General features: G+C 69.5%; 46 protein-coding genes (1 of these 46 cut by a window edge). 28 read left to right on the top strand and 18 right to left on the bottom strand.

Annotated elements, in window-relative coordinates:
• Positions 1 to 104: 104 nt before the first annotated feature.
• A complete protein-coding gene (locus ACFYXF_RS48565) occupies positions 105 to 329 on the bottom strand; it encodes a hypothetical protein (protein ID WP_389360193.1) in 225 nt (74 codons plus the stop codon).
• A 230-nt stretch (positions 330 to 559) separates the two neighbouring features.
• Here ACFYXF_RS48565 and ACFYXF_RS48560 point away from each other — a divergent pair, with 230 nt between their 5' ends.
• Positions 560 to 1,342 carry a nuclease-related domain-containing protein gene (locus tag ACFYXF_RS48560; protein ID WP_389360191.1) on the top strand — a complete coding sequence of 261 codons (783 nt, stop codon included), beginning with the start codon at positions 560 to 562 and terminating at the stop codon, positions 1,340 to 1,342.
• Positions 1,343 to 1,631: 289 nt separating this feature from the next.
• On the opposite strand, the gene ACFYXF_RS48555 is transcribed toward ACFYXF_RS48560, so the two are convergent.
• From ACFYXF_RS48555 to ACFYXF_RS48535, 5 genes are all read right to left on the bottom strand, one after another.
• Positions 1,632 to 2,699, bottom strand: coding sequence for a Yip1 family protein (locus ACFYXF_RS48555; RefSeq protein ID WP_389360189.1), 1,068 nt, complete (start codon positions 2,697 to 2,699; stop codon positions 1,632 to 1,634).
• A 51-nt stretch (positions 2,700 to 2,750) separates the two neighbouring features.
• Entirely contained in the window at positions 2,751 to 4,136 is a 1,386-nt protein-coding gene (locus ACFYXF_RS48550; RefSeq protein WP_389360187.1) for an FG-GAP and VCBS repeat-containing protein, read from the bottom strand.
• Positions 4,137 to 4,353: 217 nt separating this feature from the next.
• A complete protein-coding gene (locus tag ACFYXF_RS48545) occupies positions 4,354 to 5,664 on the bottom strand; it encodes an FG-GAP repeat domain-containing protein (RefSeq protein ID WP_389360185.1) in 1,311 nt (436 codons plus the stop codon).
• A 123-nt stretch (positions 5,665 to 5,787) separates the two neighbouring features.
• Positions 5,788 to 7,185, bottom strand: coding sequence for an FG-GAP and VCBS repeat-containing protein (locus ACFYXF_RS48540; RefSeq protein WP_389360183.1), 1,398 nt, complete (start codon positions 7,183 to 7,185; stop codon positions 5,788 to 5,790).
• A 160-nt stretch (positions 7,186 to 7,345) separates the two neighbouring features.
• The gene (locus ACFYXF_RS48535; RefSeq protein WP_389360181.1) at positions 7,346 to 9,613 is read right to left on the bottom strand and encodes a heterodisulfide reductase-related iron-sulfur binding cluster; all 2,268 of its coding nucleotides are present in this window, start codon (positions 9,611 to 9,613) and stop codon (positions 7,346 to 7,348) included.
• Positions 9,614 to 9,848: 235 nt separating this feature from the next.
• On the opposite strand from ACFYXF_RS48535, the gene ACFYXF_RS48530 reads away from it, so the two are divergent.
• From ACFYXF_RS48530 to ACFYXF_RS48510, 5 genes are all read left to right on the top strand, one after another.
• Positions 9,849 to 10,877 (top strand): MraY family glycosyltransferase, encoded by a 1,029-nt coding sequence (locus ACFYXF_RS48530; protein WP_389360179.1) that lies wholly within the window; start codon positions 9,849 to 9,851, stop codon positions 10,875 to 10,877.
• A 107-nt stretch (positions 10,878 to 10,984) separates the two neighbouring features.
• The gene (gene dnaK / locus ACFYXF_RS48525; RefSeq protein WP_389360177.1) at positions 10,985 to 12,850 is read left to right on the top strand and encodes a molecular chaperone DnaK; all 1,866 of its coding nucleotides are present in this window, start codon (positions 10,985 to 10,987) and stop codon (positions 12,848 to 12,850) included.
• Entirely contained in the window at positions 12,847 to 13,503 is a 657-nt protein-coding gene (gene grpE, locus ACFYXF_RS48520; RefSeq protein WP_389360175.1) for a nucleotide exchange factor GrpE, read from the top strand. The genes dnaK and grpE overlap by 4 nt, the downstream gene beginning before the upstream one ends.
• Before the next feature lie 45 nt (positions 13,504 to 13,548).
• Positions 13,549 to 14,739, top strand: a complete 1,191-nt coding sequence (gene dnaJ, locus ACFYXF_RS48515; protein WP_369035328.1) for a molecular chaperone DnaJ — start codon at positions 13,549 to 13,551, stop codon at positions 14,737 to 14,739.
• A gap of 5 nt (positions 14,740 to 14,744) precedes the next feature.
• Complete coding sequence (locus ACFYXF_RS48510; RefSeq protein WP_389360172.1) at positions 14,745 to 15,191, top strand: heat shock protein transcriptional repressor HspR; 447 nt, start codon at positions 14,745 to 14,747, stop codon at positions 15,189 to 15,191.
• Between the two features lie 69 nt (positions 15,192 to 15,260).
• Here the strand turns inward: ACFYXF_RS48510 and ACFYXF_RS48505 are convergent, their stop codons facing one another.
• Complete coding sequence (locus tag ACFYXF_RS48505; RefSeq protein ID WP_389360170.1) at positions 15,261 to 17,288, bottom strand: PA14 domain-containing protein; 2,028 nt, start codon at positions 17,286 to 17,288, stop codon at positions 15,261 to 15,263.
• 490 nt (positions 17,289 to 17,778) lie between these two features.
• Between ACFYXF_RS48505 and ACFYXF_RS48500 the strand changes: the two genes are divergently transcribed.
• Entirely contained in the window at positions 17,779 to 18,426 is a 648-nt protein-coding gene (locus tag ACFYXF_RS48500) for a Uma2 family endonuclease (RefSeq protein ID WP_389360168.1), read from the top strand.
• Between the two features lie 82 nt (positions 18,427 to 18,508).
• Here ACFYXF_RS48500 and ACFYXF_RS48495 read toward each other — a convergent pair whose 3' ends face one another.
• The 4 genes from ACFYXF_RS48495 to ACFYXF_RS48480 all read right to left on the bottom strand — a co-directional run bounded on the left by ACFYXF_RS48495 (position 18,509) and on the right by ACFYXF_RS48480 (position 25,577).
• Positions 18,509 to 20,185 carry a PA14 domain-containing protein gene (locus ACFYXF_RS48495; RefSeq protein ID WP_389360166.1) on the bottom strand — a complete coding sequence of 559 codons (1,677 nt, stop codon included), beginning with the start codon at positions 20,183 to 20,185 and terminating at the stop codon, positions 18,509 to 18,511.
• 40 nt (positions 20,186 to 20,225) lie between these two features.
• On the bottom strand, positions 20,226 to 21,974 hold the full coding sequence (locus ACFYXF_RS48490; protein ID WP_389360164.1) for a PA14 domain-containing protein: 1,749 nt from the start codon (positions 21,972 to 21,974) through the stop codon (positions 20,226 to 20,228).
• A gap of 38 nt (positions 21,975 to 22,012) precedes the next feature.
• Positions 22,013 to 23,458 (bottom strand): fibronectin type III domain-containing protein, encoded by a 1,446-nt coding sequence (locus tag ACFYXF_RS48485; RefSeq protein WP_389360162.1) that lies wholly within the window; start codon positions 23,456 to 23,458, stop codon positions 22,013 to 22,015.
• Positions 23,459 to 23,588: 130 nt separating this feature from the next.
• The gene (locus ACFYXF_RS48480; protein ID WP_389360160.1) at positions 23,589 to 25,577 is read right to left on the bottom strand and encodes a PA14 domain-containing protein; all 1,989 of its coding nucleotides are present in this window, start codon (positions 25,575 to 25,577) and stop codon (positions 23,589 to 23,591) included.
• Positions 25,578 to 25,910: 333 nt separating this feature from the next.
• Between ACFYXF_RS48480 and ACFYXF_RS48475 the strand changes: the two genes are divergently transcribed.
• Positions 25,911 to 27,020 (top strand): sugar ABC transporter substrate-binding protein, encoded by a 1,110-nt coding sequence (locus tag ACFYXF_RS48475; RefSeq protein WP_389360158.1) that lies wholly within the window; start codon positions 25,911 to 25,913, stop codon positions 27,018 to 27,020.
• A 152-nt stretch (positions 27,021 to 27,172) separates the two neighbouring features.
• On the opposite strand, the gene ACFYXF_RS48470 is transcribed toward ACFYXF_RS48475, so the two are convergent.
• From ACFYXF_RS48470 to ACFYXF_RS48460, 3 genes are read right to left on the bottom strand one after another with little or no spacing between them, the layout of a single operon-like run.
• A complete protein-coding gene (locus ACFYXF_RS48470) occupies positions 27,173 to 28,015 on the bottom strand; it encodes a transglutaminase domain-containing protein (RefSeq protein ID WP_389360211.1) in 843 nt (280 codons plus the stop codon).
• 38 nt (positions 28,016 to 28,053) lie between these two features.
• The gene (locus ACFYXF_RS48465) at positions 28,054 to 28,995 is read right to left on the bottom strand and encodes an alpha-E domain-containing protein (RefSeq protein ID WP_369035335.1); all 942 of its coding nucleotides are present in this window, start codon (positions 28,993 to 28,995) and stop codon (positions 28,054 to 28,056) included.
• Complete coding sequence (locus ACFYXF_RS48460) at positions 28,992 to 30,536, bottom strand: circularly permuted type 2 ATP-grasp protein (RefSeq protein ID WP_389360156.1); 1,545 nt, start codon at positions 30,534 to 30,536, stop codon at positions 28,992 to 28,994. The genes ACFYXF_RS48465 and ACFYXF_RS48460 overlap by 4 nt, the downstream gene beginning before the upstream one ends.
• Before the next feature lie 403 nt (positions 30,537 to 30,939).
• On the opposite strand from ACFYXF_RS48460, the gene ACFYXF_RS48455 reads away from it, so the two are divergent.
• Positions 30,940 to 32,049 (top strand): LuxR C-terminal-related transcriptional regulator, encoded by a 1,110-nt coding sequence (locus tag ACFYXF_RS48455; protein ID WP_389360154.1) that lies wholly within the window; start codon positions 30,940 to 30,942, stop codon positions 32,047 to 32,049.
• Here ACFYXF_RS48455 and ACFYXF_RS48450 read toward each other — a convergent pair.
• Together ACFYXF_RS48450 and ACFYXF_RS48445 are read right to left on the bottom strand one after the other, a co-directional pair.
• Entirely contained in the window at positions 31,949 to 33,004 is a 1,056-nt protein-coding gene (locus tag ACFYXF_RS48450) for a helix-turn-helix transcriptional regulator (protein ID WP_389360152.1), read from the bottom strand. The two genes, ACFYXF_RS48455 and ACFYXF_RS48450, sit on opposite strands and share 101 nt — an antisense overlap.
• Positions 33,005 to 33,019: 15 nt before the next feature.
• Positions 33,020 to 33,997 (bottom strand): helix-turn-helix transcriptional regulator, encoded by a 978-nt coding sequence (locus ACFYXF_RS48445; protein ID WP_389360150.1) that lies wholly within the window; start codon positions 33,995 to 33,997, stop codon positions 33,020 to 33,022.
• A 138-nt stretch (positions 33,998 to 34,135) separates the two neighbouring features.
• On the opposite strand from ACFYXF_RS48445, the gene ACFYXF_RS48440 reads away from it, so the two are divergent.
• From ACFYXF_RS48440 to ACFYXF_RS48425, 4 genes are all read left to right on the top strand, one after another.
• A complete protein-coding gene (locus tag ACFYXF_RS48440) occupies positions 34,136 to 34,318 on the top strand; it encodes a hypothetical protein (protein ID WP_389360215.1) in 183 nt (60 codons plus the stop codon).
• 3 nt (positions 34,319 to 34,321) lie between these two features.
• Positions 34,322 to 34,675: a hypothetical protein gene (locus ACFYXF_RS48435; protein WP_389360148.1), complete on the top strand. Its 354-nt coding sequence runs from the start codon at positions 34,322 to 34,324 to the stop codon at positions 34,673 to 34,675.
• A gap of 328 nt (positions 34,676 to 35,003) precedes the next feature.
• A complete protein-coding gene (clpB, locus tag ACFYXF_RS48430) occupies positions 35,004 to 37,625 on the top strand; it encodes an ATP-dependent chaperone ClpB (RefSeq protein ID WP_389360146.1) in 2,622 nt (873 codons plus the stop codon).
• A 102-nt stretch (positions 37,626 to 37,727) separates the two neighbouring features.
• Positions 37,728 to 38,258 (top strand): YbjN domain-containing protein, encoded by a 531-nt coding sequence (locus tag ACFYXF_RS48425; protein WP_235476233.1) that lies wholly within the window; start codon positions 37,728 to 37,730, stop codon positions 38,256 to 38,258.
• 87 nt (positions 38,259 to 38,345) lie between these two features.
• Here ACFYXF_RS48425 and ACFYXF_RS48420 read toward each other — a convergent pair whose 3' ends face one another.
• Positions 38,346 to 40,328, bottom strand: coding sequence for a hypothetical protein (locus ACFYXF_RS48420; protein ID WP_389360144.1), 1,983 nt, complete (start codon positions 40,326 to 40,328; stop codon positions 38,346 to 38,348).
• A 156-nt stretch (positions 40,329 to 40,484) separates the two neighbouring features.
• Positions 40,485 to 41,681, bottom strand: a complete 1,197-nt coding sequence (locus ACFYXF_RS48415; protein WP_389360142.1) for a pyridoxal phosphate-dependent aminotransferase — start codon at positions 41,679 to 41,681, stop codon at positions 40,485 to 40,487.
• Between the two features lie 830 nt (positions 41,682 to 42,511).
• Here ACFYXF_RS48415 and ACFYXF_RS48410 point away from each other — a divergent pair.
• From ACFYXF_RS48410 to ACFYXF_RS48340, 15 genes are all read left to right on the top strand, one after another.
• Entirely contained in the window at positions 42,512 to 43,030 is a 519-nt protein-coding gene (locus ACFYXF_RS48410) for a DUF2617 family protein (RefSeq protein ID WP_389360140.1), read from the top strand.
• 120 nt (positions 43,031 to 43,150) lie between these two features.
• Positions 43,151 to 44,794 (top strand): polyamine aminopropyltransferase, encoded by a 1,644-nt coding sequence (locus tag ACFYXF_RS48405; protein ID WP_389360138.1) that lies wholly within the window; start codon positions 43,151 to 43,153, stop codon positions 44,792 to 44,794.
• A 43-nt stretch (positions 44,795 to 44,837) separates the two neighbouring features.
• A complete protein-coding gene (locus ACFYXF_RS48400; RefSeq protein ID WP_389360136.1) occupies positions 44,838 to 45,083 on the top strand; it encodes a hypothetical protein in 246 nt (81 codons plus the stop codon).
• Positions 45,073 to 45,885 (top strand): SRPBCC family protein, encoded by an 813-nt coding sequence (locus tag ACFYXF_RS48395; RefSeq protein WP_389360134.1) that lies wholly within the window; start codon positions 45,073 to 45,075, stop codon positions 45,883 to 45,885. Before ACFYXF_RS48400 ends, ACFYXF_RS48395 begins: the two co-directional genes overlap by 11 nt.
• A 249-nt stretch (positions 45,886 to 46,134) precedes the next feature.
• Positions 46,135 to 46,941 carry an aldose 1-epimerase gene (locus tag ACFYXF_RS48390; protein WP_389360132.1) on the top strand — a complete coding sequence of 269 codons (807 nt, stop codon included), beginning with the start codon at positions 46,135 to 46,137 and terminating at the stop codon, positions 46,939 to 46,941.
• 9 nt (positions 46,942 to 46,950) lie between these two features.
• Positions 46,951 to 47,505: an orotate phosphoribosyltransferase gene (pyrE, locus tag ACFYXF_RS48385; RefSeq protein WP_389360130.1), complete on the top strand. Its 555-nt coding sequence runs from the start codon at positions 46,951 to 46,953 to the stop codon at positions 47,503 to 47,505.
• Between the two features lie 197 nt (positions 47,506 to 47,702).
• A complete protein-coding gene (locus ACFYXF_RS48380) occupies positions 47,703 to 49,286 on the top strand; it encodes a recombinase family protein (protein ID WP_389360128.1) in 1,584 nt (527 codons plus the stop codon).
• Between the two features lie 166 nt (positions 49,287 to 49,452).
• Positions 49,453 to 50,484, top strand: a complete 1,032-nt coding sequence (fbaA, locus tag ACFYXF_RS48375; protein ID WP_389360126.1) for a class II fructose-bisphosphate aldolase — start codon at positions 49,453 to 49,455, stop codon at positions 50,482 to 50,484.
• Positions 50,485 to 50,566: 82 nt separating this feature from the next.
• The gene (locus ACFYXF_RS48370; protein ID WP_389360124.1) at positions 50,567 to 52,024 is read left to right on the top strand and encodes an MFS transporter; all 1,458 of its coding nucleotides are present in this window, start codon (positions 50,567 to 50,569) and stop codon (positions 52,022 to 52,024) included.
• 231 nt (positions 52,025 to 52,255) lie between these two features.
• On the top strand, positions 52,256 to 52,669 hold the full coding sequence (locus ACFYXF_RS48365) for a DUF3151 domain-containing protein (protein ID WP_369037679.1): 414 nt from the start codon (positions 52,256 to 52,258) through the stop codon (positions 52,667 to 52,669).
• Between the two features lie 152 nt (positions 52,670 to 52,821).
• Positions 52,822 to 53,667, top strand: a complete 846-nt coding sequence (locus ACFYXF_RS48360) for a tryptophan 2,3-dioxygenase family protein (protein ID WP_389360122.1) — start codon at positions 52,822 to 52,824, stop codon at positions 53,665 to 53,667.
• Entirely contained in the window at positions 53,660 to 54,862 is a 1,203-nt protein-coding gene (gene kynU / locus ACFYXF_RS48355; protein WP_389360120.1) for a kynureninase, read from the top strand. The genes ACFYXF_RS48360 and kynU overlap by 8 nt, the downstream gene beginning before the upstream one ends.
• A 194-nt stretch (positions 54,863 to 55,056) precedes the next feature.
• On the top strand, positions 55,057 to 55,935 hold the full coding sequence (locus tag ACFYXF_RS48350) for an alpha/beta hydrolase (protein ID WP_389360118.1): 879 nt from the start codon (positions 55,057 to 55,059) through the stop codon (positions 55,933 to 55,935).
• A 99-nt stretch (positions 55,936 to 56,034) separates the two neighbouring features.
• Positions 56,035 to 57,423, top strand: coding sequence for a sensor histidine kinase (locus tag ACFYXF_RS48345; RefSeq protein ID WP_389360116.1), 1,389 nt, complete (start codon positions 56,035 to 56,037; stop codon positions 57,421 to 57,423).
• Positions 57,420 to 57,671, top strand: the 5' portion of a protein-coding gene (locus ACFYXF_RS48340) for a response regulator (protein WP_389360114.1). 426 nt of this gene lie beyond the right edge of the window; only the first 252 of its 678 coding nucleotides appear in the window; its start codon is at positions 57,420 to 57,422; the stop codon falls past the right edge of the window. Before ACFYXF_RS48345 ends, ACFYXF_RS48340 begins: the two co-directional genes overlap by 4 nt.

Genomic DNA, 57,671 nt, shown 5'->3' with positions numbered 1-57,671 from the left:
TGTCGAATGCTCTTGAGCGCGATGCTCTATGGACATGCATGCGGGACCTTGCAGCCTGACTGCCCCTGTTCGTGGCTGTTTGTGTCAGCCAGTGATGTAGGAGATCAGTGGTCTGCTTGAGGCTTCTCACGGCCGGGAGTGGTGCTCCCGCGTGAGCATCCACCCGCGAAGCCGAGCAGGTAGGCAAGCGTCATGAGCCCAAAGATGGCTATCTCCTGAGCGAACCGGTGTCCTTCCAGATAGGGCCACACGGTGACCCTGCCGGAGATATAGATCATCATCGTGATCCAGAGGCCATACAGCCTGCGCTTTCCAGGTTTCTCAGTCATCGCCGCCCCTCCAGGAACCGGCACTGTAGCGCGCCACTGTACGAACGGCCTTGATGAGGTAGAGAGACCTGTAACAGCTCAGGCCTGCCTGCGAGTTGATGACTGGACGCCTTCTTGCGGTTCGGCGCGGGAGTTGGTGCCATCACGGGGATGCGTCGTCGTCCAGCGAGGTGGGAATGTCCGGCTTAGTGGTCAAGCGGTGGAGGCGTCATGGGCACGATCGGCTCTACGTGGCCACTGAAGGTGGCGAGACCGTTGCCTGGTACGACTGCGCTTCTGGGCATCTGGAACTGCGTCAGGCGTCGTACCGGGATCAAGCGTTGGATGCCTTGGCGCCTCACCTGGTCGCCATCTCCACTCGCGCTTCCGGTGCGCCACTGTCGTCGGCCGCCCCGCCTCCCCTGTCCGTGGCCGATGATCTTGCCGTGAACCGGCCTGGCGATTCTCTCCTGCCGCAACTGGAGGGAGCGCCAACCTGGATGACCAGGCAAGTGATGCGCCTGTGGCGTCAGAACGATGACCGCGACTCTTGGCGGAAGGGAATCGCTGGGGAACGGATCGTCGGCGCCAAGCTCGATCGGCTCAAGAGGCGGGGCTGGCATCCGCTCCACTCCATTCCCCTGCCGAGCGGGGCGGACATCGATCACCTGCTGATCGGACCTGGTGGCGTCTTCTGCCTCAACACCAAGTACCTTCGCAACGCCCGAATCTGGGTGGGCGACAGCGCGGTGAAGGTGAACGGTGGTCGAGGGCACCCGTACGTCCGCAACAGTCGCCATGAAGGCAGTCGGACGTCAGCGGTGCTGACCAGGGCTTGCGGCTTCCCGGTGAAGGTGGTTCCAGTGCTCGTCTTCGTCTCTGCGGCCGACATCACGGTCACCGAGTCCCTTGACGACGTCAAAGTGGTCAAGGATCGAGAGATCTCGCGGTTCCGGCGGCAAGAGGGGGTACTGGGGCCGGAAGAGATCGAGTTCGTCTACGCCGTCGCTCGCGATCGTCGAACCTGGGCCTAGCCCGTGATCGAGTTGGACGCGCGCCGTCGTCGCCTGCCCATCCGGACACGGTGACCACGTGAGACTCGCTTCTGCCGATGCTCGTACGAGGTTCGCATCGTCGCCGGTCGCACACTTGGCGACTGCCGGTGCTGACAGTGCCCTACGTGGTATCGATCACGTTCGCGATCAGCGACGATGCCGTGTTCTTCGAGATTGATCACAGGCCCAAGTGCCACGTTCACCTATCAGTGATACGTGATGCACGAGGGGCTCCCGGCACCGACGGGGAGCCCCATCAGGGACGCCCCTAGAACGTCCCCAGCTTCACGATCGAAAGCAGCGCGATCAGCTGGATCGCCGACGCCCCCAGTGCCTTCGGCCACGGCAGGTCGTGGGAGCGGCGGACCATCAGGGTCAGCAGGACTCCCGCCGCCACCCACGTCGCCCAGCCCAGGATCTGTACGAAGGGTGCGTCGCCGCCCGCGAACATCGCGACGAGCAGGCGGGGGGCGTCCGTGATCGACATGATCAGCATCGACAGGCCCACCGTCGGCTGCCAGGCGCCGTCGCCGCCGAGCTGGCGGGCCAGGGTGTGGGTGACCACGCCCAGCACGAAGGCGCTCAGGACCATCGCCACGCCCGTCGTCAGCACGATCGGGATCGCGTTGTTGAGGGTGGCGTTTATCGTGTCCTCGCGCGTGTCGTCGAACCCGAAGACGGCGATCAGGCCGTACAGGAACGTGACGACGAGGGCGGGTGCCCACACCTGGTAGTCGCGCATCTGGAGGAACGTGCGGTCGGGGGCGGTGACGATGCCCCTCAGCAGTTCCTTCCAGCGCAGTCGCGGACCGGCCGGCGGGGCCGAGGCGGCGCCGGCGCGGTAGGTGTCGCCCTGGTGGTACCCGTCGTCGCCGACCGTGAACGCCTGTGTGTGACCAGGGTTGTTGGCCGCGTACGGGTCCACGGGGTGATTGGGGTGGCCTTGGGGGCCGTGCCCGTGCTGACCGCCGTGTCCGTCGTCGCCGAAGTACTCCGGCTCGCCGTGTCCCCCGGGTCCGTTGTAACCGCCGCTGCCCGCGGTCGCCTGCGGGGGCCACTGCCGTCCGGCGCCGCCCTGGCCGCCGTACGACGGCTGTCCGCCGCCGTACGGTTGCTGAGGCGCGGACGGGTAGCCGTACGACGGGCCGCCCTGCGGGGGCTGCTGGCCGTACGGCTGCTGCCGCGGGTTTTGTTGCGGTCGCGCTTGCGGGGGGCGGTTGTCCCGGCCGCCGCGTCCGATCCTGAATCCAGCCACGTCATCGAACGTACCTGGTCCTGACGAGTGGCGTGTGGGGCCCGGGGTTCCGGGCCCCCCTTTGCTGCCGACCTGTGACATCCCTTAAGGGGGCCCGCGCCCTTTCCCTAGGGGAGCACCTGCCCGGTTCCCCTACGGGAGCATCCCGTCGATCACACTCTCCGGCACCGACGTGGCCCCCGTCGTCCTGATCCCCGTCGCCGAGCCGAGCAGCCGTACCGAACCCGTGCTGCCCGAGACGTACAGGTCGGCCTTGCCGTCGCCGTTGCTGTCGCGCAGGCGGAGCTTCGCGCCGAACATGTCGCTCTCGGCGACATCGCCCGGGATGCCCGCCGAGCTGCGGGCGAGCCACTGCGAGCCGGCGGTCGTCAGGCCCCCGGCGCGGCCGTACAGGACGTGGAACCCGCCCGCGTACGGCTTGCCGGCGATCCGTTCGCCGTACGAGCCGATCGCGAGGTCGCGGTAGCCGTCGCCGTTGATGTCGCCGGCGGCGATGCTCGCGCCGAAGTTGTCGTACGTCTCCGCGGTGTCCGCGATGCCGGCCGTGTTCTGGGTGAAGCGGGCGGACTTGGCGGGGCCGGCGGCGGCGCCGTACCAGACGCTGACCTCGCCCCGGTAGGACGAGAAGAGAGGCGTGCCGATGGCGATGTCGCCCTTGCCGTCCTTGTTGAAGTCGGCGATGACGCCGTCGCCGCCGCGCTCGCTCTCGCCGCCGGCGCTGTTTTTGCCCTCCAAGCGGAGCGTGCGGCCGGGGGTCAGCTTGCTGCTGCCGCCCTTGAGGAACCAGGCGTCCGAGCCGATGTAGTTCTCGCCCACTACGTCGCCGATGGCGACGAGGTCGGTCTTCTTGTCGCCGGTCACATTGCCCGCGACGAGTGAGGTGACCTCGAAGTAGATGTTGTCCCGGTCGTAGGAGGTGATCGAACCGGCCACGCCCGTACGGGAGATGGTGCCCAGGTAGACCCACGCCTTGCCGCCCGCGACGAGCGCCAGGTCCTTCTTGCCGTCCCCGTTGAAGTCGCCGACCGCGAGGTCCGCGCCCATCCGGCCGTACGAGGTGTGCGTGCGCGCCGGGAGGTTCGTACCGCCGGACAGGCCGGTCCTGCTGCCCCACAGGATGGTGACCGTGCCCTCGTTGACCCGTCCGGCGAGGTCCTCGCCGGTGGCGGCGACGGCCAGGTCGCCGTACCCGTCGGCGTTGAAGTCGGCGGCGGCCCTGACCTCGCCGAAGTAGTCGTCGGCCTCGTCGGAGCCGGGGACACCGGCGCTGTTCTGGCTGACGTACTGGACCTTGGTGCCCGGCCCGTTCGCCGTGCCGAAGGTGACCTTGACGGCGCCGCCCGGGAACTCGTACTCGGCGCCGTAGGAGTACTCGGCGTAGTCCCGGTAGCCGTCGCCGTTGAAGTCGTCGGCGTACTTGGCGGCGGCGGCCGTGGCGGGGGTGCTCAGGGCCAGCGGCGCCAGGCCGGTGGCGAGCAGGGCGGTGGCTACGGCCGCGGTGATGGTGCGTCTGCGCATGGTTGATCTCCCCGTTTGCTTCGTCTGCTTCGTGCGGTTCGTCTACATCGGTTACATCGGTTACATCGGTTGATCCGCGCGGTGGTCAGCCGCGAGCACGTGGAAGACCCGCGCTTGTGGCCGATGGTTGTGCGGAGTACGGCTCTTCACGACAGGTGTTACGGGAGCACGACACGTGTGACGGGAGTACGACACTCCATTTCCTACTTCCTACTTCCTACAGGAACTCCGAGCTGGAGAACGTCACCGACGGCTCCGCCGCCACCAGGTCGCCCTTGACCCCGGCGTACACGGCCACCTCGTCCCAGGTCTCTCCCCGGTACGTCCGTACCGCCAGGTCGGCCCGTCCGTCGCCGTCGAAGTCGCCGACCGTCAGGACGCGCGTCGTCCCCCTCGCCGGTGGCGCGACGGTCACCATGCCCTTCGCCGAGATGCCGGCCGCCGCGCTCTGGGCCCGGAAGACCCTCAACCGGGAGCCGCTGGAGACGAGTTCGTCGCGGCCGTCGCCGTCGAAGTCGCCGGTGTCGAGCATCGAGCCGGGGGAGGCGAGGGTGCCGGAGGTCGCGTCGGGGAGGTCGTACCGCAGGGACGTTTCGCCCATCGCGCCCACCGCCGCGTCCAGGTCGCGCCCCTTGCCGAAGCGGCCGAGGGCGACGTCGATGCCCTCGGGCAGCGCCGTACCCGTGCGGGTGGGACCGTCCGGGCCGCCGAGGACGACCGCCGACTTGGAGGTGCCCTCCGTCGTACGGACGGCCAGGTCGTCGTATCCGTCATGGTTCACGTCGGCCGCCGGGCCCGTCGGGACGTTGCCGGGGGCGGTGATCGGCGCACCGGCCTTGCTCGGGGCGCCCTTGCGGGTGAACGGGCCGCGCAGATAGCTGAGTTGCTCGTCGGAGGCGTGGACGACCAGGTCCTGGGCGCCGTCCCCGTCGAAGTCGCCGCACACCGGCTGGTCGGGCCAGTCGTTGCCGGCGCGGGCGCCCGCCGGGATCGTGAGGGCGACCGCGCGGCCGGTGAGGCCGTCAGGGGAGCCGAAGAGGAGCTGGAGGGGCACCGGGGGCTGGCCCTGGCCGTCGTACGGCGGGTCGGTCGACACGACCAGGTCGGTGAAGCCGTCGCCGTCGAGGTCGCAGCTTGCCTCCGCGTCGAAGACCGCCGGCAACTGGCCCTTCGTACGGGCCGCTTGACGGGCCGGACTCAGCAACTGCCGGGCGCCGGGGACGAGTCCGGTCGGTGAGCCGTAGACGATGCCGATTCCGGCGTCGTCCGTGTGGAGCTGGTCCTTGACGAGGTCGTTGAGGACCAGGTCGCGGTGACCGTCACCGTTGAAGTCGTCGGCGACCTTGCTGCCGTCGCCCTGCGGTATCGGGCGCTGGGCGGGGGCCTTGGCGGCCTGGATCGGGGTCTGGGCGGCGGCGTCGGTGTCCCCTGTCGCGGGACCGCACGCGGTGAGTGCCACCAGGGCGCCGATGGCCGCCAACCCGCCGGTGACCGCCGTACCCCGACCGCCTCTTCGCACGCGCACCATGCACCTCGTCCTGACCGTTGACCCCATTGGCAACTACTCAGTAATGATGCACGTGTTCGAGATGTGAAGACACCCCTGTGCCGGTGCGGAACACGACACAGGGGTGCTCGATCAGTACGGCGGTCAGTCCGCCAGTTCCGCCGCCATGAACGCCCGTGCTCCCAGGCCCAGTTGGGGGACGGTGAGCGTGCGGGAGCCGGTGCCCGTCGGGCCGGCCGAGGTGCCGGGGAGGATGTGGAGACGGCCCCCCTCGTTGGCCGTGGCGATCAGCTCGGCGCGGCCGTCGCCGTTGAAGTCGCGCAGGAGGAGGGAGGCGCCGAGCCAGGCGTTGTCGGGGGAGACGTTCGGCAGGCCGGGGGTGGTGCGGTCGTACTGGCGCGAGTTCCGGCCGGTGAGGCCGGTGGAGCCGCCGCGCAGGACGGTGATCGAGCCGTCGGCCCAGGGGCTGGTGCCGATCGCCTCGTAGGGGGCGCCGACGGCCAGGTCCGGGTAGCCGTCACCGTTGGTGTCGGCCGCCGAGACGTCGTACCCGAAGTAGTCGCTGTCCTCCACGCTGCCGGGGACGCCCGCGGTGTTCTGGGTGAGGGTGAGCATTCTGCCGGCCGGTCCGGTGGCCGTGCCGGGCAGGACGTGGACCGCGCCGCCCCGGCCCGAGCGGGAGACGCCGAGCGCGAGGTCGCCGTAGCCGTCGCGGTTGAAGTCGGCGATCACGGCGCTGGAGCCGATGGAGTCGAAGGCGGCGGGCACGGTGCGCTTCCAGGGCTTGGCGGGGCCGTTCCTGCCGCCCTTGTAGAACCAGAGCCGCTTGCTGTTGGTGTCCAGGTCGTAGCCGATGACCGCGAAGTCGGCGGTGGCGTCCTTGGTGACCTTGCCGGCGACCACCATCTCGGGCCTGATGTCCTCGCCGTCCCACGGGTCGAGGTTGGTGGCCTTGCCGCGTCCGCCGGCCTTGGTGAACGGGCCGCGCAGGAACCAGACGAACTCGCCGTCCACGGACACGATGTCGAGGTGGCCGTCGGCGTTGAAGTCGCCGATGGCGGCGTCCAGGCCGAAGGGCTCCGCCTTGCTGCCCGGGGACGCGTAGATGCTGCCCTTGGTCAGGCCCGACTTGGAGCCCCACAGGACGGTGAGCGTGCCGTGGCGGCCGGCGTGCAGTTCGCCGGGGGAGCTGGCGACGACGTCCGCGTAGCCGTCCTTGTTCAGGTCGGCCGAGGTGACCTTCGCGCCGAAGTAGTCCTTCGTCTCGGCCACGCCCGCGATGCCGGGGCTGTTCTGCGTGATCACCGAGCGCTTGGCGGGGTTCAGCCCCGTCGCCGAGCCCCAGATGACGACGACGGCGCCCGCGTCCCCCTTCCCGGCCACGGTGGCGGAGTCGTCGCCGAGGAGCAGGTCGCGGTGGCCGTCGCCGTTGAAGTCGTCCACGTGCTTCGCCGGGGCGGCCGAGGCCGGGGCGCCGAGGGCGATCGGACTCAAGGTGGCGGCGAGGAGGGCTGTTGTCAGGAGGGAGGCACGGGAACGCAAGAGGTCTCCAAGGTCGCGGCGATCACCGGGGCGATGAGGAGACTTACGGCAAGTGGCAATGGTTGTACGGGAGTTCGGTGAATGTGAGGGCGAACGCGGGCGGGGCCGACGCCATCGGCGCCGGCCCCGCCCGGATCTGCTCTCGAACCTGTCCTCGGACCTACTTCACCGACTCCGGTTCCGGCGCGTTCTCGGCCTCCGCGGTGCCCTCCGGGTCGACCGGGGTCTTCACGGACTCCAGGAGCAGCTGGGCGACGTCCACCACCGTGATGGACTCCTTCGCCTTGCCCTCGTTCTTCTTGCCGTTGACCGAGTCGGTCAGCATGACCAGGCAGAACGGGCAGGCCGTCGAGACGATGTCCGGGTTCAGGGACAGGGCCTCGTCGACGCGCTCGTTGTTGATGCGCTTGCCGATCCGCTCCTCCATCCACATCCGCGCGCCGCCCGCGCCACAGCAGAAGCCGCGTTCCTTGTGGCGGTGCATCTCCTGCTGGCGCAGGCCCGGGACGGCCGACATGATCTCGCGCGGGGGCGTGTAGATCTTGTTGTGGCGGCCCAGGTAGCAGGGGTCGTGGTAGGTGATGAGGCCGTCGACCGGGGTCACCGGGAGTAGCTTGCCCTCGTCGATGAGGTGCTGGAGCAGCTGGGTGTGGTGGATGGTCTCGTAGTCGCCGCCGAGCTGCGGGTACTCGTTGCCGATGGTGTTCAGGCAGTGCGGGCAGGTGGCGACGATCTTCTTCGCCGAGCGCGGCTTCTTGGTCGACTCGTCCTCGTCGTCCTCGCCGAAGGCCATGTTCAGCGCGGCCACGTTCTCCATGCCCAGCTCCTGGAACAGCGGCTCGTTGCCGAGACGCCGTGCCGAGTCACCGGTGCACTTCTCGTCGCCGCCCATGATCGCGAACTTGACGCCCGCGATGTGGAGGAGTTCGGCGAACGCCTTGGTGGTCTTCTTGGCGCGGTCTTCCAGGGAACCCGCGCAGCCGACCCAGTACAGGTACTCGACCTCGGTCAGGTCCTCGATGTCCTGGCCGACGACCGGGACCTCGAAGTCGAGTTCCTTGAGCCATTCGAGGCGCTGCTTCTTCGCCAGGCCCCAGGGGTTGCCCTTCTTCTCCAGGTTCTTGAGCATCGTGCCCGCCTCGGAGGGGAACGCGCTCTCGATCATCACCTGGTAGCGGCGCATGTCGACGATGTGGTCGACGTGCTCGATGTCCACCGGGCACTGCTCGACGCAGGCACCGCAGGTCGTGCAGGACCACAGGACGTCCGGGTCGATGACGCCGTTCTCTTCGAGGGTGCCGATCAGCGGGCGCTCGGCCTCGGCGAGGGCGGCGGCGGGGACGTCCTTCAGCTGCTCCTCGGACGCCTTCTCCTCGCCCTCCATCGTCTTGCCGCCGCCCGCCAGCAGGTACGGGGCCTTGGCGTGGGCGTGGTCCCGCAGCGACATGATCAGGAGCTTGGGGGAGAGGGGCTTGCCGGTGTTCCAGGCCGGGCACTGCGACTGGCAGCGACCGCACTCCGTACACGTGGAGAAGTCGAGCAGGCCCTTCCAGGAGAACTGCTCCACCTGGCTGACGCCGAAGACGTCGTCGTCGCCGGGGTCCGTGAAGTCGATGGGCTTGCCGCCGGAGGTCATCGGCTGGAGGGCGCCCAGGGCCGTGCCGCCGGTCGCCTCGCGCTTGAACCAGATGTTCGGGAAGGCGAGGAAGCGGTGCCAGGCCACACCCATGTTGGTGTTGAGCGAGACGACGATCATCCAGATGAACGACGTGCTGATCTTCACCATCGCGGTGAGGTAGATGAGGTTCTGGAGCGTGCCGACGCTCAGGCCCTTGAAGGCGAGGACGAGGGGGTACGAGGCGAAGTACCCGGCCTCGTAGTGCTCGACGTGGTGGATCGCGCCCTCGAGGCCGCGCAGTACGTAGATCGCGAGGCCGATGGTGAGGATGACGTACTCGACGAAGTACGCCTGGCCCGCCTTGGAGCCCGCGAAGCGGGACTTGCGGCCGGGGCGCGAGGGCAGGTTCAGCAGGCGGATCACGATCAGTACGGCGATGCCGAGGATCGTCATCACGCCGATGAACTCGATGTACATCTCGAACGGCAGGAAGCCGCCGATGACCGGGAGCGTCCAGTCCGCCGAGAACAGCTGGCCGAAGGCCTGGGCGAGGGTCGGCGGCAGGGTCAGGAAGCCGACCGCGACGAACCAGTGCGCGAAGCCGACGATGCCCCAGCGGTTCATGCGCGTATGGCCGAGGAACTCCTTCACCAGCGTCACACTGCGCTGGTAGGGGTTGTCCGTCCGGACACCGGCCGGGACCGGCTGGCCGAGTTTGAAGTACCGGACGAACTGACCGATGGCGCGTGCGAGCAGCGCGACGCCGACCACGGTCAGGACCAGCGACACGATGATCGCGGCGAGTTGCATGTCGGGGCTCCTCAGGCCTGCGCACGTAATGACTGACGTTAAGCGGTATTACTAAGCGGTAACTTAGGCAGTCTGTCAGAGACTACTCATATCTTGGCTCGCACTGTAGTCAGCGGCGGAGTGATCTGAGTCGCTGAGGCTTACCTGAGTAGGCATCTGACCTGCCGGTCGAAGCCGATCGTCGTAGATCGTGTTATTCGTACAGAATTGTTACGTTTCCATCTAACGTGAACCCGTGCTCTACGGGATCCTCGCCGCCAGCTCAGCCCTCCTCCTCGCCGCCGTCCTCACCGCCCTCCTGCGGACCCTCGCCCTGCGCCTCGGCGTTCTCGACCGGCGCCGGGCCCGGCCCCTGCCGCTGCTCGGCGGGCTCGCGGTCGTGCTCGCGACCGGGCTGGTCGCGGGGGTGGGCGAGTGGACCGGGTACGCCCCTCTGGGGGACGGGATCGGTGCGCTGCTGCTCGCCGGGGCGGGCGTCGGCGCGCTCGGGCTCGTCGCCGACGTACGGCGGGTGAAGGCGCGGTTCCTGGTCGCCGGTACGGCCGTCGCCGCCGCGTTCGTGGTGCCGTACCGGGAGCTGGGGTTCGGGGCCGGGCTGCTCGCCGTCGGCTGGATCGTGTTCGTCGCCGTCGCCTTCCGGGCCCTGGACCACGCCGACGGACTCGTGGGCACGGTCGGGGTGCTGACCGCCTTCGGGGTGAGCGCCTGTGCCGCCGTCGAGGTGTTCGACGGGCTCGCCGTGCTGCTGAGTGTGCTGGCCGCCGCGCTCACCGGGTTCCTCATGCACAACTGGCATCCCGCGCGGATCGCGTTCGGCGCGTGCGGGTCCCTGTTCACCGGGTTCGTGCTGGCCTCGGCGGCGGTGGTCGTACGGACCGGGCACGAACTGGCGCCCAGCGCGGGGGTGTTGTTCGCGCTCACCGCCGTGGCCGGCGCGGACGTGGTGCTCGTGGTCGTGTCGCGGCGGGTGGCGCGGCGGCCGTTGTCGCGCGGGGGCCCGGACCATCTCGCGCACCGGCTGCGGCGGCTGGGGCTCACCCCGCGCGGGGCGGCCGTGCTGCTCGGGGCGGGGGCCTTCGGGGCGGTGCTGGTGGGGGTGCTCGCGCATGGCGGGTGGGTCGCGGGATCGGGGCTCTGGTGGGTGGTGGGGGTGGTGGGGATGGTCGTACTGGGGCTGCTGAGGGTTCCCGTGTACGGGCTGCGGCGGGCGCCGGCCGTACAGTCGGCGCAGGTCAGGGCGGCATTGCGCGTAAGGAACGGATAAGAGTTGAGCGGGGTCGACTCAGCTCTGTTGACCGCGCGACGGGAGTGATGCACACTTGAGTCCGTTCCACTCAAGTCATACTTCGTCATTCCCCTGGAGGAATTGAAATGGCACGTGCGGTCGGCATCGACCTGGGCACGACTAACTCCGTCGTCAGCGTTCTGGAGGGCGGCGAGCCCACCGTCATCACCAACGCCGAGGGTGCCAGGACCACGCCGTCCGTCGTCGCCTTCGCGAAGAACGGTGAGGTGCTGGTCGGCGAGGTGGCGAAGCGCCAGGCGGTCACCAACGTCGACAGGACCATCCGGTCGGTCAAGCGCCACATGGGCACCGACTGGAAGATCGAGGTCGACGGCAAGAACTTCAACCCGCAGCAGATGAGCGCCTTCATCCTGCAGAAGCTGAAGCGCGACGCCGAGGCGTACCTGGGCGAGAAGGTCATGGACGCGGTCATCACCGTCCCGGCCTACTTCAACGACTCCGAGCGCCAGGCGACGAAGGAGGCCGGCGAGATCGCGGGCCTGAACGTCCTTCGTATCGTCAACGAGCCCACCGCGGCCGCGCTCGCGTACGGCCTCGACAAGGACGACCAGACGATCCTCGTCTTCGACCTCGGTGGCGGCACCTTCGACGTGTCCCTCCTGGAGATCGGCGACGGCGTCGTCGAGGTGAAGGCCACCAACGGTGACAACCACCTCGGTGGTGACGACTGGGACCAGCGCGTCATGGACTACCTGGTGCAGCAGTTCCGCACCGGCCACGGCGTGGACCTCGGCAAGGACAAGATGGCCCTCCAGCGCCTCCGCGAGGCCGCCGAGAAGGCCAAGATCGAGCTGTCCTCGTCCACCGAGACCTCGATCAACCTGCCCTACATCACGGCGTCCGCCGAGGGCCCGCTGCACCTGGACGAGAAGCTCACGCGCGCCCAGTTCCAGCAGCTGACGGCCGACCTCCTTGAGCGCTGCAAGACGCCGTTCCACAACGTCATCAAGGACGCGGGCATCGCTCTCTCCGAGATCGACCACGTCGTTCTCGTCGGTGGCTCGACCCGTATGCCCGCCGTCGCCGAGCTGGTCAAGGAGCTGACCGGCGGTCGCGAGGCCAACAAGGGCGTCAACCCGGACGAGGTCGTCGCCATCGGCGCCTCGCTCCAGGCCGGTGTCCTGAAGGGCGAGGTCAAGGACGTACTGCTCCTCGACGTCACCCCGCTGTCCCTGGGTATCGAGACCAAGGGCGGCATCATGACCAAGCTCATCGAGCGGAACACGACGATCCCGACCAAGCGGTCCGAGATCTTCACCACCGCCGAGGACAACCAGCCCTCCGTGCAGATCCAGGTCTACCAGGGCGAGCGCGAGATCGCGGCGTACAACAAGAAGCTCGGAATGTTCGAGCTGACGGGTCTGCCGCCGGCCCCGCGCGGTGTCCCGCAGATCGAGGTGTCCTTCGACATCGACGCCAACGGCATCATGCACGTGACCGCGAAGGACCTCGGCACGGGCAAGGAGCAGAAGATGACCGTCACCGGCGGCTCCTCGCTGCCGAAGGACGAGGTCGACCGCATGCGCCAGGAGGCCGAGCAGTACGCGGACGAGGACCACCGTCGCCGCGAGGCCGCCGAGACCCGCAACCAGGGCGAGCAGCTCGTCTACCAGACGGAGAAGTTCCTCAAGGACAACGAGGACAAGGTCCCCGGCGACATCAAGACCGAGGTCGAGGCCTCGATCGAGGAGCTGAAGACCGCGCTCAAGGGCGAGGCCGCCGAGGGCGACAACACGGCCGAGATCCGCACCGCCACCGAGAAGGTCGCGGCCGTCTCGCAGAAGCTGGGCCAGGCGATGTACGCCGACGCCCAGGCGGGTCAGGCCGCCGGCGCCGGTGACGCGGCGCCCGGCGCCGACGCCCCGAAGGCCGACGACGACGTGGTCGACGCCGAGATCGTCGACGACGAGCGCAAGGACGGTGCCGCGTGACGGAGGAGACTCCGGGCTTCGACGAGAAGCCCGACGTCCCTTCCGGCGCCACCCCCGACGACGCCGAGCCGAAGGCCGCCCCCTCTTCGGAGGGGGCGGCCCCGGCCGGGGACGCAGCAGCAGCACAGGTCGCCGGTCTGACGGCCCAGCTGGACCAGGTACGTACGGCGCTCGGTGAGCGCACGGCGGACCTCCAGCGGCTCCAGGCCGAGTATCAGAACTACCGCCGCCGGGTCGAGCGGGACCGGATCACGGTCAAGGAGATCGCCATCGCGAGCCTCCTGAGCGAGCTCCTGCCCGTGCTCGACGACATCGGCCGCGCGAGGGAACACGGCGAACTGGTCGGCGGGTTCAAGTCCGTCGCCGAGTCGCTGGAGACCGTCGCCGCCAAGATGGGCCTGCAGCAGTTCGGCAAGGAGGGCGAGCCCTTCGACCCGATGATCCACGAGGCCCTGATGCACTCGTACGCGCCGGACGTCACGGAGACGACCTGCGTGGCGATCCTGCAGCCGGGCTACCGCTTCGGCGAGCGCAACCTGCGTCCCGCGCGGGTCGCGGTGGCCGAGCCCCAGCCCGGGGCGACGCAGGCCGACAAGGGCGACTCCCCGGAGTCGGCGGACGGCAAGGAGAACGGTGGCCCGGAAGAGGGCTGACGTGAGCACTGAGGTGGGGGACTCCGGAGAGGAGGGACGTCGGGGATGAGCACCAAGGACTTCATCGAGAAGGACTTCTACAAGGTCCTCGGCGTCCCCAAGGACGCCACCGAGGCCGAGATCAAGAAGGCGTACCGGAAACTCGCCCGCGAGTTCCACCCGGACGCCAACAAGGGCAACGCCAAGGCCGAGGAGCGCTTCAAGGAGATCTCCGAGGCGAACGACGTCCTCGGCGACCCCAAGAAGCGCAAGGAGTACGACGAGGCCCGCGCCCTCTTCGGTAACGGCGGCTTCCGCCCCGGGCCGGGCGCGGGCGGCGGTTCGTTCAACTTCGACCTGGGCGACCTCTTCGGCGGCGGCCCCCAGGGCGGGGCCGGCTCGGGCTCCGGTCCGGGCGGCTTCGGCGGTGGCATCGGGGACGTCTTCGGCGGCCTGTTCAACCGGGGCGGCGGCGGGACCACCCGTACGCAGCCCCGGCGCGGCCAGGACATCGACACCGAGGTCACGCTGAGCTTCACGGAGGCGGTGGACGGCGCGACGGTCCCGCTGCGCATGACGTCCCAGTCACCGTGCAAGGCGTGTTCCGGGACGGGCGACAAGAACGGCACGCCGAGGGTGTGTCCGACGTGCGTGGGGACTGGCCAGGTGGCGAGGGGGTCGGGCGGCGGCTTTTCGTTGACCGACCCCTGCCCGGACTGCAAGGGCCGGGGCCTGATCGCGGAGCACGCGTGCCTGGTCTGCAACGGCAGCGGACGCGCCAAGTCCTCCCGGACGATGCAGGTGCGCATCCCGGCGGGCGTGGCCGACGGCCAGCGCATCCGCCTGCGCGGCAAGGGAGCACCGGGCGAGCGAGGCGGCCCGGCGGGCGACCTGTACGTCACCGTGCATGTCGACGCCCACCCGGTCTTCGGCCGCAAGGAAGACAACCTGACGGTGACGGTGCCGGTGACGTTCGTCGAGGCGGCACTCGGCGGCGAGGTCAGGGTCCCGACCCTGGGCGGCCCGCCGGTCACCCTGAAGCTGCCGCCGGGCACGCCCAACGGGCGCACGATGCGCGCGCGGGGCAAGGGCGCGGTCCGCAAGGACGGCACCCGGGGCGATCTGCTGGTCACCGTCGAGGTGAGTGTCCCGACGGAGCTGACGGGGAAGGCTCGTGACGCACTGGAGGCGTATCGCGAGGCGACCGCGGACGAGGATCCGCGGGCGGAGCTGTTCGAGGCAGCGAAGGGAGCTTGACCGAGATGGACGGCCGTCGACGCAACCCATATGAACTGACCCAAGAGACCCCGGTCTACGTCATCTCGGTGGCGGCCCAGCTCTCGGGCCTGCACCCCCAGACCCTGCGCCAGTACGACCGCCTGGGCCTGGTCTCCCCCGACCGCACCGCCGGCCGGGGCCGCCGCTACTCGGCCCGCGACATCGAACTGCTCCGCGCGGTGCAGGCACTGTCGCAGGACGAGGGCATCAACCTGGCCGGCATCAAGCGGATCATCGAACTGGAGAACCAGGTGGCTGCGTTGCAGTCACGGGTGGCGGAGATGGAGGCTGCGCTGGACGGCGCCGCTGCGGCTATGCAGCAGCGGGAGGCGGCGGTGCATGCTTCTTATCGGCGGGATCTGGTGCCGTACCAGGAGGTTCAGCAGACCAGTGCGTTGGTGGTCTGGCGGCCGAAGAAGGCGAAGGACTAGGCAGTAGTCCCAAGTCCATGTGTGAAGGGGCCCGGAGGTTCGGTTGAACCTCCGGGCCCCTTCACGTGCTCAGGGTGCCAGGGCCACCCAAGCGTCACCGGGGGCGGATTCCGTGCCGTCGGCGTGGAGAGCGGTCACCCAGTAGAAGTGGGTGGTGCCGACAGCGGCTGTGGTGTCGGTGTACGACATACCGGTGACCGGGGCGGCGGTCAGGGGCTCGTACGCGGCGGTGGCCGGGTTCCATCGGTAGACCCGGTACCCGGTGATGTCCGTCCCGTAGTACGAGGTGTCCAGGTCCCACGTGAGATCGACCGCGGTCGCGCCATCGGCGACCTGGGCGTTCAGGCTGACCAGCCCGTCTGCGGGGGTCTCGACGGTGGGGCGCAGGTCGTGCTCGGTGACGGTGGTGTGCGTCGTCTCGTAGGGGTCGCCTGCTGAGTTGTGGATCGAGTTGGAGGACGTGTCCACGGCGTCCACGAAGTATGTCTGGGTCTCACCGTCCTGGAGGTCTGTGTCGACGAACCGGGTGGTTCCCGGCTCGGCCTGCCCCACCCAGGTGTAGTCGGTGCCGTCGTTCTCCGTGCTGACCCGGAAGACGTTGTACTCGGCGAGGTCGGCCGCTGGGCTGTCCTCCCAGTCCAGGACCGTGCCGTACTCGGTGGCGGTGGCCGTGAACCCGGTGACGGCTAGCGGGGCGGTGGCATCCCTGTAGAACTTGCCGATGCGTTGTGAGGGCTTCGACTCACGCCCGAGGGCGTCGACGGAGGTCACCCAGTACCTGTATGCCGTACTGGGCACCGGGGTGGTGTCGGTGCACGAGTAGGTGAAGCGGAGTCCGTACGTGGTGTCGGTCAGCTCGGGGTCGCAGGACACGAGCTGCGTCCCGGCGGTGTCGTCATGGCGGTACACCCGGAACTCCGCCGGCGCGTACGGCGACATCCACCAGGTCAGATCGACGCCGCCACCGTCTTCCGGCCGGTTGACGCTGTTGACCAGGTGGGGCACGGCGAGAGGCCGGGCGAAAGACACCACTGACGAGTACCCCGTGTTGCCCGCCGCGTCGGTCGCCGCGACCTTGTAGTACGAGGTCTCCCCGTACGGGGCGGTCTCATCGCCTGCGGAGTTGCCCAGATTGCTTGCGATCACCTCGAACGGCCCGTCGGCGGCACTGGATCTCAGCAACTGGTACGTCATTGGCCCCCCGTCGGACATCCACCAGAGGGTCAATCCGTCCAGGGCGGTCTCGCTGAGGACCTTCAGATCGGTGACGGTCGGCGGGGTCCGGTCGACGGTGGTGACCAGTTGGTCGGCACTGCCCGCCGACTCGTGTCCCGCCTTGTCCACGGCCCGCACCTCGTAGAGGAAGGCGGTGCCGGTCGGCACCACCGGCTGGGTGAACGAGGTCCCGGAGAGATTTGCCGTGCCGCTGATCTTGGCCCAGCCGGTTCTGCCTTGCACCTGCCGGTAGACGCGGTAGCCGGAGAGGTCCATCTCCTTGTTCTTCGCCCAGCTGACCTTCACCTTGTCGGCGGTCTTGTCGTACGTCGCGGACGCTCCGGTGGGCGCGAGCGGTTTGACCTTGTCGACGGTCGCCGAAGTCCTGGGCGTGTAGGCGAAGTTGACGTTGGCGTTGCCGGACCAGTTGGCGTAGTCGACGCGGAGGGTGTGTTTGCCGGAGGGGATGGCGAGGTTGACGGTCTTCTTCTGGGTCGTGGTGACGTTCTTCCAGAGGTTGACCTTGACCTTGCCGTCCAGGTACACGCGGATGCCGTCCTGCGCGGCGACGGTGAGGGCGAAGGGCCCGCCGGAGCCGAAGTCGCGGGTGACGGTCCAGCGGACGCCGAAGTTGTCCTTCGGGAGGCCGGTGGCGGGGGCCTTGGCGCCCCAGTTCTCGGCGATGGCCGTGTCGCAGTCGGTTCGCTTCGGCGTGCCGGAGAAGGCGGTGTTCGCGAAGAACTGGCGCTTGTAGACCGGGGAGTTGCACGTGGTCGCGGCGGAGGCGACCGGGGCGGCGGTGCCGAGCAGGGCACCGGCGGTGGCGAGCACGACGGCGGTCGCGGTGGTGGCCGCGGGTGTCGTGCGTCTGGCTGGGTTCAATGCGGTCCTTCGGTCCTGATGGTCGACGGCAGGGGGGAGCCGTTGACCATCAGGACTCGTGAGGACGGGGCTTGGTTGTACGGGTGTTGCGTGAAGGTTCGAGAGGGGCGAGGCAGGCTGCTGCTCAGGCCGAGGGGAGTTCGTCGGCCTTCAGCGCCGTCATGAACGCGGTCCAAGTCTGGGTGCCGAAGGCCAGGTTCGGGCGACGACGAGTCGGGGCGGGGCCTGGCACTGCTGGAGGCACTCGCCGATGCGTGGGGCACCGAACCGCGCGACACGGTTGGCAAGGTCGTATGGGCGCTTCTGCGACTGCCCGAAGAGGGTACGCCGTGACGGCGGCAGCAATGGCGGGACGGTGGATCGTTCCGTCCTCACTCCGTCGGGTGATACGGAGACGAATCCCCTGGTCAGCAAAACAATCGTACCTAGCGTGATCGTGTTGCTTGTGCCCCAAGGACGCCAAGCCCACACTTGAGGAGGAGGTGCCGCCATGACCGCTCTTGCGCACGAGAGGCCCGAGACCATGTCCGAGTCCCAGGCTGAATTCGCGAACGAACCCAACCTGGACGAGGTCGTGTGGCAGGCATGGAAGGCCATGGAACTCCCCGAGGGCTACCGCGCTGAGATCATCGAGGGAGCCATCGAGGTGTCGCCCACTGGACGTTTTTCGCACGCCCAGGTTGTCAGTCGCCTGCGCGATGCGCTGGCGATCTTTCTCCAGGACAGTGAGTACGGCGCCTGGAACGACACGAATGTGATCCATCCGCTCAGGGCGTGGGTACCGGACGGGTTCGTGGCCCCCCGGGACGGTGAACCGATCGAGGCGGAGGACGGCCTCGGTATCAACGCTTCAGCGGTGCACTTGGTGATCGAAGTCGTCTCTCCCGGTAAGCGAAACCAGGACCGAGACCGGGTCCGCAAGCGCCGCGAGTACGCCCGGGCCGGAATCCCCGTGTATGTGATCGTCGACGACTACGACAACCACGGATCGGTGAGCATCCTTACTGCTCCCGTGCCTGAGCACGCCCGTTACGAGGACGAGCACCGCGTGCCGTACGGCACCGAGGCCGTCGTCCCGGAGGGCCCTGCCAAGGGTTTCGTCATCGGTGAGGCGATCACGGGTCCGAAGCGAAGTTGAGAAGTGTCGTGGAGGGGGTCGGGAGGGCAGCTGCCTCCCGACCCCCTCGTGCTGCATGCGCCGCCGGCTTGTCGCGGAGCCCCTAGCGGAGAACCAGGACCTCTGCCGTGGACGCCTCCGCGCTCTCGCGGCCGTAGATGTCAACGGTCCGTACGGTCACCGTGTAGCCGCCGGTGTACTGGGGCTGGAACTCGATGCGGCCCGTCGTCGTCAGCTGCTGGCCGCTGGGGGAGCCGTATCCGTCGAAGTCCCAGGAGTAGCCCTTCAGCAGGCGGCTCTCGTCGCCCGTGCCGGGCTTGACCTCGACGATGATCGGGGAGCGAGTGCCGCCCGTGGAGACCACGGTCAGCTTCGGGGCCGCCGGGCCGGTCGCCGTGGCCGGGGTGAGGCGGCTGACGCTGATCTGCGCCGAGGGCACGGACTCGGCGCCCGTGCCGTCGACGGCGGTGACGTAGTAGTACGCGGTGCCCTTGGGGGCCGAGGTGTCGTCGTACGACGAGGCTGTCGAGCCGTCGACACCGCCCACGAGGACCCCGACTCCGTTGGCGGAGGTGCGGCGGTAGACGTGGAATCCGGTCACCGTGCCGTCCTCCGACGGTATCCACGAGAGACGGGTGGAGGCGTCGGCGGGCGTGCCCTCCAGGGCGGTCGGGGCGGGCGTGGCCGACGCCACGGGGCGCGTCACCGTCACGGGCTCGGAGACCGGGGAGATGTTCCCGGCGCCGTCGACGGCCTGGACCTTGTACGTGTACGGCGTTCCCGCGTCCACGAGCTGGTCCGCCCAGGACGTTCCGAACACCGGCTGCGGTCCGTCCGGGTCGCTCTGGCCCACCGGGGCGGCCCACAGGTCGTAGTGGTGTACGTCCTTCGAAGAGGCCGCCCAGGTGAGGAAGTTGCCCGCCGTGGTGCCCTGCCCCGACACCCCGGTGACCTGCGTCGGCGCTGTCTTGTCGACCGTCGTCGCGGTCACATCCGCGCTGCCCGCCGACTGGTTGCCGGCCTTGTCGCGGGCACGGACCTCGTAGGCGTACGTCTCGCCGGTCTTCGGAAGCGTGGAGTCCGTGTACGTCGTGGCCGTGGTCGTCGTGAGTGGGGTGCTGCCGAACTGGCTGCCCTTCAGGGCGCGGTAGACACGGTAGTCCGCGAGGTCCATCTCCTTGTTCTTCGCCCAGGTGAGCTTGGCCTTGCCCGTCGTCTTGTCGTACGTGACGGTCGGTGCCGTCGGAGCGAGGGGCTTGACCTTGTCCACGCTCGCCGAAGTCCTGGGCGCATAGGCAAAGTTGACGTTCGCGTTGCCTGTCCAGTTGGCGTAGTCGATGCGCAGGGTGTGCTTGCCGGACGGGATCGTGAGGTTGGCGGTCTTCTTAGCCGTCGACGTCACGTTCTTCCAGACGTTGACCTTGATCTTGCCGTCCACGTAGACGCGGATGCCGTCCTGGGCGGCGGCCGTGAAGGCGAACGGCCCGCCGGATCCGAAGTCCCTCGTCACCGTCCAGCGGACGCCGAAGTTGTCCTTCGGGAGGCCGGTGGCGGGGGCCTTCGCGCCCCAGTTCTCGGCGATCGCCGCGTCGCAGTCCGTCCGCTTCGGCGTGCCGGAGAAGGCGGTGTTCGCGAAGAACTGCCGTTTGTAGACAGGGGAGTTGCAGGTCACCGTGGCCGCCGAGGCGGTTGGGGCGGTGACCACGGTGAGGAGGCCGCCGGCGGTGGCGAGCGCAACGGCGGTCGCGGTCGTGGCGGTTGTCCGTCGGGTGATGTTCATACGGTTCTGCGGCTGCTCTTTCTGTGTGTCGTGTATGCCGTCAGTTCACGGGGGCGTTGATCGCCCAGTCCCCCGCCGGGAGCGACTCCGTGCCGTCCGCCGCCACCGCCGTCACCCAGTAGTAGGACGTCGTGCCGGGCTTCGCGCCCGCGTCGACGTACACGGAAGCCGTGTTGGCCACGGTGGCGATCTTCTCGTACGCCGAAGTGGCCGCGTTCCAGCGGTAGACGCGGTAACCGCCCGTCGCCTGCGGGGAGTTGGCGTCCAGGCCGCTCCAGGAGAGCTGGTTGGCACTGGCACTGGCACCTTCGGCCGAGTTCGCCGTCAGGTAGAGGGGTGAGCCCGGCGGGGTCGCCACGCTCGGGGTGGTGTTCAGTTCCGTGGCCACGACCGTCGGGGCGGTGCCGGTCTCCGTGTACACGGAGTTCCAGGCACGGTCGAGGGCGTCGACGAAGAAGCACGCCTGCTCGCCGTCGGGGCGGGTCAGGTAGGAGTACGAGGTGGTGTCGGCCCTTACGTACTTCACCGGGCTGTCCGCCGAGCACACCTTCTCGCCGGTCGCCTTGTCCTCGACCAACTCGCCCACGTAGACGGCGTATCGCCCGAGGTCGGGGGCCTGGTTCGCGTTCCAGTTCAGCTGGAAGCCGTACTCGGTCGGCGTGACCTTCAGGCCGGTCACGGCGGGCGGTGCGGTGTCGTCGTCGTACGTGCTGTCGACGACGGCCGAAGCCCCGGACTCGTTGCCCGTCGCGTCGACCGCCGAGACGCGGTAGCGGTAGGGGATGTCCTCGATGACCGAGGTGTCCAGGTAGGAGACCGTGTTCGTGCGGCCCATCTCGAAGAACCTGCCCTGCGCTCCGATCGCCCGGTACACGCGGTACGACGCCGCGCCCTCGACCGCGCTCCAGCTGACCCGCAGCCCGTTCGCCGCCGACTCGTTGACGGTCGTCGGCGCCTCGGGCGCGGCCGGAGCGACGCGGTCGACGGTGACGACGCCCTTGTCCGCCGTACCGGTCGACTCGTTGCCCGCCTTGTCGTACGCGCGGACCTCGTAGTAGTAACTCGCGCCTGTGACCGGGAGGGTGGTGTCCGTGTACGAGGTTGAGGCGGTCGTCGCCAGGGGGGTGCCGCCGAACGAACTCCCGTTCAGGCGGCGGTAGATGCGGTAGCCGGCGAGGTCCAGTTCCTTGTTCTTCGCCCAGGTGAGCTTGGCCTTGCCCGTCGACTTGTCGTACGTGACGGTGGGCGCCGTCGGGACCAGCGGCTTGACCTTGTCCACGGCCGCCGAAGTCCTGGGCGTGTACCCGAAGTTGACGTTCGCGCTGCCGGTGAAGTTGGCGTAGTCGACGCGCACGGTGTGTCTGCCGGACGGGATCGTCACGTTGACCGTCTTGGTGCGGGTCGCCGTGACGTTCTTCCAGAGGTTGACCTTCACCTTGCCGTCGACGTAGACGCGGATGCCGTCCTGCGTGGCGGCGGTCAGGGCGAAGGGGCCGCCGGAGCCGAAGTCCCGAGTCACCGTCCAGCGGACACCGAAGTTGTCCTTCGGGAGGCCGGGGGCGGGGGCTTTCGCACCCCAGTTCTCGCTGATCGTCCCGTCACAGTCGGTCTTCTTCGGAGTGCCGGAGAAGGCGGTGTTCGTGAAGAACTGGCGTTTATAGGTGGGGGAGTTGCAGCTCACCGTGGCCGCCGAGGCGGGCGTGGCGGCGACCGCCGTGAGGAGGCCGCCCGCCGTGGCGAGGACAACGGCCGTCGCGGCCGACGTGGTCGTGCGTCTGGCGATCTTCATACGCTTCTTCGTCTGCTCTTTCGGTGTCTCGTGCGCCGTCAGTTCGCGGGTGCGGTGACCGTCCAGTCGCCCGCCGGTACGGACTCGGTGCCGTCCGCCGCGACAGCGGTCACCCAGTAGTAGGACGTGGTGCCGCGTCTGGCACCGGTGTCGACGTAAACGGAAGCCGTGTTGGCGAGGGCGGCGATCTTCTCGTACGTCGAAGCCGCCGGGTTCCAGCGGTACACGTGGTAACCGCCTGCGGCCTCAGGGGAGTTGGCGTCCAGGCCGCTCCATCTCACCTCGTTGCCCTCGTCGTCCTCGGCCCCGGACACGGTGACGTACAGCGGGGAACCCTCGGGTGTCGGCACGCTCGGTGTGGAGTCGAGTTCCGTGGCGATCACGAGGTTGGGTGAACGGGTCCACTCGTAGTGGGAGTTGCCCTGGTCGTCGACAGCGTCGATGAAGAAGCACCGCTCTTCGCCGTCCGGGTCGACGACGTACGAGTACGAGGTGGTCCCCGTGCCCAGCCACTCCACCGGGCCGACGGAACAGACCTGCTCCCCCTCGTCGCCGCGCAGCAGGTAGCCGCCGTAGACGACGTACCGGAACAGGTCGGGGGCCGGGTTCGGGTTCCAGCGCAGCCGGAAACCGTACTCGGTCGGGGTGGCCGTGAGGCCGGTCACGGCGGGCGGCGGGGTGAGGTCCTCGGTCGTCACGGCCAGATCGGCGGTGCCGGCGGACTGATTGCCGGCCTTGTCGTAGGCGCGGACCTCGTAGAACGTCTTGCCTGCCTTCGGGACGGCCGGATCCGTGTACGAGGTGGAGGCGGTCGTCGCGAGGGGTCTGGTGCCGAAGGAGGCCCCGTCGAGGCGGCGGTAGACCTTGTACCCGGCGAGGTCCATCTCCTTGTTCTTCGCCCAGGTGAGCTTCGCCTTGCCGGTCGCCTTGTCGTACGTGACGGTCGGTGCCGTCGGGACCAGCGGCTTGACCTTGTCCACGGCCGCCGAAGTCCTCGGCGCGTACGCGAAGTTGACGTTCGCGTTGCCCGTCCAGTTGGCGTAATCGACGCGCAGCGTGTGCTTGCCGGACGGGATCGTGAGGTTGACGGTCTTCTTCGCCGTCGACGTCACGTTCTTCCAGACGTTGACCTTGATCTTGCCGTCCACGTAGACGCGGATGCCGTCCTGGGCGGCGGCCGTGAACGCGAAGGGACCGCCTGATCCGAAGTCCCGCGTCACCGTCCAGCGCACCCCGAAGTTGTCCTTCGGGAGACCGGTGGCGGGGGCCTTGCCGCCCCAGTTCTCGGCGACGGCCGCGTCGCAGTCCGTCCGCTTCGGGGTGCCGGAGAAGGCGGTGTTCGCGAAGAACTGGCGCTTGTAGACGGGCGAAGTACACGTCGTCGCGGCGGAGGCGGCCGGAGCCGCGGTGCTGAGCAGGGTGCCGGCGGTGGCGAGCACGAGGGCGGTGGTGGCTGCCTGCGTCGTGCGTCTGGCTGGGTTCAATGCGGTCCTTCGAGTCCTGATCGTCAACGGCGAGAAATGGGCCGTTGACGATCAGGACTCGTGAGGATGTGGATTGGTTGTATGGCTGTTGTGATTATTTTTGATCAGGAGGCTGACCCGGCCGCACGGCTCAGCCCACCTTGAACTGGATCTTCGCCGCCGCCCCCGTCCGGCCCCCGTAGTAGTCCACCGTCCGCACCTCGAACGTGTACGTGCCCGAAGCGGGAGGCGTCCACGTCACCGTCGGGTCGGGCGTCCTCGTGTAGCCCGTGTCGCCGCTGAACCTGTACTCGTAGCCCCAGATCAGACGGTCCGAGGGCGGAGTCAGCGTCACCGTGAGCGGGGTCCCCGAACCGCCGTGCGCCACGCAGTCGTTCGCCGTGCACTCCGTGTACGGGGCGGACAGCGCGATCGTCGGCGGCGCCGGCGCGGTCGGTGTCGCCGGGGTCGCCCGGTCCACCGTGACGATTCCCGTGGGGGCCGACTCGTTGCCGTACTGGTCGTTCACGGTCACGTAGTACTGGGCGGGGCCGGCCGGGGCCGCGGTGTCGTCGTACACGAGTGACGTGTAGTCGTCCTCGCTGATCCTGGTCCACGCGTCGGACGTACCGATCCGGCGGTAGATCCGGTAGCCGTACCGCGTGCTGTCCGCCGAGTAGTCCCAGGTCAGTTCGGTGTCGCTGTCGCGCAGCGTGCCCGTCAGGCCCGTCGGCGCCGCCGACTCGCCGGGCGCCGGCCGGGTCGCCGTCACCGTCTCCGACACCGGTGAGATGTTCCCGTACGCGTCGACCGCCTGGACGCTGTACGTGACCGCCGCGCCCTCCTCCGCCCGCATGTCGTTGTACGACGTCCCCGTCACGATGTCCGGGCCGTCCGGGTCGGACGACTGGCCGGCCGGGACCGCCCACACCTGGTAGTGCTCCACGTCCGCCGACGACGCCTGCCAGCGGACCGCGTTGCCCGCCGTGGTTCCCTTCGCCGTCAGGCCCGTGACCTGGTCGGGCGCCGTCGTGTCCGGCTCGCCGGGATCGACCGTCGCCGACGGGACGGACTCGTTGTCGTACTTGTCGACGGCCGTGACCCGGTAGTACGCGCGCTGCTTGATGTCCGCCGTGACGTCCGTGTAGTAGGTGTCGCCGACCGCCCACACGATCCGCGTGTACGGGCCCTCCGGCGCGCTCGCACGGTAGACGCTGTACGAGAACGCGTCGTCGGCCGCGTTCCAGTCGAGCCGCAGCGTGGACGCCCCCACGGTCACCTTGACCCCGGTGACCTGCGCCGGCGGTGTCTTGTCGACCGTCGCCACGCTCACGTCGGCACTGCCCGCCGACAAGTTGCCGGCCTTGTCGACCGCGCGCACCTCATACACGTACGTCTCACCGGTCTTCGGGACGGTGGAGTCCGTGTACGTCGTGGCCGTGGTCGTCGTGAGTGGGGTGGCGCCGAACTGGCTGCCCTTCAGGGCGCGGTAGACCCGATACCCCGCGAGATCCATCTCCTTGTTCTTCGCCCAGGCGAGTCTCGCCTTGCCCGTCGTCTTGTCGTACGTGACGGTCGGGGCCGTCGGAGCGAGGGGCTTGACCTTGTCGACGCTCGCCGAAGTCCTGGGCGCGTAGACGAACTTGACGTTCGCGTTGCCCGTCCAGGCCGCGTAGTCGACGCGCAGCGTGTGCTTGCCGGACGGGATCGCGAGGTTCACCGCCTTGGTCCGGGTCGCCGTGACGTTCTTCCACAGGTCGATCCTGCGTACGCCGTCGACGTAGACGCGGACGCCGTCCTGCGCGGCGGCGGTGAAGGCGAACGGCCCCCCGGACCCGAAGTCGCGCGTCACCGTCCAGCGGACGGAGAAGTTGTCCTTCGGGAGACCGGCCGCGGGGGCCTTCGCGCCCCAGTTCGAGTCGATCGCCGCGTCGCAGTCGGTCCGCTTCGCGGTGCCGGAGAAGGTCGCGTTGCCGAAGAACTGCCGCTTGAAGACAGGGGAGTCGCACGTCACCGTCGCCGCCGAGGCGGGTGCGGCGGCGACCGCGGTGAGCAGTCCGCCGGCGGTGGCGAGTACGACCGCGCTCGCGGAGGCGGCCCTCACGGTGGCCCTGGCCGTCGTACGTCTGGCTGAGATCATTCGGTCCTTCGCATCCATCGTGTCCGTGTCGTGAACAGCGGAATTGAGCCGTCGATGATCACGACTCACGAGGAATGCGCTTGGTTGTACGGATCTTGGGTCACGCTCCGCGCGCTCGTACCGGACATTGAGTGGAGGCTGTGCGGCGGCTGTTTGTGCAGACATTCTCTACTTCTCCACAGCACAGCGGAGTGTGATGTTGCCATCTCGTTAAGTAGTTCCGCTTGACGTCCGGGGGCTCGCCAACGTTGGCTTTCAGCCACATGGGTCGCACTGCTGCGTCCTCGTCCCGAAACGCCTGAAGTGAGCGCCCGAATGCCCAGAACACCCCGAATGCGTCGTATTTCCATAGCCGTGGCCGCCTCCACGGCGATGGTCTCCCTCGCCGCGGGCTGCGGAGTACTCGACGCCGGCGGGGAGACCACCGAGGCGACCCCGACCAAGGGCAACGACATCACGGTCGGGCTGCTGCTCCCGGAGACCGAGAACACCCGGTACGACAAGTTCGACTACCCGATCATCAAGAACAAGGTCGCGTCGCTCACCAACGGCCAGGGCCGGGTCGACTACGCCAACGCCGGAGCGGACGCCGACAAGCAGGCCCAGCAGCTCCAGAAGATGATCGACGACAAGGTCGACGTCCTGCTCCTGGACGCCGTGGACGCGCACGCCATCGCGCCGACCGTCAAGAAGGCCAAGGAAGCCGGGATTCCCGTCATCGCGTACGACAGGCTGGCCGAGGGCCCCATCGACGCGTACATCTCCTTCGACAACGAACTCGTCGGCGAGGTGCAGGGACGTTCCCTCCTGGAGGCCCTCGGCGGTGACGTCGACCCCACCGAGAAGATCGTCATGATGAACGGGTCGGTGACCGACCCCAACGCCGCGCAGTTCAAGGAGGGCGCCCTCTCCGAGCTGGAGGGCAAGGTGACGATCGCCCAGTCCTTCGACACCAAGGACTGGAAGCCCGAGAACGCCAAGTCGAACATGACGAGGGCGATCGACTCCATCGGCAAGGACAACATCGCCGGTGTCTACTCCGCCAACGACGGCATGGCGGGCGGCATCATCGAGGCCCTGGAGGCCGCGGGCGTCACCAAGCTGCCGCCGATCACCGGGCAGGACGCCGAACTGGCCGCCGTACAGCGGATCGTCGCCGGCGAGCAGTACATGAGCGTCTACAAGTCGTACCCGCAGGAGGCCGAGACGGCGGCCGAGATGGCCGTCGCCCGCATCCAGGGCCGCGACATCCAGTTCGACGCCCTCACCCGGGACAAGGTCGACAGCCCGACCAACAAGGACGTCCCGTCCCAGCTCGTGAGTGTCGTCGCCCTGACCAAGGCCAACATCAAGACCACGGTCATCGAGGACGGCATCTACAAGGTGTCCGACATCTGCACGGCCAAGTACGAGGACGAGTGCGAGGCCATCGGCCTCAAGTAGCCACCGGCCTTAAGCAGCCACCGGCCTTAAGCAGCCACCGGCCTTAAGCAGCCACCGGCCTTAAGCAGCCACCGGCCTTAAGCAGCTATCGGCCTGAAGCGGGGCGTCCCCTGGGGCAGTTCGCTGCCCCAGGGTCACGCATGCCTCACGCCTCACGCCACCCGCGTGAACTCCACCGTCACCTCCGGCGGCCCCCCGGCCACACCCCGGTACACGCCTTTGTGCGGCGTCACGTCGTCGTAGTCGCGCCCCCGGCCGACCACCACATGGGACTCGTCGGCGCGCGTCCGGTTCGTCGGGTCGTAGCCGCACCAGTCGCCCGCCCAGTACTCGACCCAGGCGTGCGACTGGCCCTCCACCGGGCGGTGCAGCTCCGCCTCCCGCTCGGGGTGGAGGTAGCCGGAGACATAGCGGGTGGGCAGGCCGATCCCCCGCAGCAGCGCGATCGTGACGTGGGCGATGTCCTGGCAGACGCCCGCGCCCTGCTCCCACGCCTCCGCCGCCGACGTGTTCACGCCCGTCGTCCCGGGCAGGTACGACACCCGGTCCGCGACCAGCGCCGACACCGCGGTCGCCGTCCCGTGCGGATCGAGGCCCGCCGCCACCTCCCGCGCCCGCTCGACCAACTCGGGCGGCACCGTCGTACGTGTCGTGGTCGTCGCGTACTCCAACAGGCGGGAGTTCGCGGTCCGTTCGGCCACCTCGGCCCAGCTCGGCGCGGGGTCCAGGGGACCCGGCGGGGCCGTCTCGACCAGGCTCTGGGCGGTGATCGTGAGGTCGGCGTGCGGGTCCATCAGGTCGAAACCGGTGACCTGCGTGCCCCAGTAGTCCCAGTACGACCAGGTCGGCGTCGTCGGGTTCACGGTGACCCGGGCGTCCAGCGTCGTCTGGCCGGGGAGCGTCAGCGGGGTCATCCGGACCTCGTTGTGCGAGGAGACCGCGGCCTGCGCGTACGCGACATGGGTGATGTGCCGAATACGGAGCCGGCGGGTCATCGGCGCGCTCGTCGACATGATGCTTGTCCCGTTGCTGCTCATACTGCGCGCGCTCCTTCCTGGGCCCACTCCACGGGCCCTTGGTACGGGAAGAACCTCTCGGCGACCGCCTCCGCCGATGCCATACAGGCGGTCTGCAAGTCCCTCAGCAGTGAAGGGAGTTGGTCCTCCATGGCCTGCGAGTCCAGATACTCGAGTCTGGTCCGCAGCCGTCCGATCGGTCGCCGGGCCGGGTCCTGACGCGGACGGCCAAGGGCGGCGAGGCACTCCTCGGCGGTGGTGAGGGCGTGCAGCGCCGAGCGCGGGAAGTCCCGGTCGAGCAGCAGGAATTCGGCCACTCTCGGGGTGTCGCCGAAACCGCCGTACACCCGCGCGTACGCCTCGTCCGCGCCGCTCGCGCTCAGCAGCGTCGGCCAGTCCGGAGCGTGGGCGGCGTCCAACACCCGTACGGACAACAGCCGTACGGTCATGTCCACCCGCTCAAGGCTGCGACCAAGGACCACGAAACGCCAGCTGTCGTCCCGGCTCATCGTGGAGTCCGCGAGCCCGAAGAAGAGGGCCGCGCGACGCCGTACCAGCTCCAAGTAGGCGTAGGGGCCCGTGCGTCGGGCCGCGAGCCGCTGGTCGGCGAGCGCGTGCCAGGTGGAGTTGAGGCACTCCCACATCTCGGAGGAGACGGCCTCACGCGCACTGCGGGCGTTCAACCGGGCGGCCCCCAGCGCCCCCTCGATCGAGCACGTGGACCGCGCGTCGAAGGCGAGCTGGTCCAACACCTGCTGCATGTCCACGGGTTGGGCGCCCGCGTCGACGCCGAGGATGGCGTACAGGGAGCGGCAGGCCGCGTCCTCGTCGCGCCAGGGGTCCTCCAGGAGGCGGTGCAGATAGGCGTCCAGGATGCGGCCCGTGGCGTCGGCCCGCTCCACGTAACGGCCCGTCCAGGTCAGGGCCTCGGCTATCCGGGAGAGGATCACGTCGTTCACTGCTGCTGCGCCCCTTCCTGTACGAGGGTGAGGTTGCCGTCGGGGCCGTGCTGGCGCGGGGCGACCTCGGGGAGTGCGCCGGCCGGTTCGGGGTCCGGGCTCTCGGTGGGGCCCTCGGCGAGCACCCAGGTGTCCTTGGAGCCGCCGCCCTGGCTGGAGTTGACGATCAGGTTGCCCTCCTGGAGGGCGACGCGCGTGAGCCCGCCCGGCAGGACCCAGATGTCGCTGCCGTCGTTCACGGCGAAGGGGCGCAGGTCGATGTGGCGCGGTGCCATCCGCTCGCCGGCCAGGGTGGGGGACGTGGAGAGCGCGACGGGCCGCTGGGCGATCCAGCCGCGCGGATCGGCGGCCACCGCCCGCCGGCACTCCTCCAGGGTCTCCCGGTCGGCCTTGGGCCCGATGACGATGCCCTGGCCGCCGGCGCCGTCGACGGGCTTGATGACCAGCTGGTCGATCTGGTCGAGCACGGCGTCCAACTGCCCCGGCTCGTCCGGACGGAAGGACTCCACGTTCGGAAGAATCGGTTCCTCAGAGAGGTAGTACCGGATCAGATCGGGTACGTACGTGTACAGGAGCTTGTCGTCGGCGATGCCGTTGCCGACCGCGTTGGCGAGGGTGACGGTGCCCGCCTGGGCGGCGCTCAGGATGCCCGGGCAGCCGATCACCGAATCGGGCCGGAAATGGAGCGGGTCGAGGAAGTCGTCGTCCAGCCGTCGGTATACGACATGGACGGGTACCTCACCGCGCGTGGTCCGCATCCACACCCGGTTGTTGCGGCACACCAGATCGTGTCCCTCGACCAGCTGCACGCCCATCAGCCGTGCCAGCAGGGCGTGTTCGAAGTAGGCGGCGTTGTTCGGACCCGGGGTCAGGACGACCACCCGCGGGTCGGCGGCACCGTCGGGCGCGGCGGCGCGCAGGGCGGCCAGCAGGCGCTGCGCGTAGCCGTCGACGGGGACGACGTGCTGCTCGGCGAAGAGGGACGGGAAGATGCGGGTCATCGCCCGCCGGTTCTCGATGACGTACGACACCCCGGACGGCACCCGGACGTTGTCCTCCAGGACCCGGAAGTCCCCGGCCTCGTCGCGGACGAGATCGATCCCGGCGACATGGATGCGTACCCCGCCCGGTGGCTCGATGCCATGGGCGGCCCGGTGGAAGTGGTCCGAGCCGAGCAGCAGCCGCCAGGGCACGACCCCGTCCTCGAAGGCCCGGCAGGGCCCGTACGCGTCCGCGAGATAGGCCTCCAGGGCCCGCACCCGCTGGGCGACCCCGCGCTGGATGAGGTCCCACTCCAGCGCGTCCAGGATCCTCGGTACGAGGTCCAGCGGCCAGGGTCTTTCCTCGCCCGCGAAGGCGTAGGTCACCCCGCGGTCGGTGAAGGCCCGGGCCATCTGGTCGGCGCGGAAGCGCAGTTCGGTCGGTTCGATGGGCTGGAGTGCCGCCAGTACCGGCTCATAGGCGGTCCTGACCTCACCCGGCCGCACAAACATCTCGTCCCACGCGTCGGCCAACGCGTATGCGTCAAATATGTCCGCCATGGCCTGACGGTAGGGGCGGGACGTAACGGGACGATCTCCGAGTGGTTTCCGGCAGCTTGCGCGAAAGGTGTGGAACGCGCTTTCTCCGGGGTTTGCGGCGCGCGGTTCTGGGCAGCCTGATGCCCCGGCCGGATGGGGGCACCCTGCCGGGGCGGCTTCGGACGTTCCCCCGTGCGCCGGTGGGCGCCCCCGTTACGTCCATGGGAAGCGCCTTCCACAATGCCCTCACGAACAACGCCCCACCACCGTCAGCTTGTTGCAGGGACACGGGCGGAGGAGGGTCGAAAGTCGGACATAGTAGGGGGATCGGGGGCGCGTGACGGGCGGAGCCGTGTTGCGGACCACGTCCGGGCCGCGCATAGTTGCGCTGCAAACAGGGCTGGACGCAGGGGTGGGATGGGCGATGGCCGGGCACGGGACGGACGAGCATCCACACGGTGCTGACCGACTGTGCGAGGCCGGGGATCGCGTGTATTCCCGGGCCGTACGGCGGGGCCGTGTGCGGCGCCTCGACGCGGAGTCGGTGCCGTGCCTGCTCGAACTCGCCCTGCTGCACCCCGACCCCGACGACATGGCCTGGCTGGTGCCGACCTCCCCTCAGGAGGTCATGACCCGGCTGCTGCGCGGTGTCTACGACGAGGTCAGTGTGAGCCAGCGGCGCGTGGGCTCGGCGGTCGCGGCCTTCGAGTGGTACGCGGCCCTGGGCGGGCAGATCCAGTCCCCGGGCGCGGGCGAGGGCACTGCCCTGCGCGTCCTGGACGGTCTCGCCCGGATCCAGGCCGCGATGGACGAGGCGACGGACGCGTGCACGACCGAGGTGCTGACCGTGCAGCCCGGCGGCATCCGCCGCGAGTACGAACTCTCGGAGGGCCTGCACCGGGCACTCGAGCTCCGCAGGCGCGGAGTACGGATGCGGGACCTCTACAACCATGTGGCCCGGCACGGCCAGGGCCTGCTGAACTACCTCGAACTGATGGGCGACACGGTCCAGGCCCGCACGCTCGACGAGGTGATCGAGCGGCTGATCCTCTTCGACCGCACGGTGGCATTCATCCCCGCGAACGCGGAGCGGACGGTCGCGCTGGAGATCCGGCACCCGGCGCTGGTGCAGTACCTGGTGACGGTCTTCGAGCGGCTCTGGCGCTTCGCGGTCCCGCTCACGGCCCCGCTCCCCGACACCGGCATCGAGGGCATCTCGCACCGCGAACGCTCGATCGCCGCGCTCCTCGCCGAGGGCCACCAGGACGCGGTGGTCGCGGAACGGCTGGGCATCAGCGTACGGACCTGCCGGGCGCACATCGCCCGCCTCTCGGAGACGCTGGGGGCGGCGAGCCGGACACAGCTGGGGGTACGGATCGCTCAGGCGGGGCTGGACGGGCCGAGGGGCCCGGCGGACCCGGAGGGCGGCGCGGTCAGCCTTCCGGCGCCGATGCCCCCTCCGGAGCCCGCTGCGGCCTGCCAGGAGGCTGCTCCGGCCCCGACTCCGGCTCCAGAATCCCCGACCGCCCGATGAGATAACCGAGCTGGGCCCGGCTGTCGCTGCCGAGGGTGGCGGCGAGCTTGGCGATGTGGACGCGGGCGGTACGGACGTTCATGCCGAGGCGGGTGGCGATGACGGCGTCGGTGTGGCCTTCGACGAGGAGGGCGGCGATGGCTCGCTGGCGGGGCGTGATGCCGTGGAACGACGGGTCCCCGACGGCCTGCGGACGCATCGGAGTGGCCAGCTGCCACAGCCGCTCGAAGGCGGTCACGAAGTACGCGACGAGGGCCGGGTGGCGGACTTCGAGGGCGACGGCGGAGTCCGGCGTGCCCGTCCGGTCGGGCACGAAGGCGACGGTCCGGTCGACGATGATCATCCGGTCGGTGACCTCGTCGAGGAAGCGCGCCTCCGAGTCCCCGCGCAGCTTGTCGTAGCGGTCGAAGAAGGACGGCTGGTGGCGTGCCGTGGCCTGGTAGAGGGTGCGGATACGGGAGCCCCGGTCGAGCACGGCCTGGTCGCGTGCCATGGCGATGGCGTGCACGCGCGCGTTGACCCTGCCGTAGTCGCTGTTCGGCTGGATACAGAGGAGTTCCCGGGAAGCGGTGGCGGTGGCCTCGGTGATGGCCTGGTTGATCCGCTCGTTGCCCAGCAGGACGCTGATCGTCGGGGTGTCCGTCCGTACGGCCGGTGTCTCGACGCGCAGCAGCGGTGCGAACAGCTCCGCGAGCCGTTCCTCACGCCGCCGCTCGGCCGCGATGCGCTCCGCCGTGCCGCGCAGCAGGCGGTGCAGGGCGACCGGAGGGGCTACGGGCTCCAGCCGGTCCAGGTCGTCGACGGTCGGCTGCAGCAGCCCGAGGTCGACCAGACAGGGGGCGTCGCCGGTGTCGGCGGCCCGTACGTGACCCTCGCGCAGGGCGCGCGCGTAGAGCGCCGAACCCGCTTCGCACAGGTCGTCCCCGCTGTGGTCGCGATGGGTGGACGGGGTCACTGGGCGGTTCTCTCCTCAGCGTTCCTGGTCCAGGAGCCCGGACTGCGCGATGAGATAGCCCAGCTGGGCGCGGCTGCCACTGCCCAGGGCGGTGGCGAGCTTGGCTATGTGGGCGCGGCAGGTGCGGACGTTCATCCCGAGCCGGCGGGCGATGGCTTCATCCACGTGGCCTTCGACGAGGAGCTTGGCTATGGAGTGCTGGATCTCCGTGAGGCCGTCCGGGGCGGTTTCGTAGGGGGCACCGGCGTTGAGCGGCACGGCTCGGCCCCACATGAACTCGAACACCTTGACCAGGTAGCGGACGAGGCCGGGGTGGCGCAGCTCCAGGGCGACCTGCCGGTCGTCCCGGGTGGGGATGAAGGCGACGGTCTCGTCGCAGATGATGAGCCGCTCGACGAGTTCGTCGATGGTGCGGTACTCCACCTTGCCGTCCGTGAACTGGTCCACGTAGGCGAGCGTCTCCGGGCTGTAGCGGGCCGTGTGCTGGTAGAGGGTCCGGATCGTCACACCGCGCTCGATCAGCGGCCTGTCGCGCTCCAGCCCCTGGGAGAGGGTGTGTTCGAGACGCCGACCGCTCGGCTGCACGGTGAGCATCTCGGACCGGCACTCGGTCGTGGCCAGGTCGAGTGCCGCGTTGATCCGGTCGAGGCCCTCCAGCACCGTGATCGCGTGTGTGGGGGCGGTCGCCTGGGCGGTGAGGGCCATGAACGGCTCGAAAGAATCGGCCAGTTCGATCGACAGCTGTCTGCGCTCGGTGATCTCGCGCTCGATGGGGTTGAGCCGTTGCGCCAGGGCGACCGACGGGGGCAGGGGACGGAGCCAGTTCGGGTCGTCGGGATCCGGGTGAAGCAGGGCGAACTCCATCAGACACGGTGCGGGTTCCACCTCCGTGCGGGATATGCGCCCCGCACGGAGAGCAAGCGCGTAGAGGCGGCTGCCCTCCTCGCACAGGTCCGTCACCGTGTGGGGATGTGTCGCATTAGTCCGTTCCATCACCAAATCTCCACCCCCCAGGGTCCTGAACATGCAGGAACATGATGCATCGATTGTGTGGCCATGACGTGCCTGAATGAGCCATCGTCGTATCCGACGGGGGAAGAAGGGGACATTCGAGTGAGGACGAAGCCGACTATGCGTAACAGAATGCTTCGCTCGGTGCTTGTCGCCGCCTTCTCCGCCGTTGTGGCCTTCGGAGCACTGGCCGGCCTCTCCGGTGTGAGCAGCGACGCACACAGCACCGGTGGCGTCCAGTATGTGGCCGACGAGGTTGTCGGCGACGCGTCGGCCTTCCCGGCCGACAGCACCTGGGGCTGACCGATGACAACTCCACCCGACGATCGCTCGTTCCGTCGCGAAATGGCCACGGCCTACCGCTCCGGCTGGCACTTCATCGACTTGGTCACCGCCATCCCCCACAGCGGTGACTCGCTGATGGTGACCGTGTTCGGAGAGCCGGTTGTCGTGACGCGGGACGACGACGAGGACGTACGGGCGTACCGGTGTCTGCGGCGGCCTCGGGGGGCGCCGCAGCCCGTACGGTGTGCCATCCGGTACGGAATGATCTTTGTGAACCTGGATCAGCGCGACCATCGGCTGGACCACCCCGACATCCCGGATATCCCCGATATCCAGGACGTACATACCATCTCAGCCACCCCCCGCAGTGCCTGACGCGATTCCCCCGTCGCAGTAGATCGCTCAGGTGCTTCCCCCCGCAGCGGCGTCACCGTGACCTGAACACGGTGACGCCGCTGCAGTTTTACGGGAAATATCCGGGTTTGGCCGGATCCCGCCATGGGTACGGCAAGCGCTCGCTTGGCTGAAAGTGATCGCTCCCGCGCCTCCCTCTCGGTGTTCTCGGCCGTCCATCCGTCATTCAGGATGGGCGGCTTTTCGGCCTGTCCGCCCCCAGCCCGCACCTTGAGCGGAATAGACTCAACTTTGTGTACGCTGGTTGTGTCAGTCGTGCAGGGAGAGCCGTGGAGAGGAGACAGCGACCGTGGACGCCGAGCTGACCAACAGGAGCCGGGACGCGATCAACGCGGCCAGCAGCAAGGCCGTGTCCGGGGGGCACGCGGATCTGACCCCGGCGCATCTGCTGCTGGCGCTGCTCAGCGGCCAGGACAACGAGAACATCACCGACCTGCTGGCCGCCGTCGACGCCGACCAGGCGGCCGTACGCTCGGGCGCCGAACGCGTACTGGCCTCGCTGCCGAGCGTGACCGGCGCGACTGTCGCACCTCCACAACCGAACCGGGAACTTCTTTCGGTCATCGCCGATGCGGCCGAACGGGCGAAGGAGCTGGGCGACGAGTACCTCTCCACCGAGCATCTCCTCATCGGCATCGCCGCGAAGGGCGGCGCCGCCGGGGACGTACTCTCCCAGCAGGGCGCCGGCGCGAAGAAGCTGCTGGACGCGTTCCAGAAGAGCAGGGGAGGGCGTCGCGTGACCACAGCCGACCCCGAGGGCCAGTACAAGGCCCTGGAGAAGTTCGGTACGGACTTCACGGCCGCCGCGCGGGAGGGCAAGCTCGATCCGGTCATCGGCCGCGACCAGGAGATCCGCCGGGTCGTCCAGGTGCTGTCCCGGCGTACGAAGAACAACCCGGTCCTCATCGGGGAGCCCGGCGTCGGCAAGACGGCCGTCGTCGAGGGCCTCGCGCAGCGGATCGTCAAGGGCGACGTCCCGGAGTCCCTGAAGAACAAGCGGCTGGTGTCGCTGGACCTCGGTGCGATGGTCGCCGGGGCGAAGTACCGCGGTGAGTTCGAGGAGCGCCTGAAGACGGTCCTCGCGGAGATCAAGGACTCCGACGGCCAGATCATCACCTTCATCGACGAACTCCACACGGTCGTCGGCGCGGGCGCCGGCGGCGACTCCTCGATGGACGCCGGCAACATGCTGAAGCCGATGCTGGCGCGCGGTGAGCTGCGGATGGTCGGCGCGACGACGCTCGACGAGTACCGCGAACGCATCGAGAAGGACCCGGCGTTGGAGCGCCGCTTCCAGCAGGTCCTGGTGGCGGAGCCGAGCGTCGAGGACACGATCGCGATCCTGCGCGGCTTGAAGGGCCGGTACGAGGCCCACCACAAGGTGGTCATCGCCGACAGCGCGCTGGTGGCGGCGGCGACCCTCTCCGACCGTTACATCACGTCCCGCTTCCTCCCGGACAAGGCGATCGACCTGGTGGACGAGGCGGCCTCCCGCCTCCGCATGGAGATCGACAGCTCCCCCCTGGAGATCGACGAACTCCAGCGCGCGGTGGACCGGTTGAAGATGGAGGAACTCGCGCTGGAGAAGGAGACCGACCCGGCCTCGCGCGAGCGACTGGAACGGCTGCGCCGCGATCTCGCCGACAAGGAGGAGGAGTTGCGCGGTCTGACGGCCCGTTGGGAGAAGGAGAAGCAGTCCCTCAACCGGGTCGGCGAGCTGAAGGAGAGGCTCGACGAACTCCGCGGCCAGGCCGAACGGGCCCAGCGCGACGGCGACTTCGACACCGCTTCCAAGCTGCTCTACGGCGAGATCCCCACCCTGGAACGGGACTTGGAGGAAGCCTCGGAGGAAGAGGAGGAGGCCTCCCGGGACACCATGGTCAAGGAGGAGGTCGGCCCCGACGACATCGCGGACGTCGTCGGCGCGTGGACCGGCATCCCGGCCGGCCGTCTCCTGGAGGGCGAGACCCAGAAACTCCTGCGCATGGAGGAGGAGTTGGGCCGCCGCCTGATCGGCCAGAGCGAGGCCGTACAGGCGGTCTCCGACGCGGTACGGAGGACGAGGGCCGGCATCGCGGACCCGGACCGTCCCACCGGCTCCTTCCTCTTCCTCGGCCCGACAGGCGTCGGCAAGACGGAACTGGCGAAGGCGTTGGCCGACTTCCTCTTCGACGACGAGCGGGCGATGGTCCGCATCGACATGTCGGAGTACGGCGAGAAGCACAGCGTGGCTCGTCTGGTCGGCGCCCCGCCCGGCTACGTCGGCTACGAGGAGGGCGGCCAGCTGACCGAGGCGGTGCGCCGCCGGCCGTACAGCGTGGTGCTCCTGGACGAGGTCGAGAAGGCCCACCCGGAGGTCTTCGACATCCTGCTCCAGGTCCTCGACGACGGCCGCCTCACGGACGGCCAGGGCCGCACGGTCGACTTCCGCAACACGATCCTGATCCTGACGTCGAACCTGGGCAGCCAGTTCCTGGTGGAGCCGATGACGTCGGAGGAGGAGAAGAAGCAGCAGGTGCTGGAAGTGGTCAGGGCGTCCTTCAAGCCGGAGTTCCTGAACCGCCTGGACGACCTGGTGGTCTTCTCGGCCCTGAACAGGGCGGAGCTGGAGCGCATCGCGGCCCTCCAGATCGGCCGCCTCGCCAAGCGCCTGGCCGAACGCCGCCTGACCCTGGACGTCACCCCGGCCGCCCTGGCCTGGCTGGCGGACGAGGGCAACGACCCCGCGTACGGCGCCCGCCCCCTCCGCCGCCTGATCCAGACGGCGATCGGCGACCGCCTCGCCAAGGAGATCCTGGCGGGCGAGGTCAAGGACGGGGACACGGTACGGGTGGACGCGTTCGGGGAGGGGCTGATCGTGGGGCCGGCGACCGGAGACACGGGCGGCGGCGCGAGCGGAAAGACGCTCTGAGCTGAATTTCGCCAACCATCGGTGAACCGTCGGGGGCGGGGGTTGCCACCCCCCGCCCCGGATGGGAGAGGATGGCGGAATCCGTACGAAGGGAAATTCACGGTGACCATCGACCCGTCCTCGATTCCGAACTTCGGGGGCCAGCCCGAGCCGCAGCCGCAAGGTCCGGCGGGCCCCGTCGTCCCGGATCAGGACCTTGTCAAGCAGCTCCTCGAACAGATGGAGCTGAAGTACGTCGTCGACGACGAGGGTGACCTCGCGGCGCCGTGGGAGCAGTTCCGCACGTACTTCATGTTCCGTGGTGAGGGTGACCAGCAGGTCTTCTCGGTGCGGACGTTCTACGACCGGCCCCACCAGATCGAGGAGAAGCCCCTGCTTCTCGAGTCGATCGACGACTGGAACCGGCGGACCCTGTGGCCCAAGGTGTACAGCCACACCCACGACGACGGCACCGTCCGCCTGATCGGCGAGGCGCAGATGCTGATCGGGACGGGGGTCAGCCTGGAGCACTTCGTGTCGTCGACGGTGAGCTGGGTGCGGGCCGCGATCGAGTTCGACAAGTGGCTGGTCGAGCAGCTCGGCCTTGAGCAGGAGATCGACGAGGCGGAGAAGCCCGAGGACGACGAAGAGTAGTCGTTCCTGTACGCCTGTACGCGGAGGAGCCCGGCCGGGAGGCCGGGCTCTCGCCGTTTCCGGGCGGTGTGTCCGCCCTCGTGCGGATCAGCCGACCTTGACCGTCCAGGTCGAGGAGTACGTGGTCACCAGACCGGCGGTGGCCGGGCGGTAGACCCGAAGCGTCCATGTGCCCTTGCGCGAGAAGGTGATCTTCGTCGTGGCGCTGCCGCTGGTGGAGAGGGTGGCCCTGGTGAGGGTCGCCCACGTGCCGTTCGTCTGGCGGGCCTGGAAGAGCATCCCGGTCCCCTGGACGTAGGGGGAGCTGTGCGCCGTGTAGGACACGGGCTTGCCGTGGACCGCGGTGGTGGCCGGCTTGGTGACCGTGAGCACGGCCCTGACACCCGAGGTCAGGGTCTTGCTGGTCGAGGACGTCCACGTCAGGTTCTTCGCCGCGGTGACGGCACGCCAGACGCCGTTGTACTTGGCGGTCGCGGTGTAGGTGGCCTTGCCGGTGCTGTCCGCGGTGACGGTCGCCTGGGTCTTCCAGGCGGTGGTTCCCGTCCGCTTGTACTGGAAGGCGACCTTGGCGCCCGCCGCGGGCTTGGCGCCGGTCTGGGTCACGGTGGCCGTGAAGGTCGCCTTGCTGCCGTAGGTACTGGTGGCCGGACCGGTCAGCCGGGTCGTCGTGGCGGCCACGACGCGGACCGGCCAGCTGCTGACGGTGGTGTCGCCGTACTGGGAGACGATGGTCAGCGTGACGTCGTGCACCCCGATGGTCGTGGCCTTCCAGGTGCCGGAGGGCCGCGCGGGGTAGCTGCCGGTGGCGAACGTCGTGCCGTCGACGTCGAGTGTCCAGTGCTCGGCCCGGCTGACGCCGTCGTCGGCGGAGGTCGTGGCGGCGAACTTCCGGCTGCCGCCCGCCACGACGAAGTCCTCGAAGCCGTCCGTCCAGGTCGGCGTGACCTCGGACACCACCCTGACCGGCAGGTCCACCCGGCCGTGGGCGCCACGGTTGTCGACGGAGTCGAACGTCAGCGTGTGGGCGCCGTAAGGGAGCTGGCCGAGGTCGGCGACGAAGCCGTTGGTGTTGCCCTCGTAGGTGTAGGCGCCGACCGGTGTCGTCGCCTGCGCCTTGCCATCGAGCGACACGGTGGTGCTGACCGGGTAGGCGTAGATGAGGTTGGCCGGGAACGTCTTGTTGAGCGCCGACGGGTAGGCGTACGTCACGTACACCGACGTCTCGACCGGGCGGATGACGGTGTCGAGCTTCGGCGTGATGGTGAAGCCGTGGTCGACCAGGGTGTCGGCCCGGACCGGGGAACCCGCGAGGCCGTCCTTGTCGTAGGCCACGACGTAGAGGTCCCCGGCGTACAGCCCGGCCGGGACCGCGCTCGTGTCCAGTGTGGTGGTCCACGTCGCGCCGCTCGCCGGGGAGGTCAGGTCGGTGGCGGGCCAGGTTCTGAGGTGGCTGAAGAACCGTACGCGCGAGACGCCGTTGGTCCCGGTCGCGGTGGCGCGCAGGGCCAGCTCGGCGTCCGCGGACAGGCCCACGGGCTTGTGGTCCGTCCAGGCGTCCGCGCCGGGCAGATCGGGCAGGGTGACGACCGGCCGTCCGTTGTCGACGGTGACGGCGGTGTCGGCCATGACGGTTCGCGGGCGGGGGCTGTCCACGTCGATGTGGACGGTGGTCGCGCCGTCGCTCACCAGCGGCGCGGCCACCCCGTTGGCGCCGCCGAACTGCTGGGTGGCGGTGGTGTCCAGGGTCGCGTGCAGGGTGCAGGAGGGCAGGCAGTCGCCAGGGTTCAGATCGAAGCGTTGCTTGACGGTGCCGGTGCCCTGGTTCATGTTGCTGCCGGTGATGCTGACCACGGCCGCGGTCGGCTCGTCGTCCGGGTCCGCGTGCACCGTGAAGGTGACATCCGTCGTGCCGGTGATCGTCTGCCCGGCGCTGACCGTGCCGTCGCCTCCGGCGGCCGAGGAGATGCCGTCGAACGTGATCACGGCACCGGTGTCGTCGGCGACCGCGGCCGACGCGGGTACGACGGCGCACAGCATGACGGCACTCGCGGCAACGGCGAGTGATCTCACGGATCGGGATATACCCACGTCTCTCCTCCTGCGCCTGCTCCCTGGCTCAGGAGGAGATGGGGAGTGGGTGGCCGCCTCGGCGGCGGTGTGAAGATCTTGGACGGGCCCCGATTGCGTGTCAAGAAATTCACGACTTGTCCCAAGGGGCGATAAGGACTACCGGTGCGCGAACGCCTTGCGGAGCCTCTCCGTCGCGTCCGTCAGTACCTCGGTCCGCTTGCAGAACGCGAACCGTACGAACGGCGCGCCCTCCTCGCGGTGGTCGTAGAAGACCGCGTTCGGGATCGCCACCACTCCCGCTCGTTCCGGGAGGGATCGGCAGAAGGCGAAGCCGTCCGTCTCGCCGAGGGGGCGGATGTCGGTGGTGATGAAGTACGTGCCCGAGGGGGTGAAGACCTCGAAGCCCGCGTCCCGCAGGCCCGCCGACAGCAGGTCCCGCTTGGCGAGCATGTCCGCCCGGAACGCCTCGAAGTACGAGTCCGGGAGGGTGAGGGCCTCCGCCACCGCGTACTGGAACGGGCCCGACGCCACGTACGTCAGGAACTGCTTCGCCGAGCGGACCGCCGTCACCAGGTTTGGGGTCGATGTGACCCAGCCCACCTTCCATCCGGTGAACGAAAACGTCTTCCCGGCGCTCCCGATAGAGACCGTTCGTTCGCGCATGCCCGGGAAGGAGGCCAGCGGCAGATGGCCGGCGTCGTCGAAGACCAGGTGTTCGTACACCTCGTCGGTGACCACCAGGAGGTCGCGTTCCACGGCGAGCTGCGCGATCGCGGTCAGTTCGTCCCGGGTCAGGACCGTGCCGGTGGGGTTGTGCGGGGTGTTGATCAGGAGCAGGCGGGTGCGGGGGGTCACCGCTGCTCGGAGTTCGTCCAGGTCCAGGCGGAACGAGCCTTCGTGCGGGCGCAGTGTGACCGGTACGCGCGTGCCCCCCGCCATCGCGATGCACGCCGCGTAGGAGTCGTAGTAGGGCTCGAAGGCGATCACCTCGTCGCCCGGCTCCAGCAGCGCCAGCAGGGTCGCCGCGATCGCCTCCGTCGCGCCCGCCGTCACCAGGACCTCGCGGTCGGGGTCGTAGGAGAGGGCGTACCGGCGCTGCTGGTGCGCCGCGATCGCCGTGCGCAGTTCGGGGACGCCCGGGCCCGGCGGGTACTGGTTGCCGCGGCCGTCGCGCAGCGCCCGTACGGCCGCCTCGCGGATCTCCTCCGGGCCGTCGGTGTCCGGGAAGCCCTGGCCGAGGTTGATCGAGCCGGTGGCGACGGCGAGCGCCGACATCTCGGCGAAGATCGTCGTCCCGAACTCGGCGAGCCGGCGATTGAGGAAGGGGCGTGCGCTGCTGGTCATGGTCGTCATCCTGCGCCGAAGCTCTGGACTTCCTCAACTCTGCTTTGGCAGGTGAGACAGGCGGGCATCCCCACGTCACGCAAGACGGCGAGGCGCCCACGGGGGGCCGCCTCGGGGGAACGAAAGGAGGGTGACGCCATGGCCGTGGCCATCATCGCCCTTGTCATGCTGGCGAGCCTGTTCATCGTCGTGACCGTGACGGTCCGGGCCGCCCGGCTCCGTCAGCGCAGGAGCAGGAACAGCTGGTGGGCCGGCGGAGCGGCGGGCTCCAGCGGATCCGGGCACTCCGGCAGCAGTACGTCGTGCGGCACGGGTTCCTCCTGCGGAGGAGGCTCGTCCTGCGGCGGTGGGTCGTCCTGCGGGGGAGGCGGGGGCGGATGCGGCGGAGGCAGCTGACACGGGGCAGCTGAGCTCCGGAAGGGGGAACCGCATCCGGACCGCGGGGTGAGCGCCCGCCGGGAGGACGATCGTATTCGTCGTCCCGGCGGGCGCTCGTACGTTCGTGACGTGACCCCGATGTCGCCCCGATGCCACCCCGGCGTCGCCCCGCTCGCGGGGGTTCTTCGCACGCTCGGGCGTACGCCGCGGTTGAACAGTTGAGCTGTGGAGCCCTCTGAGGGATGGAAACCCCACGAAGTTGGGTAAAAACGCTGTGACGGCGCCACCGTTCATGATTCCCTCTAAAACACCAACACAGCCCCTCGGACGTCCCCTGCCCCTGGATGTTCCTCATGACTGGGCTGATCTCCCGGTGTCGCCCCGTGTCGACCGGAGCGCGCCGGACCCACACCTCGCTCGTCCACACCTCACCTCCCTTTGCGTGCTAGCGGAGCCGATCCATGCTCACGACCCTGAACACCGCCTACACCGACACGCGCGCGGCCGACCTCGCCTGGACCCTGGGCCGGGAAGCGCTGCCCGCCCTCGCCACCCTCGACCTCGAACTCGCGGACGCGAAGCTCCAGTTGAGACTCCTCGGCGCCTCCCACCAGGTGCTCCTGGAGGAGGAACAGGGCATCTGTTCGGAGACGGTGGCGTGCATCCCGGGATCCAGCACCCCCCTCCCGCTCGGCGTGGCCAAGCGGGTCGGCGACTGGGAGTACGAGTTCGCGGCGCGGGTGGAGGTCCTGTCGCCTGGGTCGTTCGCCGGGCGCGCCCAGGAGCTGCTGGCCCTGGTCGCCGACCACCCGAACGGCCTGGCCGGTGTCTTCCCCGGCAGCCCGCACGCCTTCACCGCGATGCTGGCCCAGCGGCACGAGGGGCAGGTCCACTGGCGGACCTGGCACGCCTATCCGCAGGACGGGCAGCTGGTGGCGACCAGGACACGGGTCGGAGTGCGGGTGACCGCGGCTCTGTGAGGGATCGCGGGGAGGGGCGTGAGGGGCCCGGGCGGGCTTCACACCGACATCCCCCGCGTAAACAGAGACCACACGTGTGGGTGACGAAGCGCACCGAGGGTGTGACGTAGCGTTCCCAGCGTGATCGAACCGCACGTGCCGGCCCCGCCGGGCAGCCCCCCGCCCTGGGGTGCTCCCGCGCGGCTGCCCGTCCGGCCCGGCACCGGCCGGTTCCTGGTCCTCGCCGGGGTCTTCGTCTGTGCGGCCTGTGGACTGGTGTACGAACTCGAACTCGTCGCGCTCGCCTCGTACTTGATCGGCGACTCGGTCACCCAGGCGTCCGTCGTGCTCTCCGTGATGGTCTTCGCCATGGGCATCGGCTCGCTCGCCGCGAAACGCCTGCGCTGCCGTGCCGCCGCCGGCTTCGGCGCGGTCGAGGCGGCGCTCGCGCTGGTCGGCGGCTGCAGCGCGATGGCCCTGTACGCGGTCTTCGCGTGGACCGGCGACTGGGGCGGCCTGTGGGCGCAGGGCCCCCGCGTCCTCCTCGTCACCTTCTCCCTCGCCATCGGGCTGCTGATCGGCGCCGAGGTGCCGCTGCTGATGGAGCTGATCCAGCGCATCCGCCGCCAGGACGCGGGCGGCGCGGTCGCCGACCTGTTCGCCGCGGATTATGTGGGCGCGCTGGTGGGAGGCCTGGCGTTCCCGTTTCTCCTCCTCCCCTGGCTGGGGCAGCTCACGGGTGCGCTGCTCACCGGGACGGTCAACGCGCTGGTCGGCGGGGCGCTCGTCCTCGGCCTGTTCCGGCGGGACCTGACCCGGCGGGGGCGCTGGCTGCTGGTGGTGGCCAACGTGACCGTGATCGGGCTGCTGGCCGCGGCGGCCGTGCTCGTCGACGACTTCGAACGGGCCGCCCGGCAGGCGGTGTACGGCAACGACGTACGGGTGGCGCTGCGGACGGACGTACAGGAGGTGGTCCTCACCGGGGGCACCGACGGCCGTCCGCTGGGCCTTTTCCTGGACGGGCGGCTGCGGGTCAGCGGGCGCGACGAGCGGCGCTACCACGAGGCGCTCGTCCATCCCGCGATGAACGGGCCGCACGCGCGCGTGCTCGTCCTCGGCGGTGGCGACGGGCTGGCGGCGCGGGAAGTGCTGCGCTATCCGGGCGTACGGCGGGTGGACGTCGTCGAACTCGACGCGGGGGTGGTGCGGCTGGCGCGCACGGATCCGGCCCTGGCCGCTCTGAACGCACACGCGTTCGACGATCCGCGCGTCCATGTGACCACGGCGGACGCCTTCCGGCTGCTGCGGGGGGCGCGGGCCGCGTACGACGTGGTCGTCTCGGATCTGCCCGATCCGGGGATCACGGCCAGTACGAAGCTGTACTCGCAGGAGTTCTACGGGCTGGCGCGCCAGGTGCTGACCGACGGGGGCCGGCTGGTCGTGCACGGCGGGCCGGTCTCCTCCCGGCCGCGCGTGTTCTGGACCGTCGAGGCGACGGTCCGGGCGGCGGGGTTGCGCACGGTGCCGTACCGCGTGGGCGGGCGGGACGCGGGCTTCGCGGCGGGGCCGGACCGTACGGCGTCGGGGGCGGCGCGGGCGCCGCACGACTGGGGGTTCGTGCTGGCCTCGGCCGAGGGGGCGGCGCCCCGGCTGAGGGTGGGCGGGGGTGGTGGGCCTCGGTTGTGGACGCTTGGGCAGGCGGGGTTGGAGGCGGATGCGCGGGCTGCGGAGCGGATGCGGGTGGTGGGGGTGCGGGCTTCTACGTTGGTGCATCCGCGGTACTGAGTGTCGTGGGTGGTGTGGGTGTGGGTGCGGGTGTCTGGCGCGGGTGTCTGGTGCTGGCGACGACGGTGCGGGTGCGGCGACGGCGGTGACGGTGCTGCTGCTGCTGGTGCTGGTGCTGGTGCTGGTGCTGGTGGTGGTGGCGGCGGTGCTGGTGGTGGTGGCGGCGGTGGCGGCGGTGGTGGTGGGTTCGGGGGAGTGGGGCCGCGTGGGTGTGGATCCCGGGGGAATCCCCGGATGCGCGGGTGCGGGGCCGGTCGTGCTGGGTACGCTCGGCTGTCATGGAGCATGAGGTGTTCGTTCCGGTTCCGGCAGAGCGGCTGAGGGACGTGCTCGCCGACCCCGTACGCATCGCCCGGGCGGTGCCCGGACTCCAGCAGGACGCGGGCACCGAGCCTGCCGTGTCCGGGGTCGCGGGGCGGCTGAAGGTGCGGGTCGGGGGGCACACGATCACGTATCGCGGGTCGTTGCGGGTCTCTGTCGTGGATGCGGGGGAGGACGCGTACGTGGTGGAGGGCGATGCCGTCGAGGTGCGGGGCGGTGGGGCCGTGAAGCTGGCGCTCACCTTGCGGGTACGGGGTGTCGAGGGTGGCTCGGCGTTGGTGTTCGGGGGGACGGTGAGCGCCGACGGGCGGGTCGGGGAGCTTCCGGCGGATGCCGTTGCCGCTGCGGGGGTGCGGTTGGTGCGGCGGTTCGGGGAGAACCTGGGGGAGGTTGCGGGGGAGGCCTCTGAGGAGGCTGCGGCTGGGGTACCTACGGTCGTTGCGGACGTCGAGGATTCCGACGCCGAACTTTCTGATGAGCCTGATGAGCCTGGTGTGCTTGACGACGATGTTTTTGACGAGGGTGAGCAGGTTTCCGAGGGGTTCGTGGATGCGGGGGAGCCGCCGGCGGAGGCGGCTCATGCGCGGCGGACGATGATCGGGCGTAGTGCGGAGGAGGTTGATCATGCGCCTCCGCGGGGGCGGTATGCGCCTGTGCCGCCGCCGGAGCAGGTGTCTGGGAGTGTGACGTTGCGGTGGGCTGCGCCGGCTGCGGCGTTGGTGGTGGCGTCGGTGATTGTCGCGGGGCGGGTGCTGCGGAAGCGGCGCTGAATCGGTGGGGTTTGTTTCGCCCCCGCCGCCCCTACCCGTCCCATCCCTGGGGGCTGCGCCCCCAGACCCCCATATCGCGCTGAACGCGCTCGTCCTCAAACGCCGGACAGGCTGGATGTGGTGCCGGCCGGGGCTTGATCTTTTAGCCCGTCCGGCGTTTGAGGACAAAGGGGGTCTGGGGGCGCAGCCCCCAGGGATGGGAATGGGTAGGGGCGGCGGGGGCGAAGAAGTGGCCGGTAGGGTCGGGGTGTGAGTAGTGATGACTTCAGCTTGGGCGCGGGTGACGCGGAAGTGACCCTGCAGCCGGGGAACGGTGGGCGGGTCGGTGGGCTGCGGGTCGGCGGTGTCGAGCTGTTGCGGCAGGGCGAGCGGTTCGGGTGCTTTCCGATGGTTCCTTGGTGCGGCCGCATCCGGGACGGCCGGTTCCTCGACGGCGGCACAGTGCGGCAACTGCCGCTCAACTCCCCACCCCACGCCATCCACGGCACCGTCCGCGACGGCGCCTGGCGCGTCGCCCGCAGGACGGCCGACGAGGCCGTCATCACGTACGACCTGGTCGACCCCTGGCCCTACCCTGGCCGCGTTACCCAGGTCGTCCGCCTCACCGCGGACTCCCTCACGCTCACCATGGCCGTAGAGGCGCACGAGTCTTCGTTTCCGGCGCAGATCGGCTGGCATCCGTGGTTCAACCGGAACCTCGGAGCTCTCGGGGGTGAGGACGTACGGCTCTCCTTCGAACCCTCCTGGCAGGAGGAGCGCGGTGATGATCACCTGCCCACCGGGAACCGGGTCGAGCCCAAGCCCGGGCCCTGGGACGACTGCTTCGGGATGCCCGGCAGTGTCGATGTGACGCTCACCTGGCCTGGGGAGCTGGAGCTGAAGGTGGCGAGCCCGGAGGAGTGGGTTGTCGTGTACGACGAGCAGGAGGCCGCCGTATGCGTGGAACCGCAGACCGGGCCGCCCGACGGGCTCAACAGCCTGCCCCGGCTCGTCACGCCCATCGAGCCGCTGGAGGCCACCACCACGTGGACTTGGCGGCGGCTGGGAGCTGTCTAAGCTGGCAGCATGACGACGACGGACGTGCGTGACGCGCTGCTGCAGCAGATCAAGGACAAGGCCGTAGTGCACGGCAAGGTGACCCTCTCCTCGGGGCTGGAGGCGGACTACTACGTCGACCTCCGCCGCGTCACCCTCGACGGCGAGGCCGCCCCGCTGGTCGGGCAGGTGCTCCTGGACCTGACCGCGGACCTTGACTTCGACGCGGTGGGCGGGCTCACGATGGGTGCCGACCCCGTCGCCGGCGCCATGCTGCACGCGGCCGCCTCGCGGGGGCAGAAGCTCGACGCCTTTGTCGTGCGCAAGGCCGCCAAGGCTCATGGCATGCAGCGGCGGGTCGAGGGCCCGGAGATCGCGGGGCGTCGGGTGTTGGTCGTCGAGGACACCTCCACCACCGGCGGGTCCCCGCTCACCGCCGTCGAGGCCGTGCGGGAGGCCGGTGCCGAAGTCGTCGGTGTCGCGACGATCGTCGACCGGGCCACCGGTGCCGCCGAGAAGATTCAGGAGGGCGCGGGGGTTCCCTATCTGTTCGCCTTCTCGAAGGACGAGCTGGGGCTGGACTGACAGCTCGGTCAGGTCAACCGGACCCGCACCTTTTCTGGGCGGGTCCGGGGGCGATTGCGATGTCGCCCCCGGTCGGATGCGACCAAGAATGATCAACATCGGTCAAGGGGGGGCGGTGTGTCTTCAAGACATGTTCAGATGCCCATCGAATTAGATAAACAAGGCGCCTGTACACAACTTCTTGTTAGCGTCGCGATGTGACCACACACTGCCGCTACCTCGGCGTTCTGAGGCTTTCCCAGGACAAGGACACCTCCACGTCGATCCAAGGCCAGCGAGAGGGCATCGAGTACCACGTCAACGCTCCCCACTTCTCCGGAAGCATCGTCGGCTGGGCGGAGGACACGGACGTGTCCGGAGGGCTGTCTCCGTTCAAGCGTCCGCAGTTCGGCACATGGCTGACGCGGCGGGCCGACGAGTTCGACGGGATCATCGCTCTGAAGGTGGACCGCCTCACCCGCCGGGCGCTCCACTTCAACCAACTCCTCGACTGGGGAAGCGAGAACGGCAAGCGCATCATCTGCGTGACCGAGGGATACGACTCCCAGAACCCGCAGACGAAGATGATCGCGCAGATGATGGCGGTCTTCGCGGAAGCCGAGCTCGACGTCATCACCCAGCGCATCAAGGACGGCGTACAGGACCGGCTCGACAATCGGTCCTGGATCAGCGGCACGCCGCCCATGGGATACGCCATCAAGAGCGTCCCGGGCCAGAATCGCAAGATCCTCGTACGTGACCCCGGTTACGCGCAGGTCATGGACCGCATCCTGCAGGGGATCGCCGATGGGAAGACGCTCAACAGGATCGCGCTCGAACTCAACGAGGCAAAGGAACTGACCTGGAGCGACTACCGGTTGACACTCCGTGGGCTGGAGCCGAAGGGCGCGTACTGGCAGCAGACCACGCTTGGCAACGCCGTACGGCGCCCCACGTTCGCGGGCGTTTACACGTACAAGGGCGAAGCCGTCGAGGACGGGAACGGGAACCCGGTTCTGATCGCGGAGGACCCGTTCATGCCTTTCGAGGACTGGTCGGGGCTTGTAGCGCGCCTGGAGCCGAAGAAGCAGGACGGGGAGGCTCGGGGGCGACTCTCGAAGCACGCTCTCACCGGGATCGCCCTCTGTGGCAGCTGCGGCAGCGGGCTCGGCTCCACCTCGGTGAACCAAAAGCACGGCCGGTACCACGCCTACTACCGCTGTTCGCGGCGCGCCAAGAAGGGCGCGTGCGAGGCGAAGATGAACATGCGTGTGTCCGAACTCGAAATGATCTTCGACGGGCTCTTCGACGACACCATCGGTGACCTTGAGGTGATGAGCAAGGTGCTGGGGAGTCGGCGCGAACTCGAAGGGGCCGTTGAAAAGGTCGAGCGGCGGCTGGTGAAGCTGGAGCACGACTACACCGCCGGGCGGTATGACACCCCGGACATGGAGGGGACGTACTGGCGACTCCTGAAGGCACAGACGGCGAAGCGCGCCTTGCTCCGGGAGCAGCTGGCGGAGGCGACGGAGGACACCTTCAAGGGCACGGGCAGGAGGTTTCGTGACGTCTGGGCCGGCATGGAGGCGCAGGATCGCAAGGCGTTCCTGCGTGAGCACGGTGTCAGTGTCCGGGTGTGGCAGGACCTGGTGCCCTGGGCCAAGTACAGCGCGGTCATCGATTTCGGGGACATCGTCGGCCTGGCCAGGGCGGCCGGACTTCGGCTCCCGGGTGGCGTGGAGCGGCTGATGAGCCACTACCGGTGCACCTCGGACGACATTCCCCGGCGGCCGGTACGGTGATCCCAATTACGCGGAGCGGGGTCTGACATGGTGGGAAACCGGTGACTATCGGGCGCTGTCACCCTGTCGGGGCAGCGGTAGCCTTGTCGGCGCATACAAGACGGCCGAACAGCCACGGCGCAGTGGCGCTCCCCGGCACGCGAAACCCGCACGAGAGGATTGTGTCTTGGCTATCGCAACCCCTGAGGTCTACAGCGAGATGCTCGACCGGGCCAAGGCGGCCAGGTTCGCCTACCCGGCCATCAACGTGACCTCGACCCAGACCCTGCACGCTGCGCTGCGCGGCTTCGCGGAGGCGGAGAGCGACGGCATCATCCAGATCTCGACGGGTGGTGCGGAGTTCCTCGGCGGGCAGTACAGCAAGGAGATGGTCACCGGTGCCGTCGCCCTGGCCGAGTTCGCGCACATCGTCGCCGAGAAGTACCCGGTCACGGTCGCCCTGCACACCGACCACTGCCCGAAGGACAAGCTCGACGGGTACGTACGGCCGCTGATCGCCGTATCCGAGGAGCGCGTGAAGGCCGGGCGCAACCCGCTCTTCCAGTCCCACATGTGGGACGGCTCCGCCGAGACCCTCGCCGACAACCTCTCCATCGCGCAGGAACTGCTGGAGCGGGCCCGCGCCGCCAAGATCATTCTTGAGGTCGAGATCACGCCCACGGGCGGGGAAGAGGACGGGGTCTCCCACGAGATCAACGACTCCCTCTACACCACCGTCGACGACGCCGTGCGTACGGTCGAGGCGCTGGGGCTCGGTGAGAAGGGGCGCTACCTGCTGGCCGCCTCCTTCGGCAACGTCCACGGCGTCTACAAGCCGGGCAACGTCGTGCTCCGCCCCGACCTCCTCAAGGAGCTGAACGACGGCGTCGCCGCGAAGTACGGCAAGCCCGCCGGCGCGCAGCCCTTCGACTTCGTCTTCCACGGTGGCTCCGGCTCCACGGAGGAGGAGATCGCGACCGCGCTGGAGAACGGCGTCGTCAAGATGAACCTCGACACGGACACGCAGTACGCCTTCACGCGTCCCGTCGCCGACCACATGTTCCGCAACTACGACGGCGTCCTCAAGGTCGACGGCGAGGTCGGTTCGAAGAGCACCTACGACCCGCGTACGTGGGGCAAGCTGGCCGAGAAGAGCATGGCCGCGCGTGTCGTCGAGGCCACGCAGAACCTGCGGTCGGCCGGTACGAAGATCAAGTAGTCCCCAAGGGTCCCTGGACCCTTTCGCGAGCCCGGCGTCCGTCCACTGTCGACGGCGCCGGGCTCGCTGTATACCTGGGGGCATGTCCGACGTGCGGATCGCCTCACCCCAGGGCAAGTGGATCCTGCTGACCACCGTCCTGGGCTCCAGCATGGCCCTGCTCGACTCGACCGTCGTGAACGTCGCGCTGCCGCGCATCGGCCGTGACCTCGACGCCGATCTGGCCGCCCTCCAGTGGACGGTCAACGCGTACATGCTGACGCTGGCCGGGCTGATCCTGCTGGGCGGTTCGCTGGGCGACCGGTACGGCCGCCGCAAGATCTTCGTGATCGGGGTGGTGTGGTTCGCCGTCGCCTCGCTGCTCTGCGGGCTCGCCCCGAACACGGGTGTGCTGGTCGCCGCCCGCGCGTTGCAGGGCATCGGCGGCGCCCTTCTGGTGCCCGGCTCCCTCGCCCTCATCCAGGCCTCCTTCCACCCCGACGACCGGGGGCGGGCGGTGGGGCTGTGGTCGGGCTTCGGGGGTATCGGCGCGGCCGTGGGCCCCTTCCTGGGCGGCTGGCTCGTGGACGGGCCCGGGTGGCGGTGGGTGTTCCTGCTCAACGTCCCGCTGGCGCTGGTGTGCGCTCCCATCGCCGTACGGCATGTCCCCGAGTCCGGTGACGGGCGTACGCGGCACGGGCGGTTCGATGTGCTGGGTGCGGCTCTGGGGGCTGTGGCGCTCGCTCTGGTGACGTACGCGCTGATCGAGGCCAGGGCCGGGTCCGTGGCGGTCGTGGTGTCGGCGGTGGTGGGTGTTGTGGCGGGGGTGGCCTTCGTGTACGTCGAGCGGGGGCGCGGTGGGGACGCGATGATGCCGCTGGACATCTTCGCCTCGCGTCAGTTCACGGCCGTCAATCTGGTGACCTTGTGTGTGTACGCGGCCTTTGGTGGCTTCTTCTTCCTCTCCGCCCTTCAGCTCCAGGTGGTGGCCGGTTACTCGGCCCTGGGCGCCGGTACGGCCTTGCTGCCCACCACCGCCCTGATGCTGCTGCTGTCCGCGCGCTCGGGGGAACTGGCGGAGCGGATCGGGCCGCGGGTTCCGTTGACGGTCGGGCCGTTGCTGTGTGCGGCGGGGATGCTGCTGATGCTTCGGGTGGGGGCCGGGGCGTCGTACGTCGCTGATGTGCTGCCCGCTGTGCTGGTGCTCGGGGTGGGCATGGTGACGTTGGTCGCGCCGCTCACGGCGAGTGTGCTGGCGTCGGTGGATGTCGCTCGGGCGGGGTTGGCCAGTGGGGTCAACAATGCGGCGGCTCGGGCGGCGGGGTTGGTGGCTGTGGCCGCGTTGCCGTTGGTTACGGGGATGGGGGCGGAGGCGTATCGGTCGGGGGTGATGTTCGACGAGGCGTTCGGGCGGGCGATGGTGGTGTGTGCGGGGGTGTTGGTGGTGGGGGCTGTGGTGGCGTTCCTGACGGTGCGGAGGCCGGTGCCGGGGTGTCGGCACCCCGAGTGCCGTACGCACGGCTCGGTGACGGCTCCGCCGCTGGAGGGTGAGCGCCTTTGATCTCGCCCCCGCCGCCCCTACCCGTCCCATCCCTGGGGGCTGCCGCCCCCAGACCCCCGCTGTCGGCCTGGACGGCCTCGTCCTCAAACGCCGGACGGGCTGAAAGATCAAGCTCCGGCCGGCACCACATCCAGCCCGTCCGGCGTTTGAGGACAAAAGGGGGTCTGGGGGCGCAGCCCCCAGGGATGGGAACGGGTAGGGGCGGCGGGGGCGATGCAGCAGACTGGAACCATGACCCTTCACGAAAACCTGCTCGGCGGGCCGCCCCCCACCCACCTCCCCGACCACCCCGAGCCCCGCGACCTCCTCGCGAACGGCACCGCCCCCGCCGACGTCGCCGCGAAGTACCCCACCTCCTCCCTCGCCTGGGCCCAGCTCGCCGACGACGCGTTCGAGCGGGGCAGCGTCGTGGAGTCGTACGCCTACGCCCGTACCGGATACCACCGCGGCCTGGACTCCCTGCGCCGCGCCGGCTGGAAGGGCCACGGACCCGTGCCGTGGGAGCACGAGCCGAACCGTGGCTTCCTGCGGGCCCTGCACGCCCTCGCCCGCGCCGCCGGCTCGATCGGCGAGCAGGAGGAGTACGAGCGCTGCACCCAGTTCCTCAAGGACTCCTCCCCGACGGCCGCCCAGACGCTCGGCTAGTCACCCTCTGTCCGCAAGGCCCGCCTGTGACCTGATCAGGCGGGCCTTGCGGATTCGGGGCACGATTGTGTTGGATGCCCCTGGGGACCGGGGCCCCCGTGTCGGAATTCGGCAGGGGCGGACCGCTACCCGGAGTACAACAGGAGACAGCGATGTCCCTCCAGGCTCAGCCCCCCGAGGCTTCGGAGCCCGAGACCCCGCATCTCGACTTCGCCGGTACGACGCCGTACGAGGACTATGTCCAGGCCGACGTCCTCACCCACCTCCAGCACACCCTCTCCGACGACCCCGGAGAGATGGTCTTCCTGGTGACGACCCAGGTCATGGAGCTGTGGTTCACCGTCATCGTGCACGAGTGGGAGACCGCGGCCAAGGCCTTGCGCGGGGATGACGTGCCCACCGCCGTCGCCGCCCTCAAGCGTTCCGTGCGTGAGCTGGACGCCCTCAACGCGTCGTGGCGGCCCCTCTCGCAGCTCACCCCGGCCCAGTTCAACTCCTACCGCGCCGCCCTCGGTGAGGGCTCCGGGTTCCAGTCCGCGATGTACCGGCGGATGGAGTTCCTGCTCGGCGAGAAGTCCGCGTCGATGCTCGTGCCCCACCGCGCCGCACCCCGCGTGCACGCCGAGCTGGAGAAGGCGCTGCACGAACCCAGCCTGTACGACGAGGTGTTGAGGCTCCTCGCGCGGCGCGGGTACGACATTCCGGACGCCGTGCTGTCGCGTGACGTGTCCTTGCGGTACGAGCCCTCCGCCGACGTCGAGGCCGCCTGGACGGCCCTCTACTCCGGTGACCCCGACGCCGAACTCGCCCGGCTCGGCGAGGCGTTGACCGACGTCGCCGAACTGGTGTGGCGCTGGCGCAACGACCATCTCGTCGCCACCCGGCGGGCCATGGGCGCCAAGGCCGGCACCGGCGGCTCCGCCGGGGTCGCCTGGCTGGAGAAACGCGCCCAGAAGAACGTCTTCCCCGAGCTGTGGACGGCGAGGTCCCATGTCTGAGCTGCTGCCTTCCAAGGACGACCAGGCCCGGGAACTCGACTCGCGTGACGAACTCGCCAAGGTGCGCGCGAAGTTCGTGCTCGACCACGGCGTCACCTACCTGGACGGGAACTCGCTCGGCGCGCTGCCCGCCGCCGTCCCGGAGCGGCTCGACGACGTCGTGCGCCGGGAGTGGGGCGAGCTGCGCATCCGGTCCTGGGACGAGAGCGGGTGGTGGACCGCGCCCGAGCGGATCGGGGATCGTATCGCTCCGCTGGTGGGGGCCGCGGCTGGGCAGGTCGTTGTCGGCGACTCCACAAGTGTCAATGTTTTCAAGGCACTTGTGGGGGCTGTGCGGCTTGCCGGGGGTGGGCGTGATGAGATTCTCGTCGACGCCACCACCTTTCCCACCGACGGTTACATCGCCGAGTCCGCCGCCCGGATGACCGGCTGCACCCTGCGCGCGCTCGAACCCGGTGCCGTACCGGGCGAGTTGAGCGACCGTACCGCCGCCGTGCTGCTCAACCACGTCGACTACCGCACCGGCCGCCTCCACGATCTGCCCGCCCTCACGGCCGCGATCCACGCGTCCGGTGCCCTGGCCGTCTGGGACCTGTGCCACAGCGCGGGCGCCCTGCCGGTCGGGCTCGACGAGCACGGCGTCGATCTCGCGGTGGGGTGTACGTACAAGTACCTCAACGGGGGGCCCGGTTCGCCCGCCTACCTGTACGTCCGGCAGCAGCACCAGGAGCGGTTCGACTCGCCCCTGCCCGGCTGGACCTCGCACGCCGATCCCTTCGGCATGCGGCCCGAGTACGCCCCGGCCCCGGGTGCGACGCGCGGGCGGGTCGGTACGCCGGACATCCTCTCGATGCTCGCCCTGGAGGCGGCTCTCGAGGTCTGGGACGGGGTCTCCATCGACGCCGTACGCGCCAAGTCCCTCGCCCTGACCGACTTCTTCCTGGAGTGCGTCGACGAGTACGTGCCCGAGGGGCGGGTGGAGTCCGTCACGCCGGCCGATCACGCCCGGCGCGGGAGCCAGGTCGCCCTGCGGTGCTCCGACGCGGGGGACGTCATGGCGCGGCTCATCGAGCGGGGAGTCGTGGGCGACTTCCGGCGGCCGGACGTGCTGCGGTTCGGGTTCACGCCGCTGTACGTCGGGTTCGCGGACGTGGAGCGGGCGGCCCGGGTGCTGGGCGAAGTCGTCGCCGGCTGAGCCCTGTTCGGTGACGGTCGGTGTGGTGTGCGCACCGGCCGTCCTGGACGCCCGTAGCAGGGCAGAACCGTTTCAACCCTCACCGGGCGTCACTTCCGCGTGTCGACGCACGTCACGGGCCTGATAGCGTCCCCGGCAACGGCCGAATTCTCTCCAGGTCCGCCAAGTACGTTTCGTCGCTGAGAGGTTGAAGCATGTCGGACGATGCCGCAGAGGCCGCCGCCGCGGAAGAGGCGTCGGCCTTCTCGCACCCGCCCGTCGACGCCGACGTCACCGCCGCCTACGGCGACCACCCCGATCAGGTGATCGACTTCTACGCCCCGCAGGGTCCGCACGGCCCCGAGGCGCTTCCCGGCGACGGGACCGTGCCGCTGGTCGTCGTCCTGCACGGGGGTGCCTGGCGGGCGCCGTACGACCGCCGGCACATCACGCCGTTCGCCGGGTTCCTGGCCCGGCGCGGGTTCGCCGTCGCCAACGTGGAGTACCGGCGGGGCGGCGACAGCCCCTCCGTCGCCGGGCGCTGGCCCGACACCTTCGACGACGTCGCGGCGGCGCTCGACGCCCTGCCCGCCCTCGTACGGGCCCACCTCCCGCAGGCCGATCCGCGCCGTATGGTCGTCACCGGGCACTCGGCGGGCGGGCACCTGGCCCTGTGGGTCGCCGCCCGGCATCTGCTGCCCGCCGACGCGCCCTGGTTCACCGCCCGTCCCGCACCCTTCCGAGGTGTGGTCGCGCTCGCCCCGATCGCGGACTTCGCCGTCGCCGAGAAGCTGGACGTCTGCTCCGACGCCGTACGTCAACTCCTCGGCGGAGAAGGGCACTTCGCCGAGCGTCAGCCTTACGCCGACCCGGCGCTCCTGCTCCCCACCGGCATCGCGACCACCCTCGTACAGGGGCGGGCCGACCTCGTCGTACCGCAGATCGTCGCCGAGTCGTACGCGGACGCGGCGGCGAAGGCCGGTGAGGTGGTCGGGCTGACGCTGCTTGAGGACGTCGGGCACTTCCCGCTGATCGACCCGGTGGCGGACGCGTGCGCGGTGGTGGCGGAGGAGATCGCGCAGCTGGCGTGGTGAGCGGCCCCCTTCGGCCGTCCCGTAGTACCTGAGACGGACCCCGGAGAACCCCTCTCACTGCTGACGACTGCCGCCCGCCCGCCGCCTACCGTGCTGTATGTGACTGAGACGACACACACGCAGCCGAACCCCAGGCCGAAGCGGGGGGACGAGGCTCTGTTCAGCAGCCCCGAGTTCCGGGTGGCCATGGACGCGCTGGCGGGGCTGCGCGCGGACCTGTTCCACGACGCGTTCGCCTACCGCGCGCTGCCCCCGAGGGACAGGCCCGGCCGGATCGCCCGGGTGCTGCCCGGGCGGCTGCGCCCGTACGCGGTCTGGGCGCCGCACGCCCTGGTGGGCGCGGCCGGGATGCTGGCGCTGCTGGTCTCCTTCGCGAGCAGCAGGGGCGACCTGATCCAAGCACTGGCGATGACCGTCTTCACGCTGGGGCCGATCCTGCTGACGCTGGTCCGGCCGGTCGGGGCCTTCTGGTTCTCCCTGGTCTCGATCCCGGTCGTCGCCGTGATCGGCCAGAACTGGGACGGCGACTACGGGAGCGGTAACTACCCCTGGCAGCCCGCGAGTTTCGTCGCGCACCTGGTGGTGCTGACGGTCGTGGCCGCCCGGACCCGGCCGCGTACGGCCGCCTGGATGTGGGCGCTGACGGCGGTGTACGCCATGGGCGCCGAGAGCCTCTTCGGCAACCGGTACTTCAACAGCAACGCCGTGCCCTTCCTCTTCGTCGCCGCGCTGGCCCTGCTCATGGTGAGCATGCTGCTGGTGCGCCGGGCCGCCGAGCAGGAGGTGACCGCGCAGCAGACGGTGACCGCGCACGAGCGGTCCAAGCGCACGCTGCTGGAGGAGCGCACGACCATCGCGCGCGAGCTGCACGATGTCGTCGCGCATCACATGTCGGTGGTCGCCATCCAGGCGGAGGCGGCGCCCTACCGGGTGGAGAACCCGCCCGAGGAGCTGACGAAGGCCTTCGCGACGATCCGCGAGAACGCGGTGGCGGCTCTCACGGAACTGCGCCGCGTCCTGGGTGTGGTCCGGGCGGAGGACTACGAAGCCCCCGACGCCCCGCAGCCGACCCTGGCCGACCTCGACGGGCTGCTCGCCAATGTGCGGGAAGCAGGCCTGGACGTGGAGAAGGTGGTGACCGGCGCGGTGCGTGAACTCCCGCAGGGCGTCGAGCTGTCGGCGTACCGGATCGTGCAGGAGGCGCTGAGCAACACGCTGCGGCACGCGCCGGGAGCGGGTGCGCGGGTCGAAATCGGTTATGTGCTGGGCGGGTTGGGGCTGCGGATCGTCAACGGCCCGGTGACGGAGGTGTCGTTCGTGAAGCAGACCCCGACGGAGGGCGCGGGGCACGGGCTCACGGGGATGCGGGAGCGGGTCTCCATGCTCGGCGGCGAGATGACGACGGGTCCGGTGGACGGCGGAGGTTACGAGGTCACCGTCTTCCTGCCGGTCGCGAGCACGAACGAGGACGGGGGAGACGGGGCATGAGTGACGCTCGTACGATCCGGGTGCTGATCGCGGACGACCAGATGATGGTCCGCGAGGGCTTCTCCGTGCTGCTGAACGCCATGCCGGACATCGAGGTCGTCGGCGAGGCGGTGAACGGCCGGGAGGCGGTGGAGCGGGTGCGTGAACTCGCCCCGGACGTCGTCCTGATGGACATCCGGATGCCCGAGATGAACGGTATCGAGGCGACCCGGGAGATCGTCGCGGCGGACGGTACGGCGAAGGTCCTG

Source organism: Streptomyces sp. NPDC002680 (assembly GCF_042889145.1).
In the GTDB taxonomy this organism is placed as follows: domain Bacteria; phylum Actinomycetota; class Actinomycetes; order Streptomycetales; family Streptomycetaceae; genus Streptomyces; species Streptomyces adonidis.
The sequence above is the reverse complement of the archived record's forward strand: the minus strand, read 5'-3'. Positions and strand labels throughout refer to the sequence as shown.

Coding starts and splice junctions, on each gene's coding strand:
- ACFYXF_RS48565 (WP_389360193.1), bottom strand. CDS start 329: ATGACTGAGAAACCTGGAAAGCGCAGGCTGTATGGCCTCTGGATCACG.
- ACFYXF_RS48555 (WP_389360189.1), bottom strand. CDS start 2,699: ATGTCACAGGTCGGCAGCAAAGGGGGGCCCGGAACCCCGGGCCCCACA.
- ACFYXF_RS48550 (WP_389360187.1), bottom strand. CDS start 4,136: ATGCGCAGACGCACCATCACCGCGGCCGTAGCCACCGCCCTGCTCGCC.
- ACFYXF_RS48545 (WP_389360185.1), bottom strand. CDS start 5,664: ATGGTGCGCGTGCGAAGAGGCGGTCGGGGTACGGCGGTCACCGGCGGG.
- ACFYXF_RS48535 (WP_389360181.1), bottom strand. CDS start 9,613: ATGCAACTCGCCGCGATCATCGTGTCGCTGGTCCTGACCGTGGTCGGC.
- dnaK (WP_389360177.1), top strand. CDS start 10,985: ATGGCACGTGCGGTCGGCATCGACCTGGGCACGACTAACTCCGTCGTC.
- dnaJ (WP_369035328.1), top strand. CDS start 13,549: ATGAGCACCAAGGACTTCATCGAGAAGGACTTCTACAAGGTCCTCGGC.
- ACFYXF_RS48510 (WP_389360172.1), top strand. CDS start 14,745: ATGGACGGCCGTCGACGCAACCCATATGAACTGACCCAAGAGACCCCG.
- ACFYXF_RS48500 (WP_389360168.1), top strand. CDS start 17,779: ATGACCGCTCTTGCGCACGAGAGGCCCGAGACCATGTCCGAGTCCCAG.
- ACFYXF_RS48495 (WP_389360166.1), bottom strand. CDS start 20,185: ATGAACATCACCCGACGGACAACCGCCACGACCGCGACCGCCGTTGCG.
- ACFYXF_RS48490 (WP_389360164.1), bottom strand. CDS start 21,974: ATGAAGATCGCCAGACGCACGACCACGTCGGCCGCGACGGCCGTTGTC.
- ACFYXF_RS48480 (WP_389360160.1), bottom strand. CDS start 25,577: ATGATCTCAGCCAGACGTACGACGGCCAGGGCCACCGTGAGGGCCGCC.
- ACFYXF_RS48475 (WP_389360158.1), top strand. CDS start 25,911: ATGCGTCGTATTTCCATAGCCGTGGCCGCCTCCACGGCGATGGTCTCC.
- ACFYXF_RS48470 (WP_389360211.1), bottom strand. CDS start 28,015: ATGACCCGCCGGCTCCGTATTCGGCACATCACCCATGTCGCGTACGCG.
- ACFYXF_RS48460 (WP_389360156.1), bottom strand. CDS start 30,536: ATGGCGGACATATTTGACGCATACGCGTTGGCCGACGCGTGGGACGAG.
- ACFYXF_RS48455 (WP_389360154.1), top strand. CDS start 30,940: ATGGCCGGGCACGGGACGGACGAGCATCCACACGGTGCTGACCGACTG.
- ACFYXF_RS48445 (WP_389360150.1), bottom strand. CDS start 33,997: ATGGAACGGACTAATGCGACACATCCCCACACGGTGACGGACCTGTGC.
- ACFYXF_RS48440 (WP_389360215.1), top strand. CDS start 34,136: ATGCGTAACAGAATGCTTCGCTCGGTGCTTGTCGCCGCCTTCTCCGCC.
- ACFYXF_RS48435 (WP_389360148.1), top strand. CDS start 34,322: ATGACAACTCCACCCGACGATCGCTCGTTCCGTCGCGAAATGGCCACG.
- ACFYXF_RS48415 (WP_389360142.1), bottom strand. CDS start 41,681: ATGACGACCATGACCAGCAGCGCACGCCCCTTCCTCAATCGCCGGCTC.
- ACFYXF_RS48410 (WP_389360140.1), top strand. CDS start 42,512: ATGCTCACGACCCTGAACACCGCCTACACCGACACGCGCGCGGCCGAC.
- ACFYXF_RS48395 (WP_389360134.1), top strand. CDS start 45,073: ATGGAGCATGAGGTGTTCGTTCCGGTTCCGGCAGAGCGGCTGAGGGAC.
- pyrE (WP_389360130.1), top strand. CDS start 46,951: ATGACGACGACGGACGTGCGTGACGCGCTGCTGCAGCAGATCAAGGAC.
- ACFYXF_RS48370 (WP_389360124.1), top strand. CDS start 50,567: ATGTCCGACGTGCGGATCGCCTCACCCCAGGGCAAGTGGATCCTGCTG.
- ACFYXF_RS48365 (WP_369037679.1), top strand. CDS start 52,256: ATGACCCTTCACGAAAACCTGCTCGGCGGGCCGCCCCCCACCCACCTC.
- ACFYXF_RS48360 (WP_389360122.1), top strand. CDS start 52,822: ATGTCCCTCCAGGCTCAGCCCCCCGAGGCTTCGGAGCCCGAGACCCCG.
- kynU (WP_389360120.1), top strand. CDS start 53,660: ATGTCTGAGCTGCTGCCTTCCAAGGACGACCAGGCCCGGGAACTCGAC.
- ACFYXF_RS48350 (WP_389360118.1), top strand. CDS start 55,057: ATGTCGGACGATGCCGCAGAGGCCGCCGCCGCGGAAGAGGCGTCGGCC.